At 62.6% G+C, this 57,131-nt stretch carries 55 protein-coding genes and 1 riboswitch (1 of these 56 running past the window's edge); of the genes, 24 read left to right on the top strand and 31 right to left on the bottom strand.

Annotated features, from left to right (window positions below; all coding sequences use genetic code 11):
* Nucleotides 1-30 precede the first annotated feature (30 nt).
* The 7 genes from trpB to rpsA form a co-directional block, all read right to left on the bottom strand.
* Entirely contained in the window at nt 31-1,278 is a 1,248-nt protein-coding gene (trpB, locus tag GOX53_RS12400; protein ID WP_171176759.1) for a tryptophan synthase subunit beta, read from the bottom strand.
* A gap of 152 nt (nt 1,279-1,430) precedes the next feature.
* The gene (locus GOX53_RS12405) at nt 1,431-1,661 is read right to left on the bottom strand and encodes an N-(5'-phosphoribosyl)anthranilate isomerase (protein WP_171176761.1); all 231 of its coding nucleotides are present in this window, start codon (nt 1,659-1,661) and stop codon (nt 1,431-1,433) included.
* A gap of 33 nt (nt 1,662-1,694) precedes the next feature.
* Nucleotides 1,695-2,342: a phosphoribosylanthranilate isomerase gene (locus GOX53_RS12410; RefSeq protein ID WP_171176763.1), complete on the bottom strand. Its 648-nt coding sequence runs from the start codon at nt 2,340-2,342 to the stop codon at nt 1,695-1,697.
* Nucleotides 2,343-2,350: 8 nt separating this feature from the next.
* Complete coding sequence (locus tag GOX53_RS12415; RefSeq protein WP_171177217.1) at nt 2,351-2,704, bottom strand: lipopolysaccharide assembly protein LapA domain-containing protein; 354 nt, start codon at nt 2,702-2,704, stop codon at nt 2,351-2,353.
* A 7-nt stretch (nt 2,705-2,711) separates the two neighbouring features.
* Nucleotides 2,712-2,996, bottom strand: a complete 285-nt coding sequence (gene ihfB / locus GOX53_RS12420; RefSeq protein ID WP_171176765.1) for an integration host factor subunit beta — start codon at nt 2,994-2,996, stop codon at nt 2,712-2,714.
* A 253-nt stretch (nt 2,997-3,249) separates the two neighbouring features.
* A complete protein-coding gene (locus GOX53_RS12425; protein WP_171176767.1) occupies nt 3,250-3,864 on the bottom strand; it encodes a LysE family translocator in 615 nt (204 codons plus the stop codon).
* 144 nt (nt 3,865-4,008) lie between these two features.
* Nucleotides 4,009-5,688, bottom strand: a complete 1,680-nt coding sequence (gene rpsA, locus GOX53_RS12430; RefSeq protein ID WP_171176769.1) for a 30S ribosomal protein S1 — start codon at nt 5,686-5,688, stop codon at nt 4,009-4,011.
* A gap of 272 nt (nt 5,689-5,960) precedes the next feature.
* Here rpsA and GOX53_RS12435 point away from each other — a divergent pair, with 272 nt between their 5' ends.
* Both GOX53_RS12435 and GOX53_RS12440 read left to right on the top strand, forming a co-directional pair.
* Entirely contained in the window at nt 5,961-6,353 is a 393-nt protein-coding gene (locus GOX53_RS12435; protein ID WP_171176771.1) for a hypothetical protein, read from the top strand.
* A gap of 11 nt (nt 6,354-6,364) precedes the next feature.
* Nucleotides 6,365-7,834, top strand: coding sequence for a sulfatase-like hydrolase/transferase (locus tag GOX53_RS12440; protein WP_171176773.1), 1,470 nt, complete (start codon nt 6,365-6,367; stop codon nt 7,832-7,834).
* Between the two features lie 36 nt (nt 7,835-7,870).
* Here GOX53_RS12440 and GOX53_RS30130 read toward each other — a convergent pair whose 3' ends face one another.
* The 3 genes from GOX53_RS30130 to GOX53_RS12450 all read right to left on the bottom strand — a co-directional run bounded on the left by GOX53_RS30130 (nt 7,871) and on the right by GOX53_RS12450 (nt 10,638).
* On the bottom strand, nt 7,871-7,999 hold the full coding sequence (locus GOX53_RS30130) for a hypothetical protein (RefSeq protein WP_256415871.1): 129 nt from the start codon (nt 7,997-7,999) through the stop codon (nt 7,871-7,873).
* A gap of 129 nt (nt 8,000-8,128) precedes the next feature.
* Nucleotides 8,129-9,811, bottom strand: coding sequence for a tryptophan halogenase family protein (locus GOX53_RS12445; RefSeq protein WP_171176775.1), 1,683 nt, complete (start codon nt 9,809-9,811; stop codon nt 8,129-8,131).
* Nucleotides 9,812-10,122: 311 nt separating this feature from the next.
* Nucleotides 10,123-10,638 (bottom strand): hypothetical protein, encoded by a 516-nt coding sequence (locus tag GOX53_RS12450; RefSeq protein ID WP_171176777.1) that lies wholly within the window; start codon nt 10,636-10,638, stop codon nt 10,123-10,125.
* A gap of 226 nt (nt 10,639-10,864) precedes the next feature.
* Here GOX53_RS12450 and GOX53_RS12455 point away from each other — a divergent pair, with 226 nt between their 5' ends.
* Entirely contained in the window at nt 10,865-11,344 is a 480-nt protein-coding gene (locus tag GOX53_RS12455; protein WP_171176779.1) for a YHS domain-containing (seleno)protein, read from the top strand.
* A 54-nt stretch (nt 11,345-11,398) separates the two neighbouring features.
* Here the strand turns inward: GOX53_RS12455 and GOX53_RS12460 are convergent, their stop codons facing one another.
* A complete protein-coding gene (locus tag GOX53_RS12460; RefSeq protein WP_171176781.1) occupies nt 11,399-12,016 on the bottom strand; it encodes a d(CMP) kinase in 618 nt (205 codons plus the stop codon).
* 65 nt (nt 12,017-12,081) lie between these two features.
* Between GOX53_RS12460 and bchE the strand changes: the two genes are divergently transcribed.
* Complete coding sequence (gene bchE / locus GOX53_RS12465) at nt 12,082-13,584, top strand: magnesium-protoporphyrin IX monomethyl ester anaerobic oxidative cyclase (protein ID WP_171176783.1); 1,503 nt, start codon at nt 12,082-12,084, stop codon at nt 13,582-13,584.
* Nucleotides 13,585-13,589: 5 nt separating this feature from the next.
* Here bchE and aroA read toward each other — a convergent pair whose 3' ends face one another.
* From aroA to miaB, 11 genes are all read right to left on the bottom strand, one after another.
* Nucleotides 13,590-14,936, bottom strand: a complete 1,347-nt coding sequence (gene aroA, locus GOX53_RS12470) for a 3-phosphoshikimate 1-carboxyvinyltransferase (RefSeq protein ID WP_171176785.1) — start codon at nt 14,934-14,936, stop codon at nt 13,590-13,592.
* Between the two features lie 157 nt (nt 14,937-15,093).
* Nucleotides 15,094-15,804 carry a tRNA (guanosine(46)-N7)-methyltransferase TrmB gene (trmB, locus tag GOX53_RS12475; protein ID WP_171176787.1) on the bottom strand — a complete coding sequence of 237 codons (711 nt, stop codon included), beginning with the start codon at nt 15,802-15,804 and terminating at the stop codon, nt 15,094-15,096.
* A 68-nt stretch (nt 15,805-15,872) separates the two neighbouring features.
* Nucleotides 15,873-16,679, bottom strand: coding sequence for a sulfotransferase domain-containing protein (locus GOX53_RS12480; protein WP_171176789.1), 807 nt, complete (start codon nt 16,677-16,679; stop codon nt 15,873-15,875).
* Nucleotides 16,680-16,942: 263 nt separating this feature from the next.
* Complete coding sequence (locus GOX53_RS12485; protein WP_171176791.1) at nt 16,943-17,455, bottom strand: AAA family ATPase; 513 nt, start codon at nt 17,453-17,455, stop codon at nt 16,943-16,945.
* 70 nt (nt 17,456-17,525) lie between these two features.
* Complete coding sequence (gene metK, locus GOX53_RS12490) at nt 17,526-18,707, bottom strand: methionine adenosyltransferase (protein WP_171176793.1); 1,182 nt, start codon at nt 18,705-18,707, stop codon at nt 17,526-17,528.
* Nucleotides 18,708-18,712: 5 nt separating this feature from the next.
* Nucleotides 18,713-18,763: riboswitch (SAM-SAH riboswitch) on the bottom strand.
* Nucleotides 18,764-18,805: 42 nt separating this feature from the next.
* The gene (gene lnt / locus GOX53_RS12495) at nt 18,806-20,311 is read right to left on the bottom strand and encodes an apolipoprotein N-acyltransferase (protein WP_171176795.1); all 1,506 of its coding nucleotides are present in this window, start codon (nt 20,309-20,311) and stop codon (nt 18,806-18,808) included.
* Nucleotides 20,308-21,195 (bottom strand): hemolysin family protein, encoded by an 888-nt coding sequence (locus GOX53_RS12500; protein WP_171176797.1) that lies wholly within the window; start codon nt 21,193-21,195, stop codon nt 20,308-20,310. The genes lnt and GOX53_RS12500 overlap by 4 nt, the downstream gene beginning before the upstream one ends.
* A gap of 35 nt (nt 21,196-21,230) precedes the next feature.
* The gene (gene ybeY, locus GOX53_RS12505; protein ID WP_171176799.1) at nt 21,231-21,725 is read right to left on the bottom strand and encodes an rRNA maturation RNase YbeY; all 495 of its coding nucleotides are present in this window, start codon (nt 21,723-21,725) and stop codon (nt 21,231-21,233) included.
* Nucleotides 21,726-21,775: 50 nt separating this feature from the next.
* Nucleotides 21,776-22,807 (bottom strand): PhoH family protein, encoded by a 1,032-nt coding sequence (locus GOX53_RS12510; RefSeq protein ID WP_171176801.1) that lies wholly within the window; start codon nt 22,805-22,807, stop codon nt 21,776-21,778.
* Between the two features lie 152 nt (nt 22,808-22,959).
* Entirely contained in the window at nt 22,960-23,724 is a 765-nt protein-coding gene (locus tag GOX53_RS12515; protein ID WP_171176803.1) for an outer membrane protein, read from the bottom strand.
* A 184-nt stretch (nt 23,725-23,908) separates the two neighbouring features.
* Nucleotides 23,909-25,228 carry a tRNA (N6-isopentenyl adenosine(37)-C2)-methylthiotransferase MiaB gene (gene miaB / locus GOX53_RS12520; protein ID WP_171176805.1) on the bottom strand — a complete coding sequence of 440 codons (1,320 nt, stop codon included), beginning with the start codon at nt 25,226-25,228 and terminating at the stop codon, nt 23,909-23,911.
* 121 nt (nt 25,229-25,349) lie between these two features.
* On the opposite strand from miaB, the gene GOX53_RS12525 reads away from it, so the two are divergent.
* Nucleotides 25,350-26,216, top strand: a complete 867-nt coding sequence (locus GOX53_RS12525; RefSeq protein ID WP_171176807.1) for a hypothetical protein — start codon at nt 25,350-25,352, stop codon at nt 26,214-26,216.
* A gap of 28 nt (nt 26,217-26,244) precedes the next feature.
* Here GOX53_RS12525 and GOX53_RS12530 read toward each other — a convergent pair whose 3' ends face one another.
* Nucleotides 26,245-27,042 (bottom strand): phytanoyl-CoA dioxygenase family protein, encoded by a 798-nt coding sequence (locus GOX53_RS12530; RefSeq protein ID WP_171176809.1) that lies wholly within the window; start codon nt 27,040-27,042, stop codon nt 26,245-26,247.
* 89 nt (nt 27,043-27,131) lie between these two features.
* On the opposite strand from GOX53_RS12530, the gene GOX53_RS12535 reads away from it, so the two are divergent.
* Nucleotides 27,132-28,028: a LysR family transcriptional regulator gene (locus GOX53_RS12535; RefSeq protein ID WP_171176811.1), complete on the top strand. Its 897-nt coding sequence runs from the start codon at nt 27,132-27,134 to the stop codon at nt 28,026-28,028.
* On the opposite strand, the gene irrA is transcribed toward GOX53_RS12535, so the two are convergent.
* On the bottom strand, nt 28,029-28,448 hold the full coding sequence (gene irrA, locus GOX53_RS12540) for an iron response transcriptional regulator IrrA (protein WP_171176813.1): 420 nt from the start codon (nt 28,446-28,448) through the stop codon (nt 28,029-28,031). It lies immediately after the preceding gene.
* A gap of 189 nt (nt 28,449-28,637) precedes the next feature.
* Between irrA and fabA the strand changes: the two genes are divergently transcribed.
* The 4 genes from fabA to GOX53_RS12560 are packed head-to-tail and all read left to right on the top strand — an operon-like array spanning nt 28,638 to nt 31,688.
* On the top strand, nt 28,638-29,147 hold the full coding sequence (gene fabA, locus GOX53_RS12545; protein ID WP_171176815.1) for a bifunctional 3-hydroxydecanoyl-ACP dehydratase/trans-2-decenoyl-ACP isomerase: 510 nt from the start codon (nt 28,638-28,640) through the stop codon (nt 29,145-29,147).
* Between the two features lie 48 nt (nt 29,148-29,195).
* Nucleotides 29,196-30,425, top strand: a complete 1,230-nt coding sequence (fabB, locus tag GOX53_RS12550) for a beta-ketoacyl-ACP synthase I (protein WP_171176817.1) — start codon at nt 29,196-29,198, stop codon at nt 30,423-30,425.
* A gap of 4 nt (nt 30,426-30,429) precedes the next feature.
* Entirely contained in the window at nt 30,430-31,221 is a 792-nt protein-coding gene (locus GOX53_RS12555) for an enoyl-ACP reductase (protein ID WP_171176819.1), read from the top strand.
* Nucleotides 31,222-31,280: 59 nt separating this feature from the next.
* A complete protein-coding gene (locus GOX53_RS12560; protein WP_171176821.1) occupies nt 31,281-31,688 on the top strand; it encodes a hypothetical protein in 408 nt (135 codons plus the stop codon).
* Nucleotides 31,689-31,735: 47 nt separating this feature from the next.
* Here the strand turns inward: GOX53_RS12560 and GOX53_RS12565 are convergent, their stop codons facing one another.
* Entirely contained in the window at nt 31,736-32,164 is a 429-nt protein-coding gene (locus GOX53_RS12565; protein WP_171176823.1) for a peptidylprolyl isomerase, read from the bottom strand.
* A 130-nt stretch (nt 32,165-32,294) separates the two neighbouring features.
* On the opposite strand from GOX53_RS12565, the gene GOX53_RS12570 reads away from it, so the two are divergent.
* From GOX53_RS12570 to GOX53_RS12625, 12 genes are all read left to right on the top strand, one after another.
* On the top strand, nt 32,295-32,981 hold the full coding sequence (locus tag GOX53_RS12570; RefSeq protein WP_171176825.1) for a haloacid dehalogenase type II: 687 nt from the start codon (nt 32,295-32,297) through the stop codon (nt 32,979-32,981).
* Complete coding sequence (locus GOX53_RS12575; protein ID WP_171176827.1) at nt 32,981-33,805, top strand: alpha/beta fold hydrolase; 825 nt, start codon at nt 32,981-32,983, stop codon at nt 33,803-33,805. Before GOX53_RS12570 ends, GOX53_RS12575 begins: the two co-directional genes overlap by 1 nt.
* Nucleotides 33,802-34,776: a threonine/serine dehydratase gene (locus GOX53_RS12580; protein WP_171176829.1), complete on the top strand. Its 975-nt coding sequence runs from the start codon at nt 33,802-33,804 to the stop codon at nt 34,774-34,776. Before GOX53_RS12575 ends, GOX53_RS12580 begins: the two co-directional genes overlap by 4 nt.
* Complete coding sequence (locus tag GOX53_RS12585; protein WP_171176831.1) at nt 34,773-35,228, top strand: macro domain-containing protein; 456 nt, start codon at nt 34,773-34,775, stop codon at nt 35,226-35,228. Before GOX53_RS12580 ends, GOX53_RS12585 begins: the two co-directional genes overlap by 4 nt.
* Before the next feature lie 15 nt (nt 35,229-35,243).
* Nucleotides 35,244-36,443 carry an endonuclease/exonuclease/phosphatase family protein gene (locus tag GOX53_RS12590; protein ID WP_171176833.1) on the top strand — a complete coding sequence of 400 codons (1,200 nt, stop codon included), beginning with the start codon at nt 35,244-35,246 and terminating at the stop codon, nt 36,441-36,443.
* A 274-nt stretch (nt 36,444-36,717) separates the two neighbouring features.
* Entirely contained in the window at nt 36,718-37,593 is an 876-nt protein-coding gene (locus tag GOX53_RS12595; RefSeq protein ID WP_171176835.1) for a hypothetical protein, read from the top strand.
* Between the two features lie 216 nt (nt 37,594-37,809).
* Nucleotides 37,810-38,598, top strand: a complete 789-nt coding sequence (gene pcaD, locus GOX53_RS12600; protein ID WP_171176837.1) for a 3-oxoadipate enol-lactonase — start codon at nt 37,810-37,812, stop codon at nt 38,596-38,598.
* A 57-nt stretch (nt 38,599-38,655) separates the two neighbouring features.
* Complete coding sequence (locus GOX53_RS12605; protein ID WP_171176839.1) at nt 38,656-39,993, top strand: adenylosuccinate lyase family protein; 1,338 nt, start codon at nt 38,656-38,658, stop codon at nt 39,991-39,993.
* A gap of 63 nt (nt 39,994-40,056) precedes the next feature.
* A complete protein-coding gene (locus GOX53_RS12610) occupies nt 40,057-41,256 on the top strand; it encodes a TCR/Tet family MFS transporter (RefSeq protein WP_171176841.1) in 1,200 nt (399 codons plus the stop codon).
* A gap of 83 nt (nt 41,257-41,339) precedes the next feature.
* The gene (locus tag GOX53_RS12615) at nt 41,340-42,443 is read left to right on the top strand and encodes a Zn-dependent alcohol dehydrogenase (protein WP_171176843.1); all 1,104 of its coding nucleotides are present in this window, start codon (nt 41,340-41,342) and stop codon (nt 42,441-42,443) included.
* A gap of 25 nt (nt 42,444-42,468) precedes the next feature.
* Nucleotides 42,469-43,701 (top strand): mandelate racemase/muconate lactonizing enzyme family protein, encoded by a 1,233-nt coding sequence (locus GOX53_RS12620; RefSeq protein WP_171176845.1) that lies wholly within the window; start codon nt 42,469-42,471, stop codon nt 43,699-43,701.
* A 115-nt stretch (nt 43,702-43,816) separates the two neighbouring features.
* Nucleotides 43,817-44,098, top strand: coding sequence for a helix-turn-helix transcriptional regulator (locus GOX53_RS12625; RefSeq protein ID WP_171177219.1), 282 nt, complete (start codon nt 43,817-43,819; stop codon nt 44,096-44,098).
* Between the two features lie 114 nt (nt 44,099-44,212).
* Here GOX53_RS12625 and GOX53_RS12630 read toward each other — a convergent pair whose 3' ends face one another.
* On the bottom strand, nt 44,213-47,266 hold the full coding sequence (locus GOX53_RS12630) for an ABC transporter transmembrane domain-containing protein (protein ID WP_371810293.1): 3,054 nt from the start codon (nt 47,264-47,266) through the stop codon (nt 44,213-44,215).
* A gap of 159 nt (nt 47,267-47,425) precedes the next feature.
* Between GOX53_RS12630 and GOX53_RS12635 the strand changes: the two genes are divergently transcribed.
* Nucleotides 47,426-47,815, top strand: coding sequence for a DUF3307 domain-containing protein (locus GOX53_RS12635; protein ID WP_171176847.1), 390 nt, complete (start codon nt 47,426-47,428; stop codon nt 47,813-47,815).
* A gap of 45 nt (nt 47,816-47,860) precedes the next feature.
* Here the strand turns inward: GOX53_RS12635 and GOX53_RS12640 are convergent, their stop codons facing one another.
* The gene (locus GOX53_RS12640) at nt 47,861-48,319 is read right to left on the bottom strand and encodes an Lrp/AsnC family transcriptional regulator (protein ID WP_171176849.1); all 459 of its coding nucleotides are present in this window, start codon (nt 48,317-48,319) and stop codon (nt 47,861-47,863) included.
* A 148-nt stretch (nt 48,320-48,467) separates the two neighbouring features.
* On the opposite strand from GOX53_RS12640, the gene GOX53_RS12645 reads away from it, so the two are divergent.
* Entirely contained in the window at nt 48,468-51,881 is a 3,414-nt protein-coding gene (locus GOX53_RS12645) for an indolepyruvate ferredoxin oxidoreductase family protein (RefSeq protein WP_171176850.1), read from the top strand.
* A gap of 72 nt (nt 51,882-51,953) precedes the next feature.
* Here GOX53_RS12645 and GOX53_RS12650 read toward each other — a convergent pair whose 3' ends face one another.
* The 4 genes in view from GOX53_RS12650 to GOX53_RS12665 are tightly spaced (each overlapping or abutting the next) and all read right to left on the bottom strand, a layout consistent with a single transcriptional unit that may run on beyond the window.
* Nucleotides 51,954-53,258, bottom strand: a complete 1,305-nt coding sequence (locus GOX53_RS12650; RefSeq protein ID WP_171176852.1) for an FAD-binding oxidoreductase — start codon at nt 53,256-53,258, stop codon at nt 51,954-51,956.
* A complete protein-coding gene (locus tag GOX53_RS12655) occupies nt 53,255-53,929 on the bottom strand; it encodes a TetR/AcrR family transcriptional regulator (RefSeq protein WP_171176854.1) in 675 nt (224 codons plus the stop codon). The genes GOX53_RS12650 and GOX53_RS12655 overlap by 4 nt, the downstream gene beginning before the upstream one ends.
* Entirely contained in the window at nt 53,930-55,450 is a 1,521-nt protein-coding gene (locus GOX53_RS12660) for a trimethylamine methyltransferase family protein (protein WP_171176856.1), read from the bottom strand.
* A protein-coding gene (locus tag GOX53_RS12665; RefSeq protein WP_171176858.1) for an FAD-dependent oxidoreductase crosses the window boundary here: on the bottom strand, nt 55,447-57,131 show its 3' portion. 718 nt of this gene lie beyond the right edge of the window; the window shows 1,685 of its 2,403 coding nt (coding positions 719-2,403); its start codon lies off the right edge, out of view — the gene reads right to left on this strand; the stop codon is at nt 55,447-55,449. Before GOX53_RS12665 ends, GOX53_RS12660 begins: the two co-directional genes overlap by 4 nt.

The raw sequence follows: 57,131 nt of genomic DNA on the forward strand, positions 1-57,131 counted from the left end.
CGATGCGCCTAAACCAAAGTTACATGCGGCTCAGATGGCCTCGCGGCCCTCGGTGTCGGACATGTCAAAGCCCAGGAATTTGGCCACGGTCTGCACGTCCTTGTCGCCCCGTCCGCACATGTTCATGCAGATCAGGTGATCCTCGGGCAGGTCAGGGGCGATTTTCATCACATGGGCCAGCGCATGGCAGGGCTCGAGCGCCGGAATGATCCCCTCGGTCTCGCAGCACAACTGGAACGCCTCCAGCGCCTCTTTGTCGGTGATCGAGACATATTGGGCGCGGCCCACCTCATGCAGCCAGGAGTGTTCGGGGCCGATGCCGGGATAGTCGAGGCCCGCCGAGATCGAATACCCTTCGAGGATCTGACCGTCATCATCCTGCAGCAGATAGGTCCGGTTACCGTGCAGCACCCCCGGTCGGCCTCCGGTCAGCGAGGCGCAATGCTCCATCTTAGCGTTCACACCCTTGCCACCGGCCTCGACACCGATGATGTTGACCGACTTGTCATCCAGGAAAGGATAGAACAGCCCCATGGCGTTCGATCCACCGCCGATGGCAGCAATGATCGTATCGGGCAGACGGCCCTCGGCCTTCATCATCTGCTCCTTGGCTTCCTTACCGATGATCGACTGAAAGTCGCGGACCATCGCCGGATAGGGGTGCGGACCGGCCACGGTGCCGATGCAGTAGAACGTGTCGCGCACATTGGTCACCCAGTCGCGCAGCGCGTCGTTCATCGCATCCTTCAGCGTACCGCGCCCGGACGTCACCGGGATCACCTCGGCGCCCAGCAGGCGCATGCGGAACACGTTGGGCGCCTGCCGCTGAACATCATGGGCGCCCATATAGACCACGCATTTCAGGCCGAACTTGGCGCAAACCGTGGCTGTGGCCACACCATGCTGTCCGGCCCCGGTCTCGGCAATTATCCGGGTCTTGCCCATACGGCGCGCCAAGATGATCTGGCCCAGCACGTTGTTGATCTTGTGCGCGCCGGTGTGGTTCAACTCATCCCGTTTGAGATAGATCTTGGCCCCGCCCAGATGTTCGGTCAGGCGTTCGGCGAAATAGAGTGGCGACGGACGGCCCACATAGTTGGCCCAGAGGTCATCCATCTCGGCCCAGAAGGTGGGATCATCCTTGGCCTTTTCATATTCCTCTTCCAGCGACAGGATCAGCGGCATCAGGGTTTCGCTGACGAACCGTCCGCCGAAGATGCCGAAGCGGCCCTGTTCATCGGGTCCGGACATGAAGGAGTTAAAAAGGTCGTTGGCCATGGTCGCGCCCTCTGTTGGGTTTTGTCTGTCCTAGAGCGCGGGGGCGGCAAGGGCAAGCCAAGGCATTTCGAAATGCCTTGGGAAACGCGGTTTTCAAACTGCATTCAAAGCCGCTTGTAAGCGGCTTCGGCAAGGGCTTTCAAAAGCCCTTGTCAGCGCACCATCCGAATGGGGTTGTCGTTACAGAAGATCACGAAATGGCGCCCGTTCTCAACCGCCTGAAACCCGCGTCGTTTAACCTCTCGGGCAAAGACTGCCCGTCCGACCAGCCGCTCGACATCGCGGACCTGCCGCTTGACGATACCGCCGCGCATCGCCTCGTTCGAGGCAAAGACCTGCGACAGCCAAAGTTCAGGGGTCAGGTGTTCCGGGAGCTTGGCCATGCCGCACTTTCCCCGGTCACAGTTAATGTCAGGTTAAGCCAGGGCCGCGTCCAGAAATGCACGGATGCGCCCGCTGTCTTTCACCCCGGGCGCGCTTTCTACTCCGGACGAAACATCGAGCTGCCGTGCCCCGGTCATGCGGATGGCTTCGACCACATTGTCCTGTGTCAGCCCCCCCGCCAGCATCCAGGGCCGCCGCCAGTATTTGCGGCCCGCAAGCAAGCGCCAGTCGAAGGACAGGCCATTGCCACCGGGCAGGTCCGAGTGTTTGGGCGGCTTGGCGTCGATCAGGAGCTGATCGGCCGCATCCGAATAGAGGTCGATCTGGGCCAGATCCTCTTCATCGGCCACGCCCACGGCCTTCATCACCGGCAGACCATAACGATTCTTCACCTCCACCACGCGCTCGGGACTTTCCGTCCCGTGAAGCTGCAACATGTCCAGCGGGACCGAGGCCAGAATGTGATCCAGCTCAGCATCCGTTGCGTTCACCGTCAGCGCCACCTTGGCCACGCCGGGCGGCACCTCGGCGGCCAGTTGGGCGGCCAGGGGCACATCAATGTAACGCGGGGATTTAGGAAAGAAGACAAGACCCACATAACGGGCCCCGGCCTCGGCCGCAGCACGCACATGTTCCGAAGCGGTCAACCCGCAGATCTTGACGCTGATGTCGGACGGCATGAGGGCCCTCAGGCGGCGGCATCGTCAAGGATCGCCAGAACCTCGTCTTTGCCTTCATTCTGCTTTTTCTTGAGCGACTTCACCTCGCGCTCAAGCCGGCGCACCTCGCGGTGCTTCACATCGGCCTGACGGCGATGCTTGTGTTCGCGCAGCCATTCCCAGATGAAACCGATCACCAGACCCGCCACAACCCCACCCAGCACAACCAGGAACAGTGGCAGCGCGATGGTGAAGTTGAACCCCAGCAGATCGGCCAGATCATCCGGCATCAGCTTGAGGGTGACAGAAGCACGGTTTGCCAGCGACACCGAGATCAGGACGATCCCCAGCGCCGCGAGGAAGGCATAGCGAATGTAACGCATCATGAGTTCAGGCTTTTCCGTTCAAACGATCCCGCAGCAGTTTGCCGGTCTTGAAGAACGGCACATGCTTTTCCTCCACATGCACCGTTTCGCCGGTTCTTGGATTGCGACCAATCCGCGCGTCACGCTGTTTCACCGAAAACGCGCCGAAGCCGCGCAGTTCGACCCGGTCACCCCGGGCCATGGCGTCGGTCACCTCTTCGAACACCGTGTTCACGATCCGCTCGACGTCACGCTGATAGAGATGCGGGTTTTCATCGGCGATTTTCTGGATCAGTTCAGAACGGATCATGTGCTGTTCCCCTCCCAAGGCAACGTGGTGGCGATGTGTTATTAGTCTGGGAGTATAGGAAAAAATCCGGTTCGGGGAAACGACGTGTGGTGCCGCTTTCGTCGGTTTTTTGGGCGGTTTGCGGGCGGATATCCACGACTCGGTGCCGCTCGGCATAACTTCGCCGTTGCCGCGACGCAGCAATGCGCCCTGCGACACGCACCCGGGAAGCCATTGATTCGGAACGCAAAGCGATGGCGTTTAAGGTCAGCGGTCAGCGGTCAGCGCGCGCCAGCGACAGACCGGCGCTTGAGGCCAAGTAAAACAGCCCGGTCAGCCGGTGCCGCAGCCGCCCCAGCCGCCGGATCGGCCGCCGCGCGGTCTGGGCCATGGCGGCCCAGCAGAGATCACCGCCAAAGATGACAACCAGATGGATCAGTGCAGCCAGAACCAACCCCTGCGACCCGGCGCTCACCGGCACGAATTGCGGCAGGAAGGCCGCACTGAACAGCAATGTCTTGGGGTTGATCAGGGCCATGCCCAGCCCCTGCCAGAACACCAGCCGGACCGGGCGGCGCGAGGCCGCGACCTCGGGCATGTCACGTGCGCCCTGCCGCCAGGCGGTCACACTGAGATAGAAGAGATAGGCGACCCCCACCCATTTCAGCCAGACAAACGCGCCTGCGGCGAGATGCAGCAAGGCACCAAGACCTGCCACCACCAGCACAAGCTGTAGCGCGATGCCCAGCGTGGTACCCAGAACGGTGATTGCACCAAAACGGAACCCATGCGCCAGCGTGTTGGCAATGATCAACGCCACGTTGGGTCCCGGGATGGCCACCAGAACAGCGGTCGCCACGATCAGCGCCAGGATCAGGTCAAGGGGCATCGGTTCTCTCCGTCGGCGGGCATGTCTTTGCCCGAGACTGACTTATACCACAGATGGCAGCCGTGATACCGATCAGAAACCGGCGAACAAAAAAGCCCCGCAGCCAGCGCTGCGGGGCCTTCCATTCCTTGAAAGCCGTAAGGCTTAGTCGCCCGACTTGAGCGCTGCGCCCAGGATGTCGCCCAGCGATGCGCCCGAGTCCGACGAACCGTACTGTTCCACGGCCTCTTTCTCTTCGGCGATCTCGCGTGCCTTGATCGACAGGCCCAGACGGCGGGTCTTGCTGTCGACATTGGTGACGCGGACGTCGACCTTGTCACCGACCGAGAAGCGCTCAGGCCGCTGCTCGGCGCGGTCACGCGACAGGTCCGAACGGCGGATGAAGGATTTCATGCCTTCGTATTCCACCTCGATGCCGCCATCTTCGATCGCGGTCACGTTCACGGTCACGATCGAGCCACGCTTCACGCCGCCCACGGCTTCGGCGAACTTGTCACCGCCCAGGGCTTTGATCGACAGCGATATACGCTCTTTCTCGACATCCACTTCCGAGACAACCGCCTGAACGACGTCGCCTTTGCGGTAGTTCTGGATGGCATCCTCGCCACGCTCGTCCCAGCTGAGGTCGGACAGGTGAACCATGCCGTCGATGTCGCCGTCGAGGCCAATGAACAGACCGAATTCGGTGATGTTCTTGACTTCGCCTTCGACCTGAGTGCCCTCGGGGTGCGTCTCGGCAAAGACTTCCCACGGGTTGCGCATGGTCTGCTTGAGGCCCAGGGACACGCGGCGCTTGGCACCGTCGATTTCCAGAACCATGACGTCGACTTCCTGGCTGGTCGAAACGATCTTGCCGGGGTGGACGTTCTTCTTGGTCCAGGACATCTCGGACACGTGCACCAGACCTTCGACGCCCGGCTCAAGCTCAACAAACGCACCGTAATCGGTGATGTTGGTGACGCGGCCCTTGTGTACCGAGCTCAGCGGGTACTTGGCGCCGACCAGATCCCACGGATCTTCCTGCAACTGCTTCATGCCCAGGCTGATACGGTGGGTTTCCTTGTTGATCTTGATGACCTGAACCTTGATGGTCTCGCCGATCGACAGGATTTCCGACGGGTGGTTCACACGACGCCATGCCATGTCGGTGACGTGCAGCAGGCCGTCAACGCCGCCCAAGTCAACGAATGCACCGTATTCGGTGATGTTCTTGACCACGCCCTCGACGGTCTGACCTTCGGACAGGTTGCCGATGACCTCGGCGCGCTGCTCTGCACGCGATTCTTCCAGGATGGCGCGGCGCGAAACGACGATGTTGCCACGGCGGCGGTCCATTTTCAGGATCTGGAACGGCTGCTTGAGGCCCATAAGCGGGCCAGCGTCGCGCACGGGGCGGACGTCAACCTGCGAGCCGGGCAAGAACGCAACTGCGCCACCCAGATCGACGGTGAAGCCACCTTTGACGCGGCCAAAGATTGCACCTTCGACGCGTTGGTCGTCGGCGTAAGCTTTTTCCAGACGGTCCCATGCTTCTTCACGGCGGGCCATCTCGCGCGAGATGACGGCTTCGCCACGGGCGTTTTCTGCGGCGCGCAGGTAAACTTCGACCTCGTCACCGACAGCGATTTCAGGGGCTTCGCCGGGATTTGCGAATTCTTTCAGATCGACGCGGCCTTCCATCTTGTAGCCTACGTCGATGATGGCCTGGCCCGCTTCAACAGCGATCACCTTGCCTTTGACAACGGTACCCTCTTCGGGCGTGTCCATTTCGAAGCTTTCGTTCAGGAGGGCTTCGAAATCCTCCATCGATACGTTTTGAGCCATGAGGTCTCAGGTTTCCTTTTCACATCGGTTTTTCTGGCCGAGCGGTTGTCTCCGCCGGTCTTGGGGTTGGTCCGGGCGATCCGGTTCATACCACAAAACAAAGAGGGCCGGACGCTCCCGACCCTGCTCGTCTCTTTCTTTTATGGCTCACATCGCCTTGTCGACGCGCGTGTCTTAGTCCGGGTTTCACCAAAAGGCAAGCCCGCTCATCAGGCGAGTTGCGGCATACCGCGCATATGCTAGGGTCCCGGCAGACGCGAGGGAGGATCGCGATGACCTTTGAAGAGGCGCTTGCCGTTCAGCCGCTCTGGGTGCGGATCTGGGTGATCTGGCTGGTCATCGGTGCCTTCGTCCTTCCGCTGGGGCTTCTGATCTGGCGGAACACTAGAATCGCCGGGCTGGTGACGGTCGCCGCCAGCGTCGTGGCCGGGATGGGCGTCCAGTGGATTTACGACCAGCTTGGCTATGTCCGCCTGATGGGGCTACCACATATCATCATCTGGGTGCCGGTTGTCATGTATCTCTATAGGCTGCAAAGCAACCGGGACCTGTCGCCATGGGCAGTCCGGTTGATCTGGGTCATCATGGCGACACTGCTGGTGTCATTGGCCTTTGATATTGTCGATGTAGGCCGCTACGCGCTTGGCGAGCGGGAACCGTTCTGAAAGGACCGACAATGACACCCAATTTCCTAGTTATTATTTCGGACGAGCACCGCAAGGACGCGATGGGCTGCGCCGGGCATCCGATTGTCAAAACGCCCAATCTGGACGCCTTGGCGGTGCGCGGGACACTGTTCGAGGCCGCCTATACCCCCTCGCCCATGTGCGTGCCGACCCGGGCGGCGCTGGCAACCGGCAACTGGGTGCACCGGACGGGACACTGGGACAGCGCCACGCCTTATGCCGGAGAGCCCCGCAGTTGGATGCGGCAGCTCCGCGATGCGGGGCGCGAGGTCGTGTCGATCGGCAAGCTGCATTTCCGCTCGAACGAGGATGACAACGGATTTTCGCAGGAAATCCTGCCCATGCATGTGGTGGGCGGTGTCGGCTGGGCCGTGGGGCTGCTGCGCGAGAACCCGCCGCCCTACGATGCGGCGGCGGAACTGGCGGGCGACGTGGGCACAGGCCCTAGCACTTACACCGATTATGACCGCGCCATCACCGAGGCCGCTGAGGCCTGGCTGGCCGATCCGGTACGGGGTGAACAGCCTTGGGCCGCCTTCGTCTCACTGGTCAGCCCACACTACCCGCTGACCTGCCCCGAGGAGTGGTCTGCGCTCTACGATCCGGCAGAAATGGACCTACCGGTGGGCTATGGTGAGGGTCTGCCGGACCATGAAGAGCTGCGTAACATCGTCGATTTCTTCAACTATGACGACTATTTCGACGAGCAGAAGATGCGCGAGGCCAAGGCAGCCTATTACGGTCTGACCTCGTTCATGGACGATTGCGTGGGCCGCGTGTTGCGCGCGCTTGAGGCCAGTGGGCAGCTTGAAAACACCGTGGTGCTCTATGTCTCGGATCACGGCGACATGATGGGGGATCAGGGGTTCTGGACCAAGCAGGTGATGTATGAGGCGAGCGCCGGCGTGCCGATGATCGCCGCCGGGCCGGGCGTGCCTGCGGGGCACCGGGTGAGCACCTGCACCAACCTCACTGACATCGCCGCCACCGCGCGCGAGGTCTGCGGCGTGGCCGATGACGCGGGCAATGCGGGTCAGCCCGGGCAGTCCCTGCGTGTCCTCGCCAACGCGCCCGATGACTCGGACCGCACGGGTTTCAGCGAATACCACGATGGCGGGTCAAAGACCGGCAGCTTCATGGTGCGTTGGGGGCGGTGGAAATACGTGCATTATGTCGGCCAGCCGCCGCAGCTGTTCGATCTGCAGAGCGACCCGCACGAGCAGGTGAACCGCGCCATAGACGGGGTGAACGACCCGGATATCCGCGCTGCCCTGGCCGAAGGCGAGCGCCGTCTGCGCACCATCTGCGACCCCGACGAGGTCAACGCCCGCGCCTTTTCCGATCAGCGCCGCAAGATCGAGGAACTGGGTGGCGAATCGGCCTGCCGCACCGCCTTTGTCTTCAACCACACGCCGACGCCCACCGAGCAGGATGAAATGCGCGAGGACTCGCCGCTGTAGCTCAGAGTTCCTCGCCCTTCTTCAGTAACTCTTCGATCAACGCCGCTGCAGGTCGCCGCCGTCATCGCCACCAAACTGCGCCGCGCCGCCGGAATAAATCGTGCCGCAGGTCTTGGCGATATTCACTGTCTGCGCGAGACCGACGATCCCTGCGACATCCCACACTGGAACTTCGCTTTAGTGTGCCACCAAAACCAATTTGAAACCCTAATAGCCACCCCTAAGGCAAAGGTTTAACGCTCTGCCCCTCATCTTCATCTCAAAAACACTCTCCGCGCGGAACGCAAAGAATTTCTAGAACAGTTGCAAATCCTTTACGCCGCACTGGATTTCGGCGAAGTTCGGCATGTTCTGAATCGCCACGGGTGCCGGTGCCGCGCCCGGTATCGCCACTGTCGGTTTCGCCGCCGCCTTGCCAAAGGCTGGTCGCTCCAACTCCCCTCGGATATCGAGCAGCAGCGTTTTGTGATCCGGCATCGTTTTGAGTATCTGGGCGAGGTCCACTTTCGCACCCTTCCACCACTGGAACCAAATCGGTTTCTTCAACGGCCGCAGACGATCGCGGATGCCAGTACCATATCCCGTATCATAGACCTGTTTGCCCAAAAGAACCGTCTGGTAAACGCGAAAGTTAAATAGCGTTGCGAACTCGATATCGTGTTCGATTGGCAGGCGGTTCTGCCAAAGATCCAGGTTCTCGGCCAACCGGTCCGGCAACTTCATCTCTGTACGCGCGTCGATCCAATATTGATCATCCGTGCGGTTGCCCAATCGATAGTGCAGACAGATGAAATCCAAGACCTCGTTATAGAGTTTATCCATCTGCCGGTTATAACTGTCCCTCAACGACGGCTCGATGTCTCGCGTCGGCAAGTGCTCGGCGAACCAGCGTATTGCATGGTCAATCATATGGATCGCGGTACTCTCAAGCGGCTCAATAAACCCGCCGGACAGACCGATCGCCAAACAGTTCTTGACCCAGGCATTGCGCACGCGCCCAACACGCATCGGGATCACGCGCGGCGTCAGGCCCTTGCCGCTGTCACCCAGCCATTCGAGGTATTCATCCGCCGCCTGATCATCGGTACGATGCGCGGACGAGTACACATATCCAGTGCCCACACGGTTGTAGAGCGGCACCCGCCATGTCCAACCTGCGCCAAGTGCGGTAGACCGTGTGACGCTTTCGATCTTGTCTGGATCGGGATGCTCGACCTGCAACGCCATGGCGCGATCGTTTGGCAAATAATCCGAGTAATCCAGAAACGGCTCGCCAAGTGCCTGGTTGATGATCAGTCCGCGGAACCCGGTGCAATCTACGACCATCTCGATGTCATGACGGCCTTTACGCTCCAACATCAGATGGCTGACGTTGCCCTGTTCATCCAGCTCAACCGATTGCACCTCATCCTGGATGTGTTCCACACCGCGTTTCGTGCAAACCTTGGTGAGCATACCTGCGAATTTCACAGCGTCCAGGTGATAGGCATAGCCAAAGCGCTGCTCGAATTCGGGCTGACCCAATTGCCGCGCGCCTTTGCACAGGCGGGCCAGATCATCGTGTGGCGAGATGGATTGGGTAAAATCCCGATCCCCATTGCCAAAGCGCAAGAAATACTCGGCAGCCTCCAAGCCCTCCAACAACTGGCCATGGGCAAAGGGGTTGACGTAATCAATGCGATTTCCCTTGGCGTCCTTGTTCCAATTGCAGAACTTCACACCCAGTTTGAATGACGCGTTGGTCTCGCGGAAAAAATCCCGTTCTGAAATGCCTGCCTGACGGAGCGTGACCGGCATGCGCGGCACCGTGGCCTCGCCAACACCCACGGTCGCGATATTGGGGCTCTCGATCAGGCAGATGCGCGGGCGATCCCTTTGCGCTGACGTGCGAGAAAACACCATTTCCAGGATCAGCGCGGTCATCCAACCCGCCGTGCCACCACCCACGATGGTGATTTTGCGCAAACGATTATTCATGTATTTCTGTCCCTGTTGGCTCGGGGGATTATATTGCTGCTTCCCCTTTTTAGATTTTGGGGTTTGTTTAGCAGCTTTCCCTTTTTGGCTTGAGGAGAACTATAACAGCTTTCCTGCGTCCAGCTAGAGCCTAAGACGCCCCAAGTCTGCATGCCCAACCGGCCCCGCGACCGACAGTGACGGACCCTTCGCCGCCGGGCTCCACACAAAACGCGAGGCATTCGAAGCAAACCCTGCCGCGGATCTTCCTCGGCACGGTGGCTCCCACGCGACAAGCTGGCATCAGGGTAAGCGCGAATGCCAAGCGTGTGTCAGATTTCTTCGCCTTTCTTCAGAAGTTCTTCGATCAGAGCGCGCTGCAGATCATGGCTGTCGCCCCCTCCGAATTCCGCCGCACCACCGGTGTACAAGGTGCCGTAGGTCTTGGCGATGTTCACGGTCTGGGCCAGACCCGAGATCAACTGGTCCTTGTCCAGTCGAGACAAGGGGTGGATGAACGCAGCCCATAAGGTACCATTGGCGATCGCGTATCGCGCATCCAGCGTACTGTCGAAATTCGCCTGCATCATGCGTTGCAGGTCCTCGGGCGACAAATCTGCGGCGCTGCCGATTGCCACCATCGCCCGCATTCGGTCCGCAGCGGTGTCTGTGACAACCAGCACCGTCACGTCCGCGACCGTCAACTCAAACCCCGGCCCAAGCGGTTGCGCCTCGGGGTCAAGTGCAAAAATGATGTTGCCCAGCCGTTCATAGGTCATCGGCGGCTCGGCTTCCTGCGCCGAACAAAGGCTGGCGAGCAGGGTCAGGACAAGGGCAAGTCGGATCATCGGCACGGCTCCCGGGTGGTGATCCCGCCAGCCTAGGATGCCAGCCACGCTCAGGCGATACACAGCTTGGTGAGCCAGCCCGTTTTGCCGTTCCCCCGCCGCTTTGAACGATCTGCAAGAAACTCTGGCGGATCGGCGATAACGCCCCCGGCCACCCCCTCCTACCTTGAGCGCATCGGGCCAGCAACGGTCCCGTCCTGAAACCCAGATTTGAAGAGGAAACCCGATGAAGTCCTTCGTTCTTACCGCCCTGATCGCCGCGCTGCCATTGGCCGCCGCGCCCGCCTTTGCCGCTGACGAGATCAACGTCTCGAACGGCATCTCCGCCGCCGGAGCGCCCTTGGCCGCCCATGGGGTGGATCTGGTCGCGCTGGTCAACAACGGCAACCCGGTCGAAGGGTTTGCCAACTACTCGTCCACCTATGACGGCGCGTCCTACTACTTTGCCTCGGAAGACAATCAGAAAGCGTTCGAGGCCAATCCGGCGGCCTACCTGCCCCAGCATGGCGGCTTCTGCTCGTACGGGGTGTCGGTGGGCAAGAAGTTCGACGGCGATCCGGATCAGTATGTGCTGGCCGACGGCAAGCTCTTTCTATTCCTGAACGCGGCCACCCGGTCTGCCTTTCTTGAGGACCTGACCGGCACAGCGAAAACCGCCGACGATCAGTGGGCCAAGATCAAGCACATCGCCGTCGGCGAACTGTAAGGTCCACCAAGTTGTCGGGGTGAGGCTCCAGGCCCGGCAACCACCCGCGAAAGATTACCCTTTCGCGGGCATCTTTGCTTCGACGGCGGCAATGGCGGCGGCCAGCGCCGACTCGATGCTCAGGTCTGACGTGTCGAGCAAGACCGCATCCTCGGCTGGCTTCAACGGCGCCTCGCTGCGATCCATGTCCCGCGCGTCGCGCTCCCTGACATCGGCCAGCACCTGCGCGCGGTCCACATCCCCGCCTCTGGCACTGAGTTCCAGATAGCGCCGCTCGGCCCGCACCTCGGCACTGGCCGTCACGAACAGCTTCACCTCGGCCTCGGGGCAGATCACTGTCCCGATATCGCGCCCGTCCAGAACCGCCCCGCCCGAGCGCCGCGCAAAGGCGCGCTGGAAATCCACCAACGCCGCGCGGACCTCGGCGATCACCGCCACTTTCGACGCCGCCTGCGCCACGTCCGCCGAGCGCAGATCCTCGCGCTCCAGATCCTCCGGCATCAATGCCCGAGCCGCATCGACCGGCTGTTCGCCATCCAGCATCCGGCGGCCCACCACCCGGTAAAGCAGGCCGGTATCCAGATGCGCCAGCCCGAAATGCGCGGCGACCCCTTTCGAGATCGTACCCTTCCCTGCCGCTGCCGGGCCGTCGATGGCTACGGTAAATCTCATCATCTTCTCCGGAAAATCTGCACGGGTAAGGCCTTAGCAACAGGGTGAACGGAAAGGAACCGAAAATGCGACTTACCCTGCTGCACCCACCTCACACCGCGATCGGAAGCCGAATCCCGAAAGAGAACCTGCCCCCGTTTGGCCTGCTCTGTATCGGCGGACCACTGATCGATGCCGGGCATCAGGTCTCACTGGTCAACGCAGATCTCGGTCCGATGCGTTTGGCGGAATGCATCGACGCTGTTCTTGAAACCGATCCGGACGCGATCCTGATCGGCCATTCCGGATCAAGCTCTGCCCACCCGACCGCTCTTGAACTCTCCGTCATGATCCGAGCCGTCAGACCCCGGGTGAAGATCATCTATGGCGGCGTCTACCCCACCTATCATTGGAAAGACGTGCTGCAGGAGAGTGATGCCATCGACATCATCATCCGAGGTGAGGGCGAGGCCACAACACCGGCTGTCATCGCAGCGCTGGAAACCGCGAGCGATCTCTCGGCAATCCCCGGCATCGCCTACCGCGACGACACAGGCCAAATCCGCGCGACCGCGCCCGCGCCGGTTCTCACCGATCTGGATGCGCACAGGGTCGGGTGGGAACTGATCGATTTCGACGACTATTCCTATTGGGGCGGGCTGAAATCGGTGATCCTGCAGTTTTCACGCGGCTGTCCGCATCTGTGCAACTACTGCGGTCAGCGCGGTTTCTGGACCCGCTGGCGACATCGCGATCCGGTGAAACTGGCCCGCGAAATCGCCTGGCTGGTGCGTGAACAAGGCGTCGAACTGGTCAATCTTGCCGACGAAAACCCCACATCCTCTCGCCGCAAATGGAAAGCCTTTCTTGAGGCGCTGATTGAAGAGAACGTCAAGGTCACGCTGATCGGATCGACCCGCGCCGATGACATCGTGCGCGATGCGGACCTGCTGCCGCTCTACAAGAAGGCTGGTGTTCTGCGGTTCCTGCTTGGGCTGGAAAGCACGGATGAAGCAACGCTGCGAAAGATCCGGAAAGGCGGAACCACGACCAAGGACCAGCAGGCCATTCGGCTGCTGCGAAACCACGGCATGATCGGGCTATGCACATTCGCCGTCGGGTTTGCGGACGAACGCGACCGGGATTTTCTGAAGATCCTGCGCCAGCTCATCCGTTACGATCCAGATCAGATCATGTCGATCTACGCGACCCCTCACCGCTGGACCCCGTTCTTCGGAACGGTGCGCGATCGTCAGGTCATTCAGCCCGACCTGCGCCGCTGGGACTACAAGCATCAGGTCGTCGAAACACCGCATATTCCGGCATGGAGGGTCTTTTTCTGGGTGAAATCAATTGAGGTCGCAGTGACCCTGCGTCCCCGCAACATCTGGCGGCAACTGACCCGGACCGACCCGGACCTGAGGCATGCCATGCGCTGGGACAGCCGCATGGGCCGCCGGGTAATCCTGCATGAGGTCTGGCAGTTTCTATTTCGGACCCGCCGCAGCAGATCGGGCACCGTAGCAGAGTTCTTGGGCGGAGCCGAACAACTGCCTGAAAATGCGATGGCCCGACAGTCGCACAAATGAACCCGTCAGTTGCGGATCAGTTTCGCGCCCAGACCGGACATCAGCGGCTCGAAGATCGGGAAAGAGGTCGCGATCGGGCCACCATCATCCACCGAAACCGGCGCCTTGGCGCCCATTCCCAACACCATGAAGGACATGGCGATCCGGTGGTCCAGAAAGCTCTCGCAGGTGGCGCCACCGGGCACCTGCCCGATGCCCAGCCCCTCGACCGTCCACCAGTCATCGCCCTCTTCGACCGTCACACCATTGGCACGCAGGCCGTGGGCCATGGCGTCGATGCGGTCGCTTTCCTTGACGCGCAACTCCTTGACTCCGCCCATCATCGTGGTGCCGGTCGCATTCGCGGACACCACCGACAGCACCGGGTATTCGTCGATCATCGAGGCCGCACGCTCGGGCGGCACGGTGATGCCCTTCATGTCGGGCGAATAGCGCGCGCGCAGGTCGGCCACAGGCTCGCCGCCTTCTTCGCGCATGTTCTCAAAGGTCAGATCCGCACCCATCTCCTGCAGCGTGTAGTAGAGACCGGCCCGGGTCGGGTTGAGACCGATATTCGGCACCAGCACATCCGATCCCGGTGTGATCAAAGCGGCGCAGACCGGAAAGGCGGCGCTGGACGGATCGCGCGGCACCGCGATCTCCTGCGGCTTCAACTCAGGACGCCCGGTCAGGGTGATCACCCGACCCTCGTCGGTCTCCTCGACCGTGATCTCGGCGCCAAAGCCCGCCAGCATCCGCTCCGAGTGATCACGGGTCGCTTCCTTCTCGATCACCACCGTCTGGCCCGGCGCATTGAGCCCCGCCAGGAGGACGGCGGATTTCACCTGCGCCGAAGGCACCGGCACCTCGTAACGCACCGGCACCGGATCGGCGGCCCCCACGATGGTCATCGGCAGCCGCCCGCCCGTGCGGCCCACCGATCGCGTGCCGAACAGCGCCAGCGGATCGGTCACCCGCGCCATCGGGCGCCCGTTCAGGCTCACATCCCCGGTAAAGGTCGCGGAAATCGGAGAGGTCGCCATCGCCCCCATGATCAGCCGCACGCCCGTACCCGAATTGCCGCAATCGATCACCTGATCCGGCTCGGCAAAGCCGCCGACACCAACTCCATGCACCGACCAATTGCCACCCCCATGATCGACCACCTCGGCGCCAAAGGCCTGCATCGCCTTGGCCGTGTCCAGCACATCCTCGCCTTCAAGCAGGCCCGAGATCTTGGTCTCGCCCACCGCCATCGCGCCCAAGATCAGCGACCGGTGCGAGATCGACTTGTCGCCGGGCACCTCCGCCGTGCCGGTCAGCGGGCCACAGGGATGCGAGGTCATCGGGATGGGCGTGCCGTGTCCGGACATGGGGGCTCCTTTTGCGCTATCATCACAGGCCGATTAGCGAATTGACACCACAGGGTCCAGCACCAAAGCCCCAGCCGCTTCTTCTTGCCTATAAATACGCATATCCCGCCATGCCCACTGGGCACACCGTCAGGCAGAATCACAACAGTCCCGTTGCTCAACCGGCGCGACGGAAGGTCAGATAATGCGGCACGCGCCCCTCGCGCAGAGCTTTCTGCTCGTACCGGGTCGAAATCCAATCATCCCAAGGCGCGCGCCAATCCGAGGGGCGTTCGGCCAACCACTCGAGCCCGGCCTTTGGCACCTCTTCCAGCGTCTGGCGCACATAATCGGGAATATCCGTCGCCACCCGAAAGATCGCGCCGGGTTTCAGCACCCGGGCCAGAGGTTCCAGATGCTCGGGCGTCACGAACCGGCGGCGGTGATGGCGTTTTTTGGGCCAGGGGTCTGGATAGAGCAGGAACGCGCGCGAGATGCTCTGATCGGGCAGAACATCGAACAGATCGCGCGCATCGCCGGGATGAACCGCCAGATTGCTGACGCCGGCGCGGCGGATCTTGCCCAGCAGCATGGCGACGCCGTTGATATAGGGCTCGGCGCCGATGATGCCGATATCGGGATTGCTTTCGGCCTGATGCACCAGATGCTCACCGCCTCCGAACCCAACCTCGAGCCACACGGGCCGCCCCCCGAACAGCCCCTCCAGATCCAGCGGCCTGCGCTCGGGGTTGCTGTCCCAATCGACGGCGCCGGGCGAGAGCGTGGCCAGATCCTCATCCAGATAGGTCTTCTGGCTCTGTTTCAGGGATTTGCCCTTAACGCGGCCGTAGAAGTTGCGTCGGGGTCTTTGAGGATGGTTGGTGTTCATGCGCACGGCCCATAGATGTTTAGGTCTCAAGAGGCAAGCCGGTGTCCTGTTCGATCCCCAAAATACCCCTACCGGTCCTGCGAGCTCAACTCATACCCCATGTCCTGCAACACGTCGCCGCAGCGGGTCTCGAAAGCCGCAATATCCTCGGGTGACATCTCATCAAGGAATGCCCCGGACACCCCCCGCCGGACGAACATCGCATCCTTTGGCCAGACCTTGTTGTCCCAGCCCTGTTTCTTTTCGCGCTTTTGCATCCGGGAAAAGGACGAAGTGGAAATGACCTGCGCCAGCCGCTCGTCGTCGCAATTTATATCCAAAAATTTGGCGACACGGCGCAGCTGCGGCTGGGGATCGCTCAGAAGGTCTTCGTAGCGCATCGTCAGAATCTCGGCACCGTGCGGATTTGTCCTCCAGCTTTTGGTGTGTTCCCACCAGTTCGAGTAGACCTTGTCGGTCTCGCCCATCAAATCGGATATGCCGCCGGTATAGCCCAGGGCCTTTCGAAAATGCCAATACGAGACAAGCGCGTCCCGCCCATCCCGGACTAGATGAATGACGCGCCGAAATTGAGGCTGCGGCGTGTGATGAGATTTGAAGGCCATGGTGTCGGACATAACCACGCCCGTACGGTTCTGATGCAGATCCGGAACCAGTGTCTGGATCAGACGATCCGGTGCGTTGGAGCTGTCCACACCATATTGCAAGCCGGCGACGAGGCATTGCATCCACGTATTGCCGGATTTCGGCCAGGCAGCGATCACCACATCACTGTCACGAACCGCCTCTGCGTCAAACCGCGCCAGCCCGTATTGCCGAAAGGTTCTGGCATCGAGCCGCACCTTTGCCTGCCTCAGCAGCCGTCTTAACCCCATGAGTGCCGTTTCCCCTTGTCAAAATCGCGCTAGCGCATCGCATGGCGCTGAACGCCGGGCAAGAGCTGGGGATTTCAACCAATCTCGTCAAGGTAAGATAACTTACCAAGCTTCATTCGGGCCATTTGCCGCACGCACCCGGCAAATGGCTTGCAGCAATCCGTCCATTGGACCGGAGCACGGCCTCAGAGATTCCCGATATCCTAGAGCGACGGTACGCAATACCTGCCAAGAAAACAGGCGATCCTCGCCATATTAGGTCTCTATCTCGCCAAAAACTCGGACAGGAAATCCTCGACCTGCCGCCGCGACGTCAGCACACGGACGTTACGACAGCCCCGCCAGTCGTCGATAAACCGAAGCGCGCGAAGGCGTCCGTTGCGGTCGTAGCTCCAGCAGAATTCGAGAAATGCGCGATCAAAGCGCTCGGGGCAGTTCGGCCCCATATCCGGCCGGGTGCGGCCATGGTAACGCAGCGATCGCCACAGAACCCGCCACATGCGCAACACGCGGGGCATATCGAGGAACAGGATCAGATCGGCACGTTCCGCCCGGTACTCCATCGAGGAGGAGTGGTTGCCCTCAAACACCCATTCCGGGCGGTCGGCAGCTTCCTTTGCCAGGCGCATTGCTTCGGTCTTGTCACGCTCGACCCAATCGCCTAGCCAGTAGATCGGATCCATGTGCACCACCGGAAGGCCCAGCTGTGCGCCAAGTTTCCGGCCAAGCGTGGACTTGCCCGAGCCCGGCCCGCCGATGACCATGATCCTCTGCATCACCCGTCCTCACCAATGCAAAACGGGCGGTCACTGAAACCGCCCGTTCAACTTAACCAATGAAACCGGATCAGACTGCTTTTTTCAGCGCGTCCACCAGATCCGCGCGTTCCCAACTGAAACCGCCGTCGGCGCTCGGCTCGCGGCCGAAATGGCCGTAAGCCGCAGTGCGTTGATAGATCGGTTTGTTCAGGCCCAGATGTTTGCGGATACCGCGCGGGGTCAGGTTCATGACCTCGGCCACCGCTTTTTCGATCTCGGCAGGAGCCACCTCGCCCGTGCCGTGGGTGTCGGCATAGATCGACAGCGGCTTGCTGACACCGATGGCATAGCTGAGCTGAATGGTGCAGCGCTCGGCCATGCCCGCCGCAACCACGTTCTTGGCCAGATAGCGGGCCGCGTAGGCCGCCGAGCGGTCCACCTTGGTCGGATCCTTGCCCGAGAAGGCTCCGCCGCCGTGCGGCGCGGCACCGCCATAGGTGTCCACGATGATCTTGCGCCCGGTCAGGCCCGCATCGCCATCGGGACCACCGATGACGAACTTGCCGGTGGGGTTCACATGCCACTCGGTCTCGTTCGTCAGCCAGCCCTCGGGCAGCACTTCACGGATGTAAGGCTCAACAAGCGCGTGAATATCGGCGCTGGTCAGCGCCTCGTCCAGATGTTGGGTCGACAGCACGATCGAGCTGACACCGACAGGCACACCGTCGCGGTAGACCACCGAAAGCTGCGATTTTGCGTCCGGGCCAAGCGCCGCTTCGCTGCCGTTCTTGCGCACCTCGGCCAGGCGGCGCAGAATCGCGTGGGAATACTGGATCGGCGCCGGCATCAGCGCCGGCGTCTCGGTGGTGGCGTAACCGAACATGATGCCCTGGTCGCCGGCCCCCTCGTCCTTGTCTTCTGCTGCATCCACACCCTGCGCGATATGCGCGGATTGTTCGTGCAGCAGGTTGGTCACCTCGCAGGTGTTCCAGTGGAACTTGTCCTGCTCGTAACCGATATCCTTGATGCAGTCGCGGGCGATCTGGTCGATCCGCCCCATATACTCGCGCAGCTTGTTCTGATCCGACAGCCCAACCTCTCCGCCGATGACCACACGATCGGTGGTGGCAAAGGTTTCGCACGCAACGCGCGCTTCGGGTTCTTCGCTGAGAAAAGCATCAAGTACGGCATCGGAAATCCGGTCACAGACCTTATCCGGGTGACCTTCGGATACGGATTCCGAAGTAAAAATGTAGTTCTGTCGGGACATGAAAGCGCTCCATTGAGATAACAGCCCGTCACGCCAGGAAGCCGTTGTGACAGGCGACGGACGAGATACGCGCTGCCGCACGAATGGTCAATCGGTATTTATCCCCTGACGGGACGGGTGATGCGCAACAGCCCCAACGTCAGGCCGATCAGCAGCAGTAGCACAGGACTGTCGCCAGTCCGGGCATAGAGCGTCGGCGGCAAAGGCGCGGGTAGGGGCGCGTCGACGTAACCTGCTTCACCCAGAGGCAGCGACGCCTCGATCCGCCCCAGCGGGTCGATCATCGCCGAGATGCCGGTATTGGCCGTCCGGATCATTGGCAATCCCTGCTCGATCGCCCGCATCCGGGCCTGGGCGAGGTGCTGATAGGGGCCCGACCAGGTGCCGAACCACGCATCGTTGGTGATCTGCAGCAGCATCTCGGGCCGATCCGGTGCAGCCAGGATGTCCTGCGGAAAGATCGCCTCGTAACAGATCAGGGGCAGAGCCCGGCCCAGGGCGCCAAGCTGGATCAGCCTCGCCCCCGGGCCAGAGCTGAACCCCTGCCCGGCATTGGCCGCAAATCCATAGAGCCCGAAGCGCGCCATCAGATCGCCGAAGGGCACGTATTCGCCGAAAGGCACCAGATGGTGTTTGTCATAGAGCCCCACCTGAGCGCCGCTTTCATCCAGATAGATCATGGAATTGTAGATGCGCGCGCCGCCGCGGCGCTGAATGCCCAGCACCACCGGGCTGCCTTGCGCCGCGTCAGCGACTACTGACAACGTCTGCTCGGCGTTCTCCAGCCAGACCGGGATCGAGGTTTCCGGCCAGACGATCAGGTCCGGGCGCGCGCCTTCGGCCGTGAACCCGACCTGCCTCTGAAAGAACATCGGCGCATAGGCCGGATCCCATTTCTGATGCTGGGGCGCGTTGGGCTGAATCAGGCGGACGGTTTTCCCTGTCGAGGTCACCTCAGGGCGGGTCGCGCAATACCCCAGTGCGGCAGCAGCGAAGAGTATCGCGGGCAGCGCATGTCCTGCCAACGCGCGGGTTCCGCACCATCCGGCCAACGACAGGCCAAGCGGCAGAGTAATTGCGAGAGTCAGGGTCCCCAGAGCGTTCGGGCCGACAAGCGCCAGAATCTGTGCTGCACCTGTGTCCATCCAGATTTGCGCCAGCCCGGCCCAAGGAAACCCGGTCAGCACGTAACCGCGCGCGAACTCCGCCAATGAAAGGACGAGAACCAACAGCCAAATCTGAGCGCTGGCCGACCGTCCGAGGCTTTTGGCCAACCAGAAGGCCGCCGCCCAGAACAACGCCAGCCCGCCCGCCATGAAGACCAGCGCGAAAGGCGCCATCCACGCGTGGCGTTCGGGGTCGACCATGAAAGGCTCGACGATCCAGATCAGCGCGTGGCCGAAATACCCGATCGCGAAAGCCCAGCCCAGCCACGCCGCGCGACCGCGCGTTTCGCAGGACAGGAACAGGCGCGGCAGGCAGATCAGTGCTGCCAGCGATGCCACCCAGATCCCCAGCGGAGCAAGCCCAAAGGCCGCGAGAACACCAAGCGCGCCCGCTCCGGCCATGCGCTGCCAAAATGGCCCGCCTGCCGATAGGTTCATGCGGCGCGGTCCGACAGCATGACGCGCAAACGTTTGATACGGCGGGGATCGGCGTCGATCACCTCGAACTCGGGACCATCGGGATGCAGCACCACCTCACCGCGTGCGGGAACCCGGCCCGACAGCATGAAGACCAGCCCGCCGAGCGTTTCGATGTCTTCTTCATCGACATCCTCGTGATGGGTCAGCGAGCAGCCGATCTCGGCTTCGAACTCCTTGAGCGGCGTGCGGGCCTGCACGATGTAGCAGCCCGGTTTCTCCTGCACCCACAGTTGATCCTCGTCGGCGTCGTGTTCATCGGCGATCTCACCGACGACCTGTTCGATCAGGTCCTCGATGGTCAGCAAGCCGTCAACGCCGCCATATTCGTCGATCACCAGCGCCATGTGGCGGCGTTCGGTCTGCATCTTAGTCAGCAGCACGCCGATGGGCATCGACGGCGGCACAAAGAGCAGCGACCGCAGCATTGCGTTCAGATCAAGTTCGGTGGAGTTTCCGTTGAACCCGTGCGTGAGGGCAAAGTCCTTGAGGTGGACAAAGCCCAGCGGCGTGTCCAGCGTACCCTCATAGACCGGGATGCGGGTCATGCCGCTGTCGCGGAACACCTGCACCAGTTCATCCTTGGAGATGGTATTCGGGACCGAGACGATTTCCGCCGTTGGAATGGCCACATCCTCGACCCGCATGCGGCGGAGGTTGATCATGCCGCGCGGCTGTACTGCCGAGGCCGGATGGCCGTTGACCTGCGCGTCTTCCGGTGTTTCGGAGGAAGAGAATGCATCCATGATGCGGGAGAAAAACCCGTTTTTCTCTTCGGTTATGTCATCGCCGTTCTCGGGTTGCGCGCTTTGCGCCGCCATAGAACTGCCGTCTGTGTCGCCCATTTTCCTGTTCCAAATGACCGGGCCCTGGGGCCCACTTACTCAGTATATGGGTTATCGATACCCAATTTGCCAAGTATCTCGATTTCGAGCCCTTCCATCAAGGTGGCGTCAGGGTCACGGATATGGTCGTAACCCAGAAGGTGTAACAGCCCGTGAACCAGCAAATGCGTGGTGTGATCGGACATGGTTTTTCCCGCCGCGTCGGCCTCGCGCGCGCAGGTGTCGTAGGAAATCGCGATATCTCCCAGCGCGATCTCTCCGGTGAAATCGGGCTCAGGCGCGAGCGGCTGTCCGCCGGGAGTGTCGGCGGACAGATCCTCGGCGGGCCAACTCAGCACATTGGTGGATCGCGGCTTGGCGCGGAATTCCGAGTTCAGTTCGGCGATGCGGGCATCGTCGCAACCCAGCACGCTGATCTCACAGGTCTCCGGGTCGAGGCCCTGATGCGCCAAAGTAACCGCAATCGCACGGTCGGCCAGAGTCTCAAGGTCCCGCCAGCGGGGGTCTTCCAATGTCAGATCGACGGTCATCTACGGTCTCAGCCCAAGTGGGGGCCAGCCCCCGCACCCCCGGGATATTTTCAAACAGAAGAAGGTTGGGGACGGCCTGAATCGGCCTCATACGCCTCGATGATGGCGGCGACAAGCGGGTGACGCACCACATCCTTGGAGGTGAAGTAGTTGAAGCCTATATTTGGAATGGTCTTGAGCAGCCGTTCCGCATCGGTCAGCCCCGATTGCACGCCGCGCGGCAGGTCGACCTGGCTGCGATCACCGGTGATCACCATGCGGCTGCCCTCGCCTAGCCGGGTCAGGAACATTTTCATCTGCATGGTGGTGGCGTTCTGCGCCTCGTCCAGCACCACGAACGCATTGGCCAGCGTGCGGCCACGCATGAAGGCCAGCGGCGCGATCTCGATCCGTTTTTCCTCGATCAGCTTGGCCAGTTGCTTACCCGGCAGAAAGTCGTTCAGCGCGTCGTAGAGCGGCTGCATGTAGGGATCGACCTTGTCCTTCATGTCGCCGGGCAGGTAGCCCAGCTTTTCACCCGCTTCGACCGCCGGGCGGCTGAGGATGATGCGGTCTACGTGGCCGCCCATGAACATCGACACGCCCACGGCCACAGCCAGATAGGTTTTGCCGGTGCCCGCCGGGCCGATGCCGAAGGCCATTTCGTTCTCGAACAGCGACCGGACATAGGCCTTTTGCGCGTCGGTGCGCGGCTCGACCAGTTTCTTGCGGGTCTTGATCTCGACCGTTTCGCCCTTGAACATCTCAAGCTGGTCACCGTCGCGCACGCCAGTGCCCTGCTCGGAATTGCCCATGCGCAGCTCGCGGTCCACATCCGCCGCCTCGACCGGGCGGCCCGCCTGAAGGCGGTCATACAGCGCGTGCAGCACCTCGGCGGCCTGCTTCTGCGGCGCCTCCTCGCCGAGGATCGCCAACTGATTGCCGCGGCGCAGAATCTGCACGGACAAGGCGCGCTCGATCTCGGCCAGGTTACGGTCATATTCACCGCACAGGTCGATCAGCAATCTGTTGTCTGGAAATTCAACAAGCACCTCGTTGGGGGGCATGTCTTGTGGCGGTGGGGTCACTGCACCGATGGCCAATCCGTTCTCCTGTCTTGGCGTTTGTTTCGACCGTAGCCAAGTTGCCCTTGGCAGCGCAAGCGCCAAGGGCAAAAAATCGTGGCTTGCCTGACGGAAACTTCGGGACCCATCGGTTTCAGAACTGGCCCCGCCATCAGCATCAGCATCATGGATCAGAAGTTATAGTTCAGACCCAGGCGGACGTTACTGAAACTGGGCGTCGCAACCGTCGAGGACCCGTCGGAATCGGTCAGCGTGTAGGAGCTTATCCGGGTGTAATCCACTTCGAACACCAACGACAGACGGTCGTTGAGATTGTGTTCGACCCCAAGCCCCAGCAAGAACCCGTCTCGGTCCGACTGATCGGATACGTCGATCAGATCGCCACCTGCAAAGCCGGTCACCGCATAATCCAGATCGCCCCGCACATAGCCGAGCGTGCTGTAATACAACGTGTTGCCCCGGACACTGGTGATACCACTCTTGAGCCGGAATGACTTGGTGTTTTCCAGCTCAACCTCGGCTGAATGCGTGCTGGCAACAAACGAATCCGAAATGCTTCCGGTGTCGTATCCCAGTTCGAACGCGTACACCCATTTGCGATCAACCAGTGGCAGCCAGTTGCGCCAGCCGAACCGCAGGCCGAAATTTGTTCCGCTGGGCGTCAGGGTTCCCGGGTTGGCCACAAGTGTACCGGTCGGGTTTGTATGACCGATATCGTCATCCTGACCAAAAGTGTATCCGACGGTACCGCCGACGTAGAAACCACTCCAGTCAAACTCGCGGGCCTTGGGCCGGAGCACTTCGGGATCTTCGACCGGATCGAGGACATTCCCGGCGGCTGCGTCTGACGCCACCAGGGAACACATGCTCATGATGGACGCGCTGACCAGCAGGCGCGTGCAGGCGGCAGGCTTCCTGCCGACTTTCTTAAACATTTCAAACCTCATTCACTCATTACTTGGCAGACGACGCTGCCCGGACATCCTGACACAATTGTGTCGGCTTTTCGGCGCTCGCGGGAATTCAGCTCGTTTGCGAAATCGTTACGTAAAACTTCATTTAAATTAACGCGAAACATTCGCTGTCTCCCTTATGGCCTGGCAGGGCCTCGCCCGGTTGTCAGACAAGTTCTCCTGCCAAAGAATTTGCTCCCGAAGCGGTGATCCGCACGCGTCGCAGATCACCGGATGTAACGTTGGCCCCGCCAACATGGACCGCGTGCAGATATTCCGATTTGCCGACCATCTGCCCCTCCAGCCGTCCTGCTTTTTCAAAGAGCACGCGGACCTCGCGACCGACCATGTCATCCTGTACCTCCCGTTGATGGCGGGTGATCAGGGCCTGCAGGCGATGCAGGCGGTCCGTGGCCTCATCCTCTGGCACCTGCGGACGTTCGGCGGCTGGGGTGCCGGGGCGGGTCGAATATTTGAAGGAATAGGCGTAGCCGTACCTGACCTCTTCCACCAGATCGAGCGTGGCCTGGAAATCTTCTTCGGTCTCCTCCGGGAACCCGACGATGAAATCACCCGACATCAGGATATCGGGGCGGGCCGCACGAATGCGTTCGACCAGCCGCAGATAGCTTTCTGCTGTATGGCTGCGGTTCATCCGTTTCAGGATCTTGTCCGAACCCGCCTGCACCGGCAGGTGCAGATAAGGCATCAGCTTGTCGCAGGTACCATGCGCCTCGATCAGGTCGTCGGTCATGTCGTTGGGATGTGAGGTGGTGAAGCGGATGCGCTCAAGCCCATCGATCTTGTTCAACTCCCAGATCAGCCCGGCCAGAGACATGTCTCCGTTTGGCCTCGCACCATGATAGGCGTTGACGTTCTGACCCAGCAGCGTGATCTCACGCACCCCGCGTTCGACCAGGTCGCGGGCCTCGGACAGGATGCGATTGGCAGGGCGGCTGACCTCGGCGCCGCGGGTGTAAGGCACCACGCAGAAGGCGCAGAACTTGTCGCAACCCTCTTGCACGGTCAGAAACGCCGTGGGGCCGCGCTTGGCCTTGGGGCGGCTTTTCAGTTTCTCGAACTTGTCCTCTTCGGGAAAATCCGTGTCCAGCGCCTTTTCGCCCGCGCGGGTCTTGGCCTCCATCTCGGGCAGGCGGTGATAGCTCTGCGGGCCGACCACCAGATCGACCAGCGGCTGGCGACGCATGATTTCCTCGCCTTCGGCCTGCGCCACGCAGCCCGCAACCCCGATCTTGAGGTCGGGCTTGTCCGCCTTCAGCCCTTTAAACCGGCCAAGCTCGGAATACACCTTTTCCGCCGCCTTCTCGCGGATATGGCAGGTGTTGAGCAGGATCATGTCCGCGTCATCGGGGCTTTGCGTCTCGACATAGCCCTGCCCGCCCAGCGCCTCGGTCATGCGTTCACTGTCGTAAACGTTCATCTGGCAGCCGTAGGTTTTGATGAACAGCTTTTTGGGTTCAAACATGGAGCGGGCCTTTGCAGTCGCAGGATCGGCGCCATGTATCCGGATCAGGCACCGCTTGCAATGCTGGCGCAATTACCCGAATTTGCCCCCGAAAGCCAGAAGTTCGGATCAGGACCGCCATATGCGCTATGCCACGCTCGACATTTTTCTGAAAACCGGCGCCGGTGTGCTGGCCAAGGGGCCTGTCGCAATGGTCTTTGTGGAGGATGATGTCGAGGTCGAGGCCACCCTGCGCCATCATCTGGACCGCGGCTTCAAGGCTGTCCTGGCGTTCATGCCCGACGCCTTTCAACTGCCCGAAGAGGTCGAGGCGCAGATACACCGCATCTCGTTCCAGTGCGGGCCGCGCGAGGTCGTCGTGACCGCGATCAACCAGATCATCGACGCCGCGCCCGGCATCTGGATGTATTACTGCTATAACGCCGAGTTCCTGTTCCATCCTTTCTGCGAATCTCGAACGGTCGGAGAGATGCTGGCCTTTCACACCGAGGAACGGCGCGACGCGATGCTGGCCTATGTCATCGACCTCTACGCCGCCGATCTGAATGCGCATCCCAACGCGGTCTCGCGAGACGAGGCGCTGCTGGACAGGTCCGGCTACTATGCGCAATCCCGATGGGACACGCAGAACAACTGCGCGCTGGACCGGCAACTGGATTTCTTTGGCGGCGTGCGCTGGCGGTTCGAGGAACATATCCCCTTCAACAGCCGCAAGATCGACCGCATCGCGCTCTTCAAATCAAAACCGGGCCTGAAACTGCTTCCCAACCACACGTTCAACGAGGCGGAATACAACACCTATGCCTGCCCTTGGCATCACAACCTGACGGTGGCCATCTGTTCCTTCCGCACCGCCAAGGCGCTCAAGCGCAACCCCGGCTCGGCCTTCGAAATCCAGAGCTTTCGCTGGCGCAATTCGGTTCCGTTCGACTGGACTTCGGGTCAGTTGCTGGATCTGGGGCTGATGGAACCGGGGCAGTGGTTCTGAGCAGCGCCTCGATCTCTGCTGGCTGAACCTACCGCTGCAGCAGAACCGGGAACCAATCCTCGCGCAGGCGTTGGCCCGGTTGCATGTCATGGCCGGGATAGGGCGGTGAGGTGCGGCCCGGGCGTTCAACATAGCGCGCATCGTCGCCCACCAACCGCAGCGAGAATGCGCGGCGGCGTGACGGCGACGTGTTACCACGTGCGCCGTGCAGGGTACGGTAGTTGAAGGCCACGGCGTCGCCCGGCTCCATCTCGAACTCGGCGATCTTCATCCCCTCGGCGTCGGGATCAGGGATTGGCATGTACTGGCCTTCGTCCGGAAAGAACCCCTCTTCCGAAACCCAGCGGGTCGGCAGCACCTCTTTCTCCCACAGATGCGAGCCCGCCACGCAGCGCAGCGTCGCCTCTTTCACCGGATCGAGCGGCGACCAGAAGCTGACGGTCTGCTGCCCCTCGACAAAGTAATATGGCCCGTCCTGATGCCAGGGCGTCGCCATCGAGGTGCCGGGTTCCTTGACTAGCACGTGATCATGGAACATCTGCACGCTGTCCGATTGCATCAGGTCGGCCGCAACCTCTGCGGCCGGAGAGGTTTCGATCACCTCGCGAAACTGCAGGATGCGGGTCCAGTTGCAGTAGTCATCGAAGAACCGCCCGGTCTCACCCTCTTTCTTGTTTTCCGAAGCATACGGCCCCGGCTCGGCCATGTTCGCATCGATACCCGCGCGCAGGGTGTCGACATGATCGGAAAAAAGGCCGCGCACCAGAACGACGCCATCGCGCTGATAGGTGTCGATCATCTCGGGGGTGACGAGCGGATGGGGCATGGGGGCCTCCGAATGGCTGTTGGCCCGGTGATTTGCCCATAGTTGCAATTCGTGTTCAAATCATATCTCCGAAAAACGAACATAACCTGATGTTATATCTGACACTCCGCCACTACGAATATGTCTGCGCCATCGGACGGCAGGGCAGCCTGTCGGCGGCGGCAGGGCAGCTCAATGTCTCGCAACCCGCCCTGTCGGCAGCGCTGACCCGGATCGAGGCGCATCTGGGCCATCCCCTGTTCATCCGCCGCCGCGGCGCGGCCATGGCGGTGACGCCGCAGGGGCGGCGCTTCATCGACGAGGCCGAAGCGCTGCTGGCCCGCGCCGCCCGGATCGAAAACCCGGCCCACCCCCGCCCCGCCGCGCGCCCTTTGCGACTGGGATGTTTCGTCGATCTGGCCCCATTCCAGTTGGCCCCTGCCCTGCACGGCCTGCGCGTTGCGTTACCGGATGCGACCGTCACCTATCGGGCAGACGGGTTCGAGGCGCTGATCTCGGCCATGCTGAAAGGGCAGATCGACATCGCGCTGACCTATGATCTGGGCATGGATGCGGGGTTTGCGCGGCAACGGCTGTTCGAAAGCCACCCCAACGCGCTGGTAGCCCCGGATCACCCGCTGAACGAACAGGGCCGGATTTCATTGGAGACCCTGACCTCCCATCCACTGATCCTGTCCGAGGAGGGTCTGTCAGCCCAACACGTACTGGGCCTCTTCCGCCGCAAGGGGCTGAACCCGGTTGTGGCGCATCGGGCGGCCTCGCTGGAAATCCTGCGCAGCCTCGCCGCGCACGGTGAGGGGGTCGGTGTCAGCTATGCCAACCCGCTCTCCGCCGCCAGCTATGACGGCAAGCCGCTGGTCAGCCTGCCTATCCCGGACCCCGAGGCGCGCGAATCCGTGGTGCTGGCCCGGCACGGAACCGGCCCTGCCGATCCGCTGGTGGCAGAAGCAACCGAAGTGCTGTTGGAGATGTTCAGGCGGGACTGATCAGGCCTTGCGGCGCAGGCGGATCACCACATCGACCGAGGCGATCTCGACCCCGTCCGGAGCTTCGGGCAGCCGCTGGATCACCAACTGCTCGGACGGCGCATCCGACAGCCGGCCCTCATCTTCCCAGAAGAAATGCGGATGGTCGTGGGTGTTGGTGTCGAAATAGCTTTTCGAGCCATCCACCGTGATCTCCTGCAACACGCCCGCGTCGCAGAAGGCACGCAGCGTGTTGTAGACGGTGGCAAGCGAGACGGCGGCTCCGGTAGATTTGGCGGCCTCGAACAGGCTCTCGGCGGTCACGTGGCGATGCTTGCCGTCGCCGACCAGCAATTCGGCCAGCGCAACACGCTGCCGGGTCGGTCGCAAACCGGCAGTGACCAACCAATCGGTGGCGATTTCCTGGCTCTGTGGCGTCATGACTTATCATCCGCGTTTCGCTGACAGTATATATAAGGCGCCCCCGGGCGGAAATTCAAATGAAATTCATTCGCAACGGTTGGCTTTACAGTCACGACATAGAGCGTGGCCGCTCTTGCAGGACCTTGCGCACGGGTGCTAGAGGGGGCCTGATACGATGGACAGAACCATGGCAGGAGAGGCGGCAGAATGGCCCAATTCCCGAGCAGCTTTGACAAGGACGATCTGCTGAAATGCGCCCGTGGCGAGTTATTCGGCCCCGGCAACGCACAGCTGCCCGCCCCGCCGATGCTGATGATGGACCGGATCACCGACATCTCCGGCGATGGCGGCGCCCATGGCAAGGGCCATGTGGTGGCCGAATTCGACATCACCCCGGAACTTTGGTTTTTTGACTGCCATTTCCCCGGCAACCCGATCATGCCCGGCTGCCTGGGTCTGGACGGGTTGTGGCAGCTGACCGGTTTCAACCTGGGCTGGCGCGGCTGGCAGGGGCGCGGCTATGCGCTGGGTGTAGGCGAGGTCAAGCTGACCGGCATGGTCCGCCCGGACCGCAAGATGCTGACCTACCACATCGACTTCACCAAGGCGATGCAGACCCGCCGCCTGACCATGGGTGTGGCGGATGGCCGGGTCGAAGCCGATGGCGAGTTGATCTATCAGGTCAAAGACATGAAGGTTGCATTGTCGGAAAGCTGACTCCAGCTGATCGGCAGGCACTAGGGAACGGAACACAGGAGTACGCTTATGCGTCGCGTCGTCGTCACCGGTCTGGGGATCGTCTCCTCTATCGGGAACAATGCCGAAGAGGTCACCGCATCGCTCAGGGCCGGGAAATCCGGCATCGAAGCGAACGCGCAGATGGTCGAGCATGGCTTTCGCAGCCAGATCGCCGGATCGCTGAAGATCGACGTGACCGAGCATGTGGACAAGCGTACCCTGCGGTTCATGGGCCCCGGCGCGGCTTATGCCCATATCGCCATGAGCCAGGCGATTGCCGATTCCGGCCTGAGCGAGGATCAGGTGGTCAATCCGCGCACCGGGCTGGTGGCCGGGTCCGGCGGTCCCTCGACCAGCGCGATGCTGACGGCACATCAGACGGTGCTGAAAAACGGCGCAACCAAGCGCATCGGGCCGTTTGCGGTGCCGAAATGCATGTGCTCGACGATTTCTGCCAACCTTGCGACCGCGTTCAAGATCAAGGGCATCAATTACTCGATCACCTCGGCCTGCTCCACCTCGCTGCATTGCATCGGCAATGCGGCGGAACAGATCATGCTGGGCAAGCAGGACGTGATGTTTGCAGGCGGCGGCGAGGAGTTGGACTGGACCCTGTCCTGTCTGTTCGACGCGATGGGCGCGATGTCGTCGAAATACAACGACACGCCCGAAAAAGCGTCGCGCGCCTTCGATCAGGATCGTGACGGCTTCGTGATCTCCGGCGGCGGCGGCATCGTGGTGCTGGAAGAGCTGGAACACGCAAAGGCGCGCGGCGCCAAGATCTATGCCGAGGTGACCGGCTATGCAGCCACCTCGGACGGGCATGACATGGTGGCCCCATCAGGCGAGGGCGGCGAACGCGCCATGCGTCTGGCGCTGGCCACCCTGCCCGAGGAACGCAAGGTCAGCTATATCAACGCGCATGGCACCTCGACCCCGGTGGGCGACGTCGGCGAGGTCGAAGCCGTCCGCCGCATCTTCGGCGAGGGCAACGTGCCGCCGATCTCCTCGACCAAATCCATGACCGGGCACGCGCAGGGCGCGGCGGGCGCGCTCGAGGCGATCTTCTGTCTGCTGATGCTGCGGGGTGACTTCATCACGCCGTCGATCAACGTCGACACACTGGCCGAGGGCATCCATCCCGGCGAAGTCGCAACTGAGGTTGTCGAAAACGCCGGTCTGGACAGTGTCATGACCAACAGCTTCGGCTTTGGCGGCACCAACGGGTCAATGGTCCTTTCCAAGTATCACGGGTGAAAAAATGTCGGATCTTATGAAAGGCAAACGCGGCCTGATCATGGGGGTGGCCAATGACCGCTCCATCGCCTGGGGTATCGCCAAGGCCATGCACGAGGCAGGCGCCGAGCTGGCATTCACCTATCAGGGCGAAGCGTTCGGCAAGCGGCTGGAACCGCTGGCCCAAAGCGTCGGCAGCGATTTCTTGGTGGACGCGGATGTGACCGACGACGCCTCGCTGGACCGCGCCTTTGACGAACTGGCGGCGCGCTGGCCCACCATCGACTTCGTGGTGCACGCCATCGCTTATTCGGACAAATCCGAACTGACGGGCCGGTTCCTGAACACCACACGGGCGAATTTCAAGCATTCGATGGATGTCTCGGCCTATTCCTTCATCGAGGTGGCGCGCCGTGCCTATCCGTTGATGAAGGACAATGGCGGCTCGCTGCTGACACTGACCTATCAGGGCTCGAACCGGGTGGTTCCGAATTACAACGTGATGGGCGTGGCCAAGGCGGCGCTGGAATCGGCGACCCGCTATCTGGCCAACGACCTTGGCCCCGACGGCATCCGCGTCAACGCGATCTCGCCCGGCCCGATGAAAACGCTGGCCGGTGCCGCCATCGGTGGCGCGCGCAGAACTTACAAGTTCTGCGACCAGAACGCGCCCATGCGATCGAACGCCACACTCGAGGCAGTGGGCGGTACGGCCGTCTACCTGGCCTCGGATGCAGGCGCCTGCACCTCGGGTGAGATCATCCGGGTTGACGGCGGTTTCCACGTTCTGGGCATGCCACAGCCGGACTCAATGTGACCTGATCTTTCCCCGGGCTTGCCAAGTTTTGACCACACTCGCTTGGCAGGCTCGGTGCTATGGCACAGGTAGATACGGAATTTGACACCCCCACAAATCAACCCTCGATAAGGGCCGGGACGGTCATGCGCCTCATGCTTCTGCTGATGTGCGGCGCGATGATGGGACTCGTCGTTTTGTCCCTGCCCTCGGTGAGGCTCCAAATCAGCAGCCTCGCGGGATTTTCCACGACAACCGAAGCGCCAACTGCGGCCATGATTGCCGAAGCGCCTGCCGTCGAAGTCACGGTTGCCGACGCCACATCGTCCGAAGCGCCTGCCGACTCCAAAGCGTCCGCAATTACGCTCAACTGGGACCTATCGCCGGATTTCGGCGGTGAGTCCACGTCTGACCCGGGAATCCAGGTCAGCCAGAACACCAATACCAAGGTCACGATCCGGCATGGCGTGACCGTTATCGGAGACTGAGGCGTTTCTGCGACCTGCCGAAACGCCACCCCGCCGCAGTCAACGCATCAGTTGATCGACACCACCTCGATATCAAAGATCAGGTCCTGCCCGGCCAGCGGGTGATTGGCATCCAGCGTCACCGTTGCCTCGTCCACCTCGACCACCGTCACCGGCAAGGCCTGCCCCTCCGGCGTCTGCATCTGCAACTGGGTGCCGAGTTCAAGCGGAATGTCGTCCGGGATGCCTTCACGCGGGATGGCCTGACGCATCGCCGGGTTGATCGGGCCGTAGGCCTCGACACAGGGCACCTCGACCTTTTTCGTGTCGCCGACCGTCATACCCGGCATCGCCGCATCCAGACCGGCGATGATCTGACCCGAGCCCACCACAAACTCCAGCGGATCGCGCCCTTCGGAACTGTCGAAGGTCTTGCCGTCCAGCAGCGTGCCGGTGTAGTGGATGCGAACCGTGTCGCCTTGTTTGATTTCGCTCATGGGGTCTCCGGTCCGTTGCTAAATTGGGTCAAGGCGCCCACCCTAGGGGGTCTCACCCCAATGTAAACCCTTGCCCCTTCCCCACCCTGCCCGCCTGTGCAAACCTGCGCCCGAAAAGGGGGAGAGGACGATGCCGATCACAACCTGCATTTTCGACGCCTACGGCACCTTGTTCGACGTGGCCGCCGCCGCCCGTCAGGCCGCTGCCGAGCCCGGCCACGACGCGCTGCGCGATACGTGGCCGGCACTGGCGAACCACTGGCGTCTCAAGCAGTTGCAATACACCTGGCTGCGGGCGATCACCGATGCGCATACCGATTTCTGGAAGGTGACGCAGAACGGGCTGGACTGGGCATTGGAAGCGACCGAGCTGGACGGAAACGCCGCCCTGCGCCAACGTCTTCTGGATCTTTACTGGGAGTTGCAGGCCTACCCGGAGGTGCCCGACATGCTGCGTGCACTGAAGGCGGCGGGCAAGCAGACGGCGATCCTGTCGAACGGCTCGCCTGCGATGCTGGACGGAGCGGTGCAGTCGGCGGGGATCGGAGACGTTCTGGACGATGTGCTATCGGTCGAAAGCGTCGGCATCTTCAAACCCGACGCGCGGGTCTACGATCTGGTGCAGGACCGGTTCGGCGGCCTCCGCGACGAGGTGCTGTTCGTCAGCTCCAACGGCTGGGATGCCGCAGGCGCCAGCGGCTACGGCTTTACCACCGCCTGGGTCAACCGCGCGGGCGAGCCGATGGACCGCTTGCCGTGGACGCCTGCACATGTACTGTCCGATCTGACAACGTTTCCGCAACTTGCAGGGGCCTGATGGCGTTCTTCACCACCTCCGACGGCAAGCAGCTTTATTTCGAGGATACCGGGAGTGGCCAACCGCTGTTGTGCCTGCCCGGGCTGACCCGCTGCAGCCGTGATTTCTCATTTCTCGCGCCAAATGTGACCGACCTGCGGATGATCGCGATGGATTACCGCGGGCGTGGCCGGTCGGATTACGACCCCGACCATGCGAACTACAACGTCCTGCGCGAAGCTCAGGATGTAATCGAATTGCTGGATCATCTGGGACTGAAAAAGGCCACCATTCTCGGCACCTCGCGCGGCGGCCTGATCGCGATGACGCTGGCCGCCGGCCACCCGCAGCGGCTGGCCGGGGTGATCCTGAACGACGTTGGGCCGGTGGTCGAACCGGCAGGCATCGCCCGGATCATGGAGTATGTGGGCAAGGCGCCCACCTCGAAAACCCACGATGAGGCCGCACATCTGCTCAAGGACGCCACGGCATCGCAATTCCCCGGCGTGCCGCTGGAGGTCTGGCGTAAACAGGCCGGAATCCAGTATGACGCCACGCCCGGCGGGCTGAAACTGCGCTATGATCCAGCGCTGCACACCGCACTGGTCGAGCAGGCCGCCGGGCCGCCCCCCGACCTGTGGCCCCTCTTCGACGCCCTGAACGGCATTCCCACCGGCGTGATCCGGGGTGCCAATTCCGACATCCTCGGAGCCACCACGCTGGCCGAAATGCACGCCCGCCACCCGGGCCTGATTTCGTCAAACGTACCGGATCGCGGCCACGTGCCGTTTCTCGACGAACCCCAATCCCTCGACATCATCCGCCGCGTTCTGGAGGCTGCATGAGCTCCCTGCAAATGATCGAAGCCGCCGCCGAACGGTTGAACGGCCACGCCCGGCGCACGCCGCTGCTGAGCTCTCCGTTTCTGGACGAGATCGCCGGACGGCGGGTGCTGGTGAAACCGGAATGTCTGCAACATACCGGCAGCTTCAAGTTCCGCGGCGCGTGGTCGGCAGTCTCGGCGCTGCAAGAAGACAGCCGCCAGCGCGGTGTCATCGCCTTTTCCTCGGGCAACCATGCCCAAGGCGTGGCGATGGCGGCGGCAAAACACGGTGTGGCGGCGGTGATCGTCATGCCCTCGGACGCGCCACAGCTCAAGATCGGCAACACCCGTGCGCTGGGGGCCGAGGTGGTGCTCTACGACCGGGCCAGCGAAAGCCGGGAAGAGATCGGTGCGGCGCTAGCTGCCGAACGCGGCCTGACCCTGATCAAGCCCTATGACGAACCGCAGGTGATCGCCGGACAGGGCACCACCGGGCTGGAGATCGCCCAACAGGCGGCAGAACTGGGCGTGACCGAAGCAGATGTGCTGGTCTGTTGCGGCGGCGGCGGGCTCACGTCAGGCATCGCGCTGGCGCTGGAAGGGCACGCACCCGGACTGCGGCCCCGGCCTTGTGAGCCCGAAGGCTTCGACGATGTGAAACGCTCGCTGATCTCGGGCGGGATCGAACGCAACAACCGGACCTCGGGCAATATCTGCGACGCGATCCTGACGCCCGCCCCGGGGCAGATCACGTTCCCGATCCTCAAACGTCTCTGCGGCCCCGGTCTGAGCGTATCCGAGGATGAGGCGATGCAGGCCATGTCATTGGCCTTCAACCGGCTCAAGATCGTGCTGGAACCGGGCGGCGCCGTCGCCATCGCCTCGGCCCTCTTCCGCCGCGACGAGATTGAAGGTGATGCGGTGATCGCGGTGGCCTCGGGTGGCAACGTGGACCCGAACGTCTTTCGCACGGCCTTGGAGCGGCACCCATGAACCGGCGCGAGGGAGATCTGATCGCCCTGGCCCTGCAGCGCGAATTCGACGTGATCGTGCATGGCTGCAACTGCTTTCACACCATGGATGCAGGCGTCGCCAAATTCATCGCCCGCGCTTTCCCCGAGGCGCTGGCCGCCGACAGGGCCACCAAACACGGCAGCCGCGCCAAACTGGGCACGGTCTCCGTCGCCCAGACAGTCCGTGACGGCCATGAAATCACCACCGTCAACGCCTATACCCAGCACCACTGGCACGGAACCGGACGGTTGGTGGACTACGACGCCCTGAGCGCCTGTTTCGAGCTGATCGCCCTGCGGTTTTCCACCGCCCGCATCGGCTATCCCATGATCGGCGCCGGGCTGGCGGGCGGTGACTGGGACGAAATCGCACCCCTGATCGACACCGCCCTGATCGGGCTCGACCACACGCTGGTCGTCCTCCCCTCCTGACACGCGGAGCCTCATATGAGCCGTTTCACCATCGCCTCGTTCAACGTCAAGAACCTGATCGGACCGGATCAGGAATATTACGAGTTCCAAAGCTACACGCCCGAGGAGTATGCGTGGAAACAGGACTGGCTGGCCGATCAATTGCTGACCATGGATGCCGACATTGTGGGCTTTCAGGAAATCTTCGACGAGGCTCCCCTGCGCGATCTGATCGAGGAAACCGACAAGCGCGGGGCCGAGGCTAATGCGGCCACGGTCCCCGGCCCCTCCAAGCGATATCACAAGCGGGCGATTTTTCGGAAACTGGCCTTTGGCGGCTATGGCGAGGCGGCGCTGGCGTTTGCCCCCAACGCCTCGGACAGCGGTGAGCCCGGCCGACGCCGCCCCGGCCTCGCGATCCTGTCGCGCAACGGGTTCGAGCGCACGCGCGAGATCATCCAGACCCTCCCCGAGCCGCTGGTCATCCCGATGTCGGCCCTTGGTGGCGGCGCGGATGCCGGGCACTACACACTCCGCCGCACCTCGCGCCCCATCCTCAAGGCGCGCATCCCGGTGGGCGACACTGTGATCACCGTGTTCAACTGCCACCTCAAATCCAAGCTGGGCGAGTACATCACCCCCGAAGGCGCCGACTTCGCGCCCGAGGCCGACCTGACCAATTACGACCCGCTGGGCCGCGCCATGGGCTCGTTACGCGCCGCCCTGCGCCGGATGGCCGAAGCGTGGCTCTTGCGGCGCGAGATCGTGGCCGAGCTGGAACAGGGAAACCCGGTCATGGTGCTGGGCGATTTCAACGACGGCGAACATGCGGTGAGTTCCGAGATCATCTCGGGCGAGGTGCCGTTCAAGAACTACTCATGGATGCTGCGCCACGACGCCAGCCACGCCAATGACCGCTACACGCGCGAGGAAAACCGCCAGATCACCGAGGATGTGGACCGCCTGCGGCTTCGCTCGGCGGAAAAAATGTTCGTCCGCAAATCCCTGCGCGACATGGTCTATACCTCGGCCTTCGGCGGCATCTACGAAAGCATCGACCAGATCTACATGTCGCGCCATTTCGATGGCACCCATGACGGGGCCATTGGCGAGATGGACTACTACAGCGTCTTCAACGACCACCTGACCGACGGCAGCCACCCCGAGGCGCCCTACAACAAGCTCGCCTCGGATCACGGGCAGATCATGGCGCATATCCGGCTAGGCGAGGATTAGGGCCGGAGGCGCGGGTAGTGGATCAACGGGCATGGATGAGCACGACGGAAGGGTCACTGGCAAACACAGTCGAATGGCAACTCCGAGCCCGAAGTGTAACGAACCCTTGGTTAAAATGCTGCACAGTGAAGGCAATGTCTGTATCGGAAAAAAGCAGGCACTTCGCGCTTCATCGCCATAGTCGCGCCATAATACTGGCGGAATTACTCAATATCGCGCAACTGAAACCACATTTCTGTTTGGAAGGGGCACGTGCGGTTCTTGACCGCCTCTTATGGGACTCATTGTCAAATCATTCACTCTGTCGTTTGGCGTTTTTGGGCGCATGATCCTTCCCATTCTTGCCATCATGGTTGTTTCGTCCATCTTATGGGGCCTGCTGAACCTCGTCTCGGGCGGATATCTGAGTTTTCTGAGCGGACCAATCACTGCGACCTTCATCGGCCTCTTTGGCATTCGCACGGCTCTCGCTCTCATGGGCGACAACCGCCGCACGGAATATGAAATCCTGATACTATATTCTGTTCTTTATGGCGTTTTCCTCCTCATCGCAAAGGGCGGGGCGCTCTTGCTGTCCGACATTGCTGCGGTGGCCTACGCCGATTGGCGACTTGGCGATGCCGTCTCGTTCCGCAATTTCCTGAATGCAGAGAAGTCGCTTCAATTGGCCTTTGGGTTTTATGCACTTAGTGCAAAAGCCGTTGTGTCTCTAGTGATGTACACGTCAGTCTGTGTGGTTATGGCCGTTCCGCTTGCCAGTGCGGCGCGGGCCGCAGGCCGCGGAACCACGAGCGCGGGCTTTTTCGCTGGAGCGGGACGCAGTTTTATCCCGTTGTTTTGTATCTTTGCTGTGTCATTCTTCCTTCAGTTCTTCTTCGAACTGTTCACTTCTCTGTTTGCAATGATTCCGCTCTTATTGTCGGTAATATCAGTCGTGTTCTCTCAGACTATTCCAGACTTTGACCTCGATGCCCTTTTGAAAGGAGCAGCTGCAAGCGCAGGCCTTTTGTGGCTCCATTCTTGGATCTGGGCCGCTTCCGCCGTGGCGCTGGTGAAAGCGGACCAAAGTTCCGAACAGCAACTCACTGCTGCTCCCGCTCAGGCGGCGACGACAATAGACATGCGCGCCTTGCGGAAATCTCGTGAATAGAAGTTTCTTGCATAAAGCAGACTTTGGCGAAATTTGAATGTGGGACCGTCTTGTCCCTCAAACTGACCGTTAGCTTGATCCGTGAGCATCCGCTCAGCAAATGCTGTGATCGCCACATTTACCGACCATTTGCCCCCCCTCCCCACCACACCCACTTTACCTCGCGCTTCCGGCGCGACTAGGGTGCGGCTGGAGCCATGCACGAGGGGAGTGCCGATGCAGATCGCGGATCTGGGGGATATCCAGCTTCACTACCGGATCGACGGCGACCCGGCGGGCGCGCCGGTTGTCTTTGCCAACTCGTTGGGCACCGATCTGCGCCTGTGGGACGCGGTGCTGCCGCTGCTGCCCGAGGGGCTGAAGCTCATCCGCTACGACAAACGCGGGCATGGGCTGTCCTCCGCGCCGCCAGGGCCCTATTCCATGGGCGCACTGGTGCGCGATGCCGAGGCTTTGCTGGATCGGCTCGAGGTGCGCGATTGCGTCTTCGTGGGCCTCTCCATCGGCGGCATGATCGCGCAGGGACTGGCGGTCAAACGGCTGGACCTGATCCGCGCCATGGTGCTCTCGAACACCGCCGCCAAGATCGGCACCCCGGCCATGTGGGACGACCGCATCGCCGCCGTCCGCGCGGGAGGGATTGAGGCGCTAGCCGACAGCATTATGGAGCGCTGGTTCTCCAAGGCCTTCCGCGCCACGCCCGATTTGAGCCTTTGGCGCAACATGTTGACTCGGCAACCGGCCGTGGGCTATGTTGGCTGCTCCGCCGCCATCTCGGGCACCGATTTCTATACACCGACCAGCGGCTTGCGCCTGCCCACACTCGGCATCGCGGGCAGCGAGGACGGCTCGACTCCACCCGATCTGGTGCGCGAAACCATCGACCTGATCCCCGGTTCGCAATTCCGCCTGATCCGCAAGTCGGGGCATCTTCCATGTGTGGAACAGCCAGAGGAATATGCCGCCATCCTCTCGCAATTTCTGCGGGATGTGGGCCATGTCTGATCCGTTGGTCGTGCATCGGGGACAAGCTGCACCCTCCAAAAACGAAAGGCAGATCTGATGGCCGGTTCCGTCTTTGACAGCGCGCTCTTCTCGCGGCTTTTCCCGACCGGAGAACTGGGGCGCCTCTTCACCGACAGCGCCGAGCTGCGCGCCATGCTGCTGGTCGAGGGAATGCTGGCCAAGGTGCAGGGCGATCAGGGGATCATCCCGGTTGAAAGCGCACAATCCATCACCCGCGAGGCGATGGAGGTGCAGCTGGACCCCGGCGCATTGGCGCAGGCCACGGGCGAGAACGGCGTCAGCGTCCCGGCGCTGGTCGCGGCCTTCCGGACCGAGATGCAGGCGCCGGAGCATGCCGCTTATGTGCATTGGGGCGCGACCTCGCAGGACATCATCGACACCGGCCTGATGCTGCGCCTGCGTCAGGCGCTAAGCCTGATCGAGGTTGACCTGAACTCCATCCTAAAAAGCCTGGCCAATCTGGCCGAGACCCACGCCGCCCTGCCCATGCCCGCCCGCACCTATGGCCAGCACGCCACCCCCACCAGCTTCGGCGCGGTGGTGGCAAGCTGGGGGATGCCCCTGCTGGGGCTGCTGGACGACCTGCCAGGGCTGCGGCAGAAATGCCTTCTGGTTTCTCTCTCGGGCGCAGCGGGCACCAGCGGCGCACTGGGTCCGCATGCGGCAGAGACACGCACGGCGCTGGCCAAGCTGCTCAACCTTCAGGACCCCGGCCGCAGCTGGCACACCGACCGCATGCCGGTGCTGCGGCTGGCCGACTGGTTCACCCGCGTGACGCTGGCGCTCGGGAAGCTGGGCGAGGATGCCGTCGAACTCAGCCAGACCGGGATCGGGGAGATCCTGCTGGGCGATGGCGGCGCCTCCTCGACCATGCCACAGAAACGGAACCCGGTGGGGCCCTCGGTTCTGGTGGCGCTGGCCCGGCAGCAGACGGGGCTGTCTGGCGTATTGCAGGGGGCCGCGATGCACCGCTACCAGCGCGACGGTGCGGCGTGGTTCACCGAATGGATGTGCCTGCCGCAGATCGTTCTGGGTGCCGGTGCCGCCAGCCAGACCGCCCGCGCACTGACCGAACGGATCAAGCCCAACCCGGACGCCATGCAGGCCGCGCTCGACAGCCATCTGGGCATGATCCACGCCGAGGCGCTGAGCTTTGCGCTGGCCGAACACATGCCCCGCCCCGAGGCGCAGGCGGCCACCAAGTCGCTCTGCCGCGAAGCCAACGAGACGTCAACGCCGCTACGCGAAGTCGTCGCCCGTTATTGGCCGCAGATCGATACCGCCCGCCTGTTCGACCCGGGCGAGCAACTGGGGCTGGCCCCCGACGAGGCCCGCAATTTCGCCCGCAAAGTGACGGAACGTCCAAACGGCTGAGCACCCTTTCCCGCCAGCACCGGCGCGGCTACGGTCGCGCTAGACCCCAAATCCCGAGCCTGCATGCGCCTGCCCTTCCTCTTCGTCCTGACAACCGTGATGATCGACGCCATGGGCATCGGTCTGATCATGCCGATCATGCCTGACCTGATCGTCGAGGTTCAGGGCGGCTCGCTGGCCGATGCGGCGATCTGGGGCGGTATCCTCAGCACCGCCTTCGCGGCCATGCAGTTCCTGTTCGGCCCGGTGCTCGGCAGCCTATCGGACGCCTATGGGCGCAGGCCGGTATTGCTGGTGTCACTGTTCGTGATGGCCTTGGACTACATCGTGATGGCCATCGCAGGCAGCGTCTGGCTATTGCTGGTGGGCCGCATCGTCGGTGGCATCACGGCGGCCACCCACTCAACCGCCTCGGCCTACATGGCCGACGTGTCGAAACCGCATGAAAAGGCGGCCAATTTCGGCCTGCTGGGCGCAGCCTTTGGCGTCGGTTTTGTCCTCGGCCCAATGATCGGCGGGATGCTGGGCGAGTTCGGGACGCGCGCGCCCTTCTGGGCCGCCGCAGCGTTCGCCGGGTTGAACTTTGTGATCGGCTGCTTCGTGATGACCGAGACGGTGACCGACGCCAATCGCCGCCCCTTTCACTGGCGCCGCGCCAATCTGTTCGGTGCGTTCCGCGCCATGACCAACATCCCGAACATCGCGCCGCTCTTGTGGGTCTACTTCCTCTATTCGGTCTCGATCTACGTCTACCCGGCAATCTGGTCCTACTTCACGCAGGAACGTTTCGGCTGGTCGCCGCAGATCATCGGCCTGTCGCTGGGCATCTACGGTATCGGCATGGCAGCCGTACAAGGCGGCCTGATCCGGCCCATTATCCGCTGGCTGGGCGAGCGCGGGGCGGTGATCTACGGGCTTGTGTTCGAAGTCATCAGCTTCCTCCTGCTGGCCTTCCTGACCAACGGCACCATCGCCCTGATGCTGATCCCGATCACGGCCCTTGGCGCAGTAGTCACCCCCGCCCTTCAGGCGATCATGTCCAAATCCGTGCCCGATGCGCAGCAGGGAGAGTTGCAGGGCGTGCTAACGGCAGTACACGCCCTGTCGATGATCGTCTCGCCTTTGGCAATGACGGCGGTATTCGCGCAATTCACCCGCGAGGGCACGCTCTTCTACCTGCCTGGCGCCCCATTCCTCGTCGCATTGGTGCTGATGGTCATCGGGTCCGTGATCTTTCTGCGCGCAAGGATATCATTGGCGTAAGAACGACACGGGCGTGACGGTTTCCACCTTGCAGAGCGTCCGGCCACAGGCCACCGTGAGCGGCAGGAAACGGGGAGAGTTCCATGCAGACCATCAAGGCGGCCGTGTGCCGGGAGTTCAACACACCTCTGGTCATCGAAGAGGTCCGGATCGCCCCGCCCGGCATGGGCGAGGTCGAGGTGACGCTGGATGCGGTGGCGATCTGCCACTCCGACATCACCTATGCCAGCGGCGCCTGGGGCGGGTTTCTGCCGGCGGTTTACGGGCATGAGGCCGCGGGCGTGATCTCGGCCGTTGGCGAGGCTGCCGGCGATTTCAAGGTGGGCGACTCGGTGGTCGTCACCCTGATCCGTGCCTGCGGTTCCTGCCCCTCCTGCGCGGGCGGCAAGCCCACGATCTGCGAAACACCCTATGACACCGTGAAGGGCCCACTGCGCACCGCCGATGGCGGCCCGCTTGAGCAAGCCATGGCCTGCGGCGCCTTTGCGGAGAAAGTGGTGGTCAGCCATCGCCAGATCGTGCGCATCCCCGAGACCATGGCCAAGGATGTGGCGAGCCTGCTGTCCTGCGGCGTCATCACCGGCGTCGGAGCTGTGGTGAACGCCGCCCAATTGCGCCCCGGGCAGGACGTGGTCGTGATCGGCGCGGGCGGCGTCGGGCTCAACGCCATTCAGGGCGCCCGCATCGCAGGCGCGCGGCGCATCGTGGCCGTGGACATGATCGAAGAGAAGCTTGAGATCGCCAGGGAATTCGGCGCCACCCACGGCGTTCTGGCCACGCTCGATACACCTTGGAAGGCCGCGTACAAGGCGCTCGGCGGGCGCGGCGCCGACGCGGTGCTGATCACCGTCGGCGCCATCCCCGCCTATGATCAGGCGCCTCGCTATCTGGGTCGAGGTGGGCGCGCGGTCATGATCGGCATGCCACATTCCGGCGCGCAGGCCAGTTACGAGCCGGTCATTCTCGCCGCCATCGGTCAGGGGCTGATCGGGTCCAAGATGGGTGACGTTGTGATCCAGCGCGACATCCCGTGGATGATCGACCTCTATGAACAGGGGCGGCTGAAGCTGGATGAGCTGATCTCGGGCCGCTGGTCGCTGGAGCAGATCAACGAGGCCATTGCGGACACCAAGACCGGCAGTGCCAAACGCAACGTGATTGTGTTCGACCGGGGCGCGATGGGGTGAAACCCCATCCTACGGAGGAAAGTGCATGAAGCTGCAAGATCTTGACGTGATCGTCACCGCGCCACCCGCGCCCGGCTGGGGCGGGCGCTACTGGATATTGGTCAAACTGACAACCGATACCGGCATCACCGGCTGGGGCGAATGTTATGCCTCATCGGTGGGGCCAGAGGCGATGACACGTGTGATCCGCGACGTGTTCGACCGGCACATGGCCGGCGAAAACCCCGAAAACATCGAACTGATGTTCCGCCGCGCCTATTCCAGCGGCTTCACTCAGCGCCCGGACCTGACGGTGATGGGCGCGTTTTCAGGGCTTGAGATCGCTTGCTGGGACATCCTCGGCAAGGACCGTAACCGCCCGGTGCACGCGCTGATCGGCGGGCGGATGAACGAACGCATCCGCGCCTACACCTATCTCTATCCGCTGCCGCAACACGATCTGTCCGGGTTCTGGACGTCGCCGGAACAGGCGGGCGAATGCGCCGCCGAAATGGTCAGGCAAGGCTATACGGCAGTCAAGTTCGACCCGGCGGGCCCCTACACCCTGCACGGCGGCCACATGCCTGCGATGACCGACATCTCACTGTCGGTCGCCTTCTGCAAAGCCATTCGTGAAGCGGTGGGCGACAAGGCCGACCTGCTGTTCGGCACCCATGGCCAGTTCAACACCGCAGGCGCCATCCGCCTGGGTCAGGCGTTGGAACCCTATTCGCCGCTCTGGTTCGAGGAGCCGACACCCCCCGACAATATCGAGGACATGGCCCGCGTCGCCCGCAATGTCCGCATCCCGGTGGCAACCGGCGAGCGGATGACCACCAAGGCTGAGTTTGGTGCCGTCCTGCGCGCAGGCGCCGCCGAAATCCTGCAACCGGCTCTGGGCCGCGCTGGCGGGATCTGGGAGATGAAGAAAGTCGCCGCCATGGCCGAGGTCTTCAACGCTCAGATGGCCCCGCATCTCTATGCCGGACCGGTGGAATGGGCCGCCAACATCCACCTGGCCGCCTCGATCCCCAATATCCTGCTGCTGGAAAGCATCGAGACACCGTTCCACGACGCGCTCATCAAAGGCTGGATCCGGGTCGAAAACGGCTTTGTCACCCCGCCCGAGACGCCGGGGCTGGGCATCGAGGTGGACGAGGATCTGGCCCGCGCCCATCCCTACACCGGGGACGGGCTGCACCTGCAGATGCAGGAAGACCCCTGCAACTACAAAGGCGGCAATGCCTTTCAGGGCGGCGCCCCGGCGCGGGAGGGGTGACATCTCCGGGCAGGTTGAGGCAATATGCCTCAACCTTCTGACCTGCAGGACGACTGACCCCGTGACGATCCACCCGCACCCTACCCAGACCCTGTCGCCGGACACACCCAAGGACATGGAAGAACGCGCTGCCGAGGCTGCGGGTTTCCTCAAGACATTGGCACATCAGGGGCGGTTGATGATCTTGTGCCATCTGGGAACCGGCGAGAAATCGGTGGGAGAGCTGGAAAGCCTGCTGGACATGCGTCAGGCGGCGGTCAGCCAGATGCTGGCGCGGCTGCGGGATGAGGGGCTGGTATCCACGCGGCGTGAGGGCAAGGCGATCTACTACTCGCTGTCGGATGAGAACACCACGCAGATGATCGACCTGCTCTACCGGCTGTTCTGCAAACCCTGACCCTTTGGCGCGCAATGGCCCGACCGGGGCCAAGCCGCCTGCAAGCGGCTTCCACGCGGTTTGCAAACCGCGTCGCAAGGCGTTTTCAAACGCCTTTTTCGCACTACTCCAAAGTCAGTTCGACACGTATCCGGCCACGACCTGCAACAGCTTGAACGCCGTCGCCGCGTCGTTCTCGACCACCGCCAGGAATTCCTCTTCGCCGATACGCAGGCAGGTCAGGTCGGTTTCGGCAACCATGCTGAGCGCGCGCGGCTCCTTGCGGATCAAGCCCAGCTCGCCCACCAGCGTCCCCGGCCCGACCCGGGTGATCAGCTGATCTGCCTCGCCCTCTTTCGGCAGGTAGAGCCCGGCCTCGCCTTCGAGGATCATGTAGGCGCCGTCCTTCGGCTCGTCGTCCTTGAGGAACACAACATCGCCCGCTGCCGCATCGAACCAGCGCGCTCCAAAGGCCAGCAGCCGCAGCTGTCGCCGGTCCAGCCCGGAAAATAGCGGCGTCTGCTCCAGCGCCCGCAGCTTGCGTGCCAGATCGGCCGAGGCTGCGCTGTCCTCTTCAACCTCGGCGGGCCCTTCTTCGCTGACGATCCGGCCCTGCCGGATCTCGATATGCAGATCGAATGCCTCGGGCGTCTCGAACTGGTCGTTGAGATAGATCACCGTGGTCTCTGGCAGCAGCTCGCGCAGGTTCTTGTAGACCGAAACCTGCGTCTCCATGTCGTAGCTCGCCAGCGCGCTGTCGAGGATCAGGACATCCGGCTTCTTGATCGTCGCGCGGGTAAAGGCCAACGGCTCGGCAAAGACCGCAGGCAGGTTCTGTCCGCCCAGCGCCACCGGCACGTCGTAGATCAACCCGACCACCAGCGGCTTGGCCCCGTTGCCCGCCAACACGCCGACAACCAGCTTGCGCAGCTCATCCGCGCGCGCACCGCCCACCTGACTGACCTTGCCGAACAGCGCGTTTTCCAGAACCGTCAGCCCCGGCGCAAAACTCTCAGGGTCCAGCGGCACAAAAACGTCATGCAGCGATTCAAGCAGCTTGGCCGAGTGGCTGTGGCGCAGCTCGAGAATGCGGGTCTTGAGCTCGTCCGAGAACGCCGGACCGATCTGATCCGCCGAGATGCGGAAGGGCACGGCGAGCAGGTTCGCCAACTCGGTATCGTTCAGCGCCGCCGCCCCATCGCTGCGGGTCTTTTCGACCAGATCCACCGCTGCCTCATAGGTCTTCACCTCAAGCCCCAGCTTGCGGAACAGCGGATGACCTGTGCCGTCCAGACCGAAGATCTGCCGCAGCATGTCGATCACGTCCTGCGTCAGGCTGACCAGCGTTTCGTCCAGCCCCAGTTCGCGCAACTGGCCTAGGAACACGGTCTGCTCGGCCAGCAACTCCTGCGTTACCGGCACGCAGGGCGTGGCAAACAGCAGGTTTTCGGCCACCGGCAGGGCGGGATTGTAATCGTCGGCGTCAAAGATATAGGCCTGCTGCTCCAGCCCGGCCTCGCGCACCGCGTGCTGCACCGCCGGGCGCAACTCTACCAACTTCGCGGCAAGCTCGGGATGTTCGACGGGGTCGAAAACCTGATCGGCCCCGCGCCGGAACAGGGCGCCACCCGAGCCCATGCCCTCGATCAATCGCAGCCACCACTGGCGCAAGGCGGCGTCATCGTCGAACCCCGCAAGCGCCGGGTCCAGCCAATCGGCGCGGTAAGGATCGGCGCTGTTGCCCGCACGCACGGTCTCGCCATGAAACGCCTCATCCAGCGGGCCACCCTGCGGGCGAGGCCGCATCGGCATCATCACATTGTCCCCGAACGTGCCCTGAAACATCACCGGGCGCGAACTGGCGTGACCGATCCGCGAGGCGACGACGGCCTGATGCAGGCCGGACAAGTCTTGACCATCCAGCGTGACCTTGCCCGCGCTTGGCAGCACCTCGCGGGTCAGCAGTTGGGCGACGGCCTGCCGGTCCTCTTCGCTGGGCGCCGAAATCCCGATCACACGACCTCCGGGCAGGGTCGCGTCCAGATCGTCCAGCACCAGATTGCCATCCGCGTCGCGCACCGAGACATGGTCCAGCACGATGTCTCCGTTCAGGCGCGGGCGCTCCTTAGGCTCTCCCTCGAACAACGCCTCGTCCACCATGCCGGGCGGCGCAAAACGCTCAACCACCACCTCCCAGCGCAGGGACATGTCCTGGGTCTGGTTGTAATAGGCCAGCAGCTCTTTCCACGGGCTGGACAGATCCTTGTAGGCCGCCAGCGCCGCCACCAGCGCGCCCAGCGACACCTGCCCCTGCAATACCAGAAAGCCGCCGACCGAGTAGAACAGGAACGGGGTCAGCTGAGAAATGAAGTTGTTGAGGAACTTCATGAAGAATTTCTTCTGGTAGATCTCGAAGCGGATCGCAAAGAGACGTCCCAGCTGGTACGACACCATCGCCCGGCGGTAGCGCCAGCCGCCATTGCCCCGTAGGGTCGAGGCCCCCGCCGCATTTTCACCGATCTGCGCGGCCAGCACCCGCACCTCCTGAATACGGGTCTTGTTGAGCAGGTTGATCTGGCGCTGAAGCTTGGGGATCAGCCAGGCCTGCAGCGGGATCAGCGCCACCGCCGCCAGCCCGAACCACACGCTCTGCAGGAACAGGAACGACAGGATGGTCAGCATCTGCCCGGCCTGCAACACCGGCTGGCTGATCGCGTCGCCCATCAGGCCGCCCATCGGCTCGCTTTCGGCGGTGACCATCGAGACCAGCTCACCCTGGCTGACGCGTTCGAAATAGGGCTGCGGGAAGCGCAGGATGCGGCTGATCAGCTGATACCGCAGACGCCGCAACATCCGCTCGGACAACACGCCCTTCATCGTGTTGATCCGCATTTTCATCAGCCCGTGCGCCAGCACCGCCAGCAGAAAGCCAACACACAGAATCGCCAGGAACGTGATCTGATCGACTGTGTAACCAAGAACTTCGATCGTCGGATCAGCCGCACCGATGGCGTCGTTGATAATACGCTTGGGCAGCTCCAGCGTCAGATACAGCAGCGGAAATAGCGTCGAGGTCACGGCCAGCAGGATCAGCTGATCGCGTTTCGAGTACTTCCAGATAAAACGGAAAAGCGTGCGTTCGATGGGGCCGGTCCCTGCGTTCTGGTGTGGAAGAAATATCCAGGGCAAAATCTATGGGTTTCAACGCGCCTAACTTATCGCGGCGGTGCCCGGCGACGCAAATGGAATTCCGTAGCGTGAGCATACCCCTTGTGTGAACTAGTTCATTTGCGCGAAACATGTGATCGTCATAGTCTGGCAATCGGCTTGATTCTTGGGAGGATCTTCTTGCCCGTTTCGATTGGCACGGTATTGCTTGTGCTCTGCCTTCTGCAGATTAAGCACATGTTTGCCGATTACTTCCTGCAAACGCCAAAAATGCTCGCGGGACGCGGCGAGTATTTTCATCTCGGCCGCGCGCAACATGCCGGTGTGCATGTGATCGGCTCGGCGGCGATCTTCCTGTTGGTTGGCGCACCGATCGGATTCGTTCTGATCATGGCGGTGCTGGAATGGGTGGTGCATTTCAACATCGACTTCGGCAAGGCCTGCTATTCGGACAAAAAGGGATTGCAACCCAATCAGCCCGCATTCTGGCGCGCCGCTGGTCTGGACCAAGCCCTGCATCACCTGACCTATATCGCCATGACCTGGGCCTGGGTCGAGTTCGCGCACTAGGCGCCTGCCCCTCGGGCACCCTGCCTCCCGCACCGGGCAATCCCCTCAAACAGTCACCGGCCGGTTCCGCTTGATCGCACGCAGCACCACATTCGTCTGCGCGCTGGCCACTGCCGGAAGGCGGAACAGGAATCCTTCAAGAAATTCGTTATAGGCCGCAAGATCGGGGCACAGCACCCGCAGGTGATAATCCGACTGACCGGTGGTGGCGTAGCAGTCCTGCACGGCGGGGCTGACCTCGACCGCGCGGATGAACTCGACAATCCGGTCAGGGTCATGACGGGTCAGGTGCACATGCACGATGGCCTCGAACCCCAACCCGATCTCGGCCGGATTGACCACTGCCCCGTAGCGCTCGATCACACCCGCATCCTCAAGGCTGCGCACCCGCCGCCAGAGCGCCGAGGCGGACATGCCCACCTGCTCTGCCAGATCCGCGTTCGAGATCCGGCTGTCCTGTTGCAGCAGAGTCAGAATCCGCAGGTCTCTCTCATCAAGCTTCATGAAAGTGAACAATCCATCCCATCTGCAATCCGCATTCGGATAAAATACCCACTTTTCCAGCAATTCAAGGGTAAAACTGAAAGCTCTTTTCATCGACTGTGGTCTAATCTTCCGATCTAACCGCCAGTCAGCCACGGATAGCCCAGCCATGACCCATCCCACCCCCGGATTTCAGATCTACCAGCTTGAGGACCGCTATCGCCTGACTTCGGGCCGCGTGTTCCTGACCGGCACTCAGGCGCTGGCGCGGATCATGATGGATCAAGCGCGGAGGGATCGTGAGGCGGGGCTGAACACGGCGGGCTTCATCTCGGGCTATCGCGGCTCACCGCTGGGCGGGCTGGATCTGGAGCTTTGGCGCGCTCGCGAGCGGCTGACCGCGGACCGCATCAACTTCATGCCCGCCGTCAACGAGGATCTCGGCGCAACGGCCGTACTGGGGGCGCAACAGGCCACACTTGACCCGCAGTGTGAGGTCGAGGGCGTGTTCTCCATGTGGTACGGCAAGGGCCCCGGCGTCGACCGCTCGGGCGACGCGCTGAAGCACGGCAACGCCTATGGCTCGGCCCCCAAGGGCGGCGTGCTGGTGGTGGCCGGCGACGACCACGGCTGCGTCAGTTCCTCGATGCCGCACCAGTCCGACGTGGCATTTATGGCGTGGTTCATGCCCACGCTGAACCCGGCCTCGGTCGAGGAATATCTGGAATTCGGCGAATACGGGCTGGCCCTGTCGCGCTTTTCCGGCACCTGGGTGGGGTTCAAGGCGGTCAGCGAAACCGTGGAAAGCGCCCGCTCGGTCGAACTGCGCCCGGACCGGCAATTCACCCTGCCCGAGATCGAGCTGCCTCCGAACGGGTTGCACGTGCGCTCTGCCGATCTGCCCTCGCCCGAGATCGAGACCCGCATCAAGCACAAGCTGCGCGCCGTGCGCGCCTTTGCCGAAGAGAACCCCATCGACCGGCGCATCTATGACCTCGACAAGGCCAAGTTCGGCTTCGTCACCACCGGCAAGGGCCATCTGGACCTGATGGAGGCGTTGCGGCTGCTGGGGCTCGACGAGGCGAAATGCCGGGACCTGGGCATCGATATCTACAAGGTCGGCATGGTCTGGCCGCTGGCCCGCCGCAACGCGCTGCGTTTCGTGAAGGGCAAGGCCGAGGTGCTGGTGGTCGAGGAAAAGCGCGGCATCATCGAGAGCCAGTTCAAGGAGTATTTCTACGACTGGCCCGGCGACAAGCCGCACAAGATGGTCGGCAAATACGACAGTCACGGTGAGCCGCTGATCCCCTGGACCGGCGAACTCAGCCCGCTGATGCTGGCCCCCATCGTCGCCGCGCGGCTGCACAGCTTCTTCCCCGAAGAAGGCCTGCCCGCCAAGGCCAAGGCGCTTACCGACACACCCCCGGACCTGATCAACGTCCCCGGCGCAACGCGGACACCCTATTTCTGCTCGGGCTGCCCGCACAATAGCTCGACCAAGGTGCCCGAGGGGTCGACAGCGGCCAGCGGCATCGGCTGCCACGTCATGGCGTCGTGGATGGACCGGCAAACGGTGGGCTATGCGCAGATGGGCGGCGAAGGCGTGCCGCATGTGGTGGCGTCGAAATTCAACGGCGGCAAGCACATCTTTCAGAACCTTGGCGAGGGCACCTGGTACCATTCCGGCAGCCTTGCGATCCGGCAGGCGGTCGCCGCCGGCACCAACATCACCTACAAGATCCTCTATAACGACGCGGTCGCGATGACCGGCGGCCAGCCGGTGGATGGCCCCGTGAGCGTGCGCGGCATCGCCCAGACATGCCGCGCCGAAGGGGTGGAGCGGATCGCCGTGGTATCGGATGACATCTCGAAATTCCACCATGCCGACTTCCCGTCCCAGACCACCTTCCACGACCGCGCCGAAATGGACCTGCTCCAGCGCGAGCTGCGCGACATCCCCGGCGTCACCGTCCTGATCTACGAACAGACCTGCGCCACCGAAAAGCGCCGCCGCCGCAAGCGCGGCACGATGGAGGACCCCAGACGGTTCGCATACATCAACGATCTGGTCTGCGAGGGCTGCGGCGATTGCTCGATCGAGTCCAACTGCCTCAGCGTCGAGCCCCGTGAAACCCCGTTCGGGCGCAAGCGCAAGATCAACCTCAGCTCGTGCAACAAGGATTTCTCCTGCCTGAACGGCTTCTGCCCCAGCTTCGTCACCGTCGAAGGCGCCATCCGCCGCAAACGCGCGGTCTCGCTTGACCTCGCCGCCCTGGAATCCGGCCTGCCCGCCCCCGACCTGCCCTCTCTTGCCGAACCCTATGACCTGCTGGTCACCGGCGTTGGCGGCACTGGCGTCGTCACCGTCGGCGCGCTGATCACCATGGCCGCGCATCTCGAAGGCAAAGGCTCATCCGTGCTCGACTTCACTGGTTTCGCGCAAAAATTCGGCACGGTGCTGAGCTATATCCGCCTCGGCACCGCACCGGATACGCTCAATCAGGTCTGCATCGACCAGAGCGCCGCAGACGCCGTCATCGGTTGCGACATCGTGGTCAGTTCCGCACCCAAAGCCTCGGCCCACTACCGCCCCGGCACGCAGGTCGTGCTGAACCGCGCGGAAATGCCGACCGGAGACCTCGTCCTGCGCCGCGACGCACAGCTCAAGGTCGATGCCCGCGAAGAGGCCATCGCTAATGTCGTGGGCCCGGATCACGTGGCAGGTTTCGACGCCAATGCAGCCGCCGAGGCGCTCTTGGGCGACGCGGTCTTTGCCAATGTGATGATGCTGGGCTTTGCCTGGCAAAGGGGTCTGGTCCCTGTCTCGGACGCGGCGCTGGGACAAGCCATCCTGCTCAACGGCGTGGCGGTCGAGAAAAACCGTCTGGCCTTTGCCATCGGCCGCTGCATGGCCGCCGATCCCGCGCGGCTGGACGGCTATACCGATCCGCAGCCCGAAACCGAAACGCTCGACCAAATGATCGCCCGCCGCGCCACATTCCTGACCAGCTACCAGAACGCGGCCTACGCCAAACGCTACACCAACCGCATCGCCGCTTTCCGCGCCGCCCTGCCCAATGCGCCCGAGGACCTGTTCCGCGCCGTCGCACGCAACCTGTTCAAGCTGATGGCCAGCAAGGACGAATTCGAAGTGGCCCGGCTGATGACCGATGACACCTTCACCCGCGAGCTTGCCGACCGGTTCGAGGGCAACTTCACCGTCAGATACCACATGGCCCCGCCGCTCCTGAACTGGCGCACCGACGCCCGGGGTCGCCCGGCCAAACGCGCCTTCAGCCCGTGGCTGCGCCCGATCCTGCGCGGCCTTGCCCGCCTGAAAGGACTGCGCGGCACACCTCTGAACCCCTTCCGCTACCACAGCGAAGCACGCCTGCACCGCGAAACGCTGGCCTGGTATGAAGCGCTGATGGACAAAGCTCAGAACGCCTATACGCCCGACACCCACGAACAATGGCAAACTGCAATGGCAAGCGCCGACGAAATCCGCGGCTATGGCCCTGTCCGCGAAGAAGCCACAGCCCTGGTGCGCGCAAAAACCGATCACCTTCTGAACAACCTTTGATCGCCGAAACACCCTTTCCGCCCGCAAAGCCCTCTCCCCTCGGGGGAGAGGGTTGGGTGAGGGGGAAGCCCCCTACCCCAGAACCGAGAAACTGCTTTCTTCGTTGATCGGACGCTTGCGCGAATAGAACCCCACGTCGATGCTCCGCCCGACATAGGGCAACGTGAATTGCAGCGGCGCGGCATCATGATCCACCCCACCCTCGCAATACTCCACCAGGGCCGCCATCATCTTTCCCGCAATCGGCGCATTCTTGTACTGGTTCCCGCTGGTGCCGCAGGCCATGTAGAACCCCGGCAGGCTGGATTTGTCGTAGATCGGTATCCAGTCGGTCGACACATCATACAGATCCACCACGCCGCGCATCTTCGACGGGATCCCCAGGGATGGCACCCGCTGTCCATAACGCATCGCCTGCGTGGTCCATTGATCGGTGAAATCGCGATCATAGTGCAGATCGTCCTCGCACCACTGATGCGGGTCGCATTCGGGGTCTTCCGAGCCGATCAGGATGTGATTGCCGTGTTCGGGCCGCACGTAACAGGCGATATCGCTGTCCGAAACGATGGTGCCCTGCGCCTCGAAATCAAAGCCTTCAGGGCTGGGCACATACACCACCTCTTGCCGCAGAGGGCGGGTTTCGATGGTCATATCCTCCAGAACCCCGGCCATGCGGTTGAGGATCGACGAGCCGGGCCCGGCGACATTGATCACGACCGGTGAGGGGATCTCTTCCCCCGAGGCCAGCCGGACACCCCGCACGCGGCTCTCCGATTGCAGGATCTCGACCACCTCCGCCCCGGTGCGGACCTCTGCCCCGTGGAGCCTTGCCGCCTCCATCAGGTTCTGCGCCGACAGCGCGGGGTCGGTGACATAACCACCGTTGGGCCAGTAGACCGCGCCGCTCATCCGAGCCCCGCTCGGCTTGCCGAAATCGGGATCGTCCATCCGTTTGGCCGGCGCAAAGCTGTCCAGCGAATAGATCGGCAGCCGTTCCAGAACCTGCTTCCCGGTCCATTCCTCAAATGGGCAGCCCAGCTCGGCAGAATACTGCATGTGCTTTTCCAGATGCCCGTTGGCCTCGGTCTTCATGACCAGACAGCCGGTCTCGCGGAACTGCGCCAGATTGGCGCCACCAGGCAGGCCCAGATACGCCGCCCAGTCGCGCCAATAGTGATACCCTTCCCATGCAAATGCGGTCCCGTCGAAGGTCGAATAATGCATTCGGATGATCGCGCAGGACCCGGCGGTCGAGCCGTGGCCCACCTGCGCATTGCGGTCCAGCGACAGGGTTTTCCAGCCTGCCTTCGCCATCTCGAAAGCGATGGCTGCCCCGATCACGCCGGTGCCGATGATGATTGCGTCCGGGTTGCTCATGTCTCCCGCTCCTCCCAAAAGCGTCGCGCATAGGCGCTGAATTCCTCGATTTCCTCCGGGCGTCCCTCAACGCCGGTAAAGACCAGCAGGTAGTGCGGCAGCAGCTTCAGGCGGAATTCCACCGGCTCGTTGAGCTGCGCCAGATCGTAGCCAAGCTGCATGTAATAGAGGACGCGGGCGCGGGTGATCGCCTCGACCTCTTCATAGCCGAAGCGCTGGAACATCGCCTGCAGCGCCTCGACCCGGCTTGCGTCGGACTGGTCCAGCATCCGCCGCACCTTGCCCGACCGCCGCGCCCAGTCGCGCACGGCAAAGTCCAGCGCGGTGTCGAACAACCCGGGATTGACCACGCAGCGATGCACGTTGCAGACGGCGGCGGTAATGGTGGCCGCGTCCGCCTCGGCTTGGGCAATCAGCGCGGCGGTATTGGTGGCCTGCCAGCGCGCCAGCAGCGCATCCAGCAGGTCCTGCCGGGATTTGAAATACCAGTAGAATGAGGATCGCGACACCGCCATCCGCTCGGCCAGGTTCATCACCTTGACCTGCTCGACCCCGTCCGAGATCAGCACGTCCATCGCCACATTCAGCCAGTCGTCGCGCGTGACCTTGATATTGCCCACCAGCGGTTCGGCATCCGGATCGTCACGGTGCAGGATCGGTCTCGTACTCATTCAGCTCTCCGGTGCCGCGCCGCCCTCTTCCGTGCGGCGAGCGATGAAATCCTGCAGGGCGGCCACCCGGTCGGGATCATGCGCGGGGGCCTCGAAGGTATCCACGATGTTCTGCCAGATGCCGGTCGCGCGGTGGTTGGCGTCGATGGACCCACGTTCGGTCCAGGTGCCGAAATTCGACCAGTCGCCCACCAGCGGCTCGTAGAACTGGGTCTGATAGCGCTCCATCGTGTGACCCGCGCCGAAGAAATGCCCCGAGGGCTGCACCTCGCGCAGCGCATCCAGGGCGATATCGGCGTCGGTGGCAGGGGTTCCGGCGCAAAGCTCGGCCACCATCTGCAACACCTCCAGATCGGTAATTATCTTTTCGTAGGACACGGTCAGCCCGCCTTCGAGCCACCCGGCGGAATGGATCACCACCGTCGCCCCGGCCATCAGGCAGCCCCAGAGGCCAAACTGGCTCTCATTCGCGGCCTGCGCGTCGTTGATATTGGCCGCACTGCCCCCGGCGCAACGCCACGGCAGGCCCAGTTTCCGCGCCAGTTGCCCGGCCACCAGCGAGGCGGTGAAATGTTCCGGCGTGCCAAAGGCGGGCGCGCCGGATTTCATGTCCACATTGCTGGTGAAAGTCCCATAGCAGACCGGAGCCCCCGGTTTGGCAAGCTGCGTCAGGGTGATCGCCGCCAGCGCCTCGGCATGGCTCAGCGTCATCGCCCCGGCAACGGTGATCGGCGCCATCGCCCCCATAAGTGTAAAGGGCGTGACGATCGACATCTGACCGGCGCAGGCAAAGTCGATCAGCCCCTGCGCCATCGGCATGTCGATCACGCGCGGAGAATTGGTGTTGATGATCGTGTAACACCAGGGCTGGGCGTGGAGTTCGGCATCCGACAGCCCCCGGAATTCGCGGATCATCTCGAACCCGTCTATCACCTGCGGCGTGCCTCGGGAATAGATGAACGGCACCTTGTCGCTGAGCGTCAGCTCGGCCTGCGTCATCGCGTAATGGCGCAGATGCATCGGGATGTCCTGCGCCTCGACCAGAGGCGGCATCATCTGCAGCACGTCGAAGGCTTGCGTGATCTTCACCATCTCGCGGTAGTCGCTGAGCGTTCCCGGACGCCGCCCGCGCACCAAATCGGTGGAATGGGGCGCGCCGGCGCCGGGCTGGAACACTAGCCGCCCCAGCTCCAGCAGGATATCGCGCGCGGGCACCGCCCCTTTGACGACAAAAGACGGAGGTGCGGTGGCCAGCGCGGCCTCGACCATGTCGCACCCGATGAACACCATCTCGCCCTCGACCCGCGCGCCGCCCTGCCGGAACAGCTTGCGCGCCTCGGGCAACAGCACCTTGATCCCAATCTCTTCCAGCACCGTCAGCGAGGCTGCATGCAGCGCCTCGATCCGGTCGTCGGTAAAGGCATTCATCGCCGGAAACGGGCTGCGCAGATTGTGATAATCCACCTTGCGCTGCAGCGCCTCGGCGGCAGCCGCACGTCCCCGCCGCCCCCTTCGGGTCATGACCGCATCGCCTTTCCTTGCGGGTCGTGGGGCGACGGCGCGATCACCTTCGCGGCGCGCTCGACGCCAACCACGTGCACCGACAGTTCGGTGCCCACCTCGGCCTTGTCCCGGTTCACCAGCGCCATCGCCAGCGACTTGCCCAGCGTATGGCCATAGCCGCCGGAGGTCACAAAACCCACCCGCTCACCGCCGGACCAGATCGGTTCATACCCGCTAGCATCCGCATCCACCGCGTCGATTTCCAGCGTCACCTGCACCTGCGCCGGGCCGTTGCCATCGCGCTCGGCCAGCGCGGCCTCTTTGCCGATGAAATCCTTGTTCCAGTCGATCCAGCGATCCATGCCGGTCATGCCCGGCGTGTAGCCTTGGGTGAATTCGGCCGACCAGATGCCGAAACTCTTCTCCAGCCGGGTCGAGAGCATCGCGTTGAACCCGCACTCGCGAATACCTTCACTGGTCCCCGCCTCCAGCAGCATCCGCCGCAGTGCGATATGATCACCATACCGGCAATTGATTTCATAGCCCTTCTCGCCGGTCACCGACATGCGCGCCACCTTCGCACTGACCAGACCGATATCGAACGCCCCACAGCCCATGAAGCCAAGCCGCGAGATATCCTGTTCCGTCAGCTTCTCGACCACCGCCTGCGATTTGGGACCTACCACGGCAAAGCCGCAGATCTCCTCGCCCAGATCGCGGACGGTCACGCCATCCTCCATATGATCGTCGAACCACGGCATGTGCCAGGTGCGCAGGTAATAGCTGCCCATGATCCAATAGGTGCCGTCGCCCCAGTTGAGCACCGTCAGATCGCCCTTGAGTTTGCCGGTCTCACTCAGCATCGGCGCCAGCTTGGCCCGCCCCGGCGCGGGCAACCTGCTGGCCATGATCCGGTTCAGCCACGCTTCAGCACGCGGCCCGGACACCTCGAACCGGGAGAACCCGGTGATATCCAGCAGACCCACGCCCTCGCGCAGCACCCGGCACTCCTCGGCCACAATGTCAAAGGCGTTCGAGCGTTTCAGGGTCGGCGTCTCCTCGAACCCGTCCGGCGCGAAATAGAGCGGCACTTCCAGATCCCAACTGACGCCCCATTTGCAGCCCGCCGCCGTCATCGCGTCATGGGCCGGGGCCATCTTCAGCGGACGGCCCGCAGGGAGTTGCTCGTTCGGGTAGGTCATCACGAAACGGCGGGAATAGAACTGACCCGTGGTCTCGCGGATATAGCGCCGGTTCTCGGCATATTTTCCGTAACGGGCCACATCCATGCCGTAGACATCGGCCTCGGGCTCGCCATGGATCATCCATTCGGCCAGCGACTTGCCGACACCGCCGCCCTGCAGGAACCCTGCCATCACCGCGCAAGCGGCCCAATACCCGCGCTTGCCCGGCACAGGACCGACCAGAGGGTTGCCGTCGGGCGAGAAGGTAAACGCGCCGTTGACCCATGTCTTGATGCCCACATCGTTCAAGCAGGGATAACGTTGGAACCCCAGCATCAGTTCGTTCTCGATCCGCCCCAGATCCTCCTGCTGCAGCTCGAACCCGTATTCCCAAGGCGCGCCATCCTGCATCCAGTGGTCGTGGTCGATCTCGTAGATCCCCACCAGCATCCCCTTCTGATCCTGCCGCATATAGGTGAACCCTTCCAGATCCACCGTCATCGGCAACTCATGAT

Origin of the sequence: Ruegeria sp. HKCCD8929, assembly GCF_013031405.1 — a bacterium.
In the GTDB taxonomy this organism is placed as follows: domain Bacteria; phylum Pseudomonadota; class Alphaproteobacteria; order Rhodobacterales; family Rhodobacteraceae; genus Ruegeria.

Coding starts and splice junctions, on each gene's coding strand:
- trpB (WP_171176759.1), bottom strand. CDS start 1,278: ATGGCCAACGACCTTTTTAACTCCTTCATGTCCGGACCCGATGAACAG.
- GOX53_RS12405 (WP_171176761.1), bottom strand. CDS start 1,661: ATGGCCAAGCTCCCGGAACACCTGACCCCTGAACTTTGGCTGTCGCAG.
- GOX53_RS12410 (WP_171176763.1), bottom strand. CDS start 2,342: ATGCCGTCCGACATCAGCGTCAAGATCTGCGGGTTGACCGCTTCGGAA.
- GOX53_RS12415 (WP_171177217.1), bottom strand. CDS start 2,704: ATGCGTTACATTCGCTATGCCTTCCTCGCGGCGCTGGGGATCGTCCTG.
- ihfB (WP_171176765.1), bottom strand. CDS start 2,996: ATGATCCGTTCTGAACTGATCCAGAAAATCGCCGATGAAAACCCGCAT.
- GOX53_RS12425 (WP_171176767.1), bottom strand. CDS start 3,864: ATGCCCCTTGACCTGATCCTGGCGCTGATCGTGGCGACCGCTGTTCTG.
- rpsA (WP_171176769.1), bottom strand. CDS start 5,688: ATGGCTCAAAACGTATCGATGGAGGATTTCGAAGCCCTCCTGAACGAA.
- GOX53_RS12435 (WP_171176771.1), top strand. CDS start 5,961: ATGACCTTTGAAGAGGCGCTTGCCGTTCAGCCGCTCTGGGTGCGGATC.
- GOX53_RS12440 (WP_171176773.1), top strand. CDS start 6,365: ATGACACCCAATTTCCTAGTTATTATTTCGGACGAGCACCGCAAGGAC.
- GOX53_RS12445 (WP_171176775.1), bottom strand. CDS start 9,811: ATGAATAATCGTTTGCGCAAAATCACCATCGTGGGTGGTGGCACGGCG.
- GOX53_RS12450 (WP_171176777.1), bottom strand. CDS start 10,638: ATGATCCGACTTGCCCTTGTCCTGACCCTGCTCGCCAGCCTTTGTTCG.
- GOX53_RS12455 (WP_171176779.1), top strand. CDS start 10,865: ATGAAGTCCTTCGTTCTTACCGCCCTGATCGCCGCGCTGCCATTGGCC.
- GOX53_RS12460 (WP_171176781.1), bottom strand. CDS start 12,016: ATGAGATTTACCGTAGCCATCGACGGCCCGGCAGCGGCAGGGAAGGGT.
- bchE (WP_171176783.1), top strand. CDS start 12,082: ATGCGACTTACCCTGCTGCACCCACCTCACACCGCGATCGGAAGCCGA.
- aroA (WP_171176785.1), bottom strand. CDS start 14,936: ATGTCCGGACACGGCACGCCCATCCCGATGACCTCGCATCCCTGTGGC.
- trmB (WP_171176787.1), bottom strand. CDS start 15,804: ATGAACACCAACCATCCTCAAAGACCCCGACGCAACTTCTACGGCCGC.
- GOX53_RS12480 (WP_171176789.1), bottom strand. CDS start 16,679: ATGGGGTTAAGACGGCTGCTGAGGCAGGCAAAGGTGCGGCTCGATGCC.
- GOX53_RS12485 (WP_171176791.1), bottom strand. CDS start 17,455: ATGCAGAGGATCATGGTCATCGGCGGGCCGGGCTCGGGCAAGTCCACG.
- metK (WP_171176793.1), bottom strand. CDS start 18,707: ATGTCCCGACAGAACTACATTTTTACTTCGGAATCCGTATCCGAAGGT.
- lnt (WP_171176795.1), bottom strand. CDS start 20,311: ATGAACCTATCGGCAGGCGGGCCATTTTGGCAGCGCATGGCCGGAGCG.
- GOX53_RS12500 (WP_171176797.1), bottom strand. CDS start 21,195: ATGGGCGACACAGACGGCAGTTCTATGGCGGCGCAAAGCGCGCAACCC.
- ybeY (WP_171176799.1), bottom strand. CDS start 21,725: ATGACCGTCGATCTGACATTGGAAGACCCCCGCTGGCGGGACCTTGAG.
- GOX53_RS12515 (WP_171176803.1), bottom strand. CDS start 23,724: ATGTTTAAGAAAGTCGGCAGGAAGCCTGCCGCCTGCACGCGCCTGCTG.
- miaB (WP_171176805.1), bottom strand. CDS start 25,228: ATGTTTGAACCCAAAAAGCTGTTCATCAAAACCTACGGCTGCCAGATG.
- GOX53_RS12525 (WP_171176807.1), top strand. CDS start 25,350: ATGCGCTATGCCACGCTCGACATTTTTCTGAAAACCGGCGCCGGTGTG.
- GOX53_RS12530 (WP_171176809.1), bottom strand. CDS start 27,042: ATGCCCCATCCGCTCGTCACCCCCGAGATGATCGACACCTATCAGCGC.
- GOX53_RS12535 (WP_171176811.1), top strand. CDS start 27,132: ATGTTATATCTGACACTCCGCCACTACGAATATGTCTGCGCCATCGGA.
- irrA (WP_171176813.1), bottom strand. CDS start 28,448: ATGACGCCACAGAGCCAGGAAATCGCCACCGATTGGTTGGTCACTGCC.
- fabA (WP_171176815.1), top strand. CDS start 28,638: ATGGCCCAATTCCCGAGCAGCTTTGACAAGGACGATCTGCTGAAATGC.
- fabB (WP_171176817.1), top strand. CDS start 29,196: ATGCGTCGCGTCGTCGTCACCGGTCTGGGGATCGTCTCCTCTATCGGG.
- GOX53_RS12555 (WP_171176819.1), top strand. CDS start 30,430: ATGTCGGATCTTATGAAAGGCAAACGCGGCCTGATCATGGGGGTGGCC.
- GOX53_RS12560 (WP_171176821.1), top strand. CDS start 31,281: ATGGCACAGGTAGATACGGAATTTGACACCCCCACAAATCAACCCTCG.
- GOX53_RS12565 (WP_171176823.1), bottom strand. CDS start 32,164: ATGAGCGAAATCAAACAAGGCGACACGGTTCGCATCCACTACACCGGC.
- GOX53_RS12570 (WP_171176825.1), top strand. CDS start 32,295: ATGCCGATCACAACCTGCATTTTCGACGCCTACGGCACCTTGTTCGAC.
- GOX53_RS12575 (WP_171176827.1), top strand. CDS start 32,981: ATGGCGTTCTTCACCACCTCCGACGGCAAGCAGCTTTATTTCGAGGAT.
- GOX53_RS12580 (WP_171176829.1), top strand. CDS start 33,802: ATGAGCTCCCTGCAAATGATCGAAGCCGCCGCCGAACGGTTGAACGGC.
- GOX53_RS12585 (WP_171176831.1), top strand. CDS start 34,773: ATGAACCGGCGCGAGGGAGATCTGATCGCCCTGGCCCTGCAGCGCGAA.
- GOX53_RS12590 (WP_171176833.1), top strand. CDS start 35,244: ATGAGCCGTTTCACCATCGCCTCGTTCAACGTCAAGAACCTGATCGGA.
- GOX53_RS12595 (WP_171176835.1), top strand. CDS start 36,718: ATGGGACTCATTGTCAAATCATTCACTCTGTCGTTTGGCGTTTTTGGG.
- pcaD (WP_171176837.1), top strand. CDS start 37,810: ATGCAGATCGCGGATCTGGGGGATATCCAGCTTCACTACCGGATCGAC.
- GOX53_RS12605 (WP_171176839.1), top strand. CDS start 38,656: ATGGCCGGTTCCGTCTTTGACAGCGCGCTCTTCTCGCGGCTTTTCCCG.
- GOX53_RS12610 (WP_171176841.1), top strand. CDS start 40,057: ATGCGCCTGCCCTTCCTCTTCGTCCTGACAACCGTGATGATCGACGCC.
- GOX53_RS12615 (WP_171176843.1), top strand. CDS start 41,340: ATGCAGACCATCAAGGCGGCCGTGTGCCGGGAGTTCAACACACCTCTG.
- GOX53_RS12620 (WP_171176845.1), top strand. CDS start 42,469: ATGAAGCTGCAAGATCTTGACGTGATCGTCACCGCGCCACCCGCGCCC.
- GOX53_RS12625 (WP_171177219.1), top strand. CDS start 43,817: ATGGAAGAACGCGCTGCCGAGGCTGCGGGTTTCCTCAAGACATTGGCA.
- GOX53_RS12640 (WP_171176849.1), bottom strand. CDS start 48,319: ATGAAGCTTGATGAGAGAGACCTGCGGATTCTGACTCTGCTGCAACAG.
- GOX53_RS12645 (WP_171176850.1), top strand. CDS start 48,468: ATGACCCATCCCACCCCCGGATTTCAGATCTACCAGCTTGAGGACCGC.
- GOX53_RS12650 (WP_171176852.1), bottom strand. CDS start 53,258: ATGAGCAACCCGGACGCAATCATCATCGGCACCGGCGTGATCGGGGCA.
- GOX53_RS12655 (WP_171176854.1), bottom strand. CDS start 53,929: ATGAGTACGAGACCGATCCTGCACCGTGACGATCCGGATGCCGAACCG.
- GOX53_RS12660 (WP_171176856.1), bottom strand. CDS start 55,450: ATGACCCGAAGGGGGCGGCGGGGACGTGCGGCTGCCGCCGAGGCGCTG.